The 57671-nt window shown below is 35.6% G+C and carries 61 protein-coding genes and 21 pseudogenes (2 of these 82 cut by a window edge); 74 read left to right on the top strand and 8 right to left on the bottom strand.

The window, feature by feature from the left end; translation table 11 throughout:
• From JCM13188_RS00695 to glnA, 44 genes and pseudogenes are all read left to right on the top strand, one after another.
• Window positions 1-308, top strand: the 3' portion of a protein-coding gene (locus JCM13188_RS00695) for an adenylyltransferase/cytidyltransferase family protein (RefSeq protein ID WP_279401197.1). 139 nt of this gene lie to the left of the window's left edge; only the last 308 of its 447 coding nucleotides appear in the window; the start codon falls outside the window, past its left edge; it ends in the stop codon at window positions 306-308.
• The gene (locus JCM13188_RS00690; protein ID WP_054751457.1) at window positions 281-652 is read left to right on the top strand and encodes a riboflavin kinase; all 372 of its coding nucleotides are present in this window, start codon (window positions 281-283) and stop codon (window positions 650-652) included. The genes JCM13188_RS00695 and JCM13188_RS00690 overlap by 28 nt, the downstream gene beginning before the upstream one ends.
• On the top strand, window positions 642-803 hold the full coding sequence (locus JCM13188_RS20070) for a riboflavin kinase (protein ID WP_369404753.1): 162 nt from the start codon (window positions 642-644) through the stop codon (window positions 801-803). The genes JCM13188_RS00690 and JCM13188_RS20070 overlap by 11 nt, the downstream gene beginning before the upstream one ends.
• Before the next feature lie 125 nt (window positions 804-928).
• A complete protein-coding gene (gene rpsO / locus JCM13188_RS00685) occupies window positions 929-1198 on the top strand; it encodes a 30S ribosomal protein S15 (protein WP_054751455.1) in 270 nt (89 codons plus the stop codon).
• 75 nt (window positions 1199-1273) lie between these two features.
• Window positions 1274-3381: pseudogene (pnp, locus tag JCM13188_RS00680) on the top strand (polyribonucleotide nucleotidyltransferase).
• A gap of 153 nt (window positions 3382-3534) precedes the next feature.
• Entirely contained in the window at window positions 3535-4755 is a 1221-nt protein-coding gene (locus JCM13188_RS00675) for a M16 family metallopeptidase (RefSeq protein ID WP_054751453.1), read from the top strand.
• Window positions 4756-4775: 20 nt separating this feature from the next.
• Window positions 4776-5015, top strand: a complete 240-nt coding sequence (locus tag JCM13188_RS00670) for a YlmC/YmxH family sporulation protein (RefSeq protein WP_054751451.1) — start codon at window positions 4776-4778, stop codon at window positions 5013-5015.
• Between the two features lie 136 nt (window positions 5016-5151).
• Entirely contained in the window at window positions 5152-5937 is a 786-nt protein-coding gene (gene dpsA / locus JCM13188_RS00665) for a dipicolinate synthase subunit DpsA (protein WP_279401196.1), read from the top strand.
• A gap of 107 nt (window positions 5938-6044) precedes the next feature.
• Window positions 6045-6628, top strand: a pseudogene (gene dpaB / locus JCM13188_RS00660) (dipicolinate synthase subunit B).
• Between the two features lie 67 nt (window positions 6629-6695).
• A pseudogene (locus JCM13188_RS00655) lies at window positions 6696-7722 on the top strand (aspartate-semialdehyde dehydrogenase).
• A gap of 22 nt (window positions 7723-7744) precedes the next feature.
• A pseudogene (dapG, locus tag JCM13188_RS00650) lies at window positions 7745-8945 on the top strand (aspartate kinase).
• Window positions 8946-8961: 16 nt separating this feature from the next.
• Entirely contained in the window at window positions 8962-9828 is an 867-nt protein-coding gene (gene dapA / locus JCM13188_RS00645; RefSeq protein WP_054751449.1) for a 4-hydroxy-tetrahydrodipicolinate synthase, read from the top strand.
• Between the two features lie 100 nt (window positions 9829-9928).
• Window positions 9929-10670: pseudogene (locus JCM13188_RS00640) on the top strand (ClpP family protease).
• Window positions 10667-10873, top strand: coding sequence for a YlzJ-like family protein (locus JCM13188_RS00635; protein ID WP_054751447.1), 207 nt, complete (start codon window positions 10667-10669; stop codon window positions 10871-10873). The pseudogene JCM13188_RS00640 and the gene JCM13188_RS00635 overlap by 4 nt, the downstream one beginning before the upstream one ends.
• 87 nt (window positions 10874-10960) lie before the next feature.
• A pseudogene (locus JCM13188_RS00630) lies at window positions 10961-13280 on the top strand (FtsK/SpoIIIE family DNA translocase).
• A 137-nt stretch (window positions 13281-13417) separates the two neighbouring features.
• Entirely contained in the window at window positions 13418-13996 is a 579-nt protein-coding gene (locus tag JCM13188_RS17390; protein WP_279401195.1) for a hypothetical protein, read from the top strand.
• A complete protein-coding gene (locus JCM13188_RS17385) occupies window positions 13987-14460 on the top strand; it encodes a M16 family metallopeptidase (RefSeq protein WP_369404752.1) in 474 nt (157 codons plus the stop codon). Before JCM13188_RS17390 ends, JCM13188_RS17385 begins: the two co-directional genes overlap by 10 nt.
• A 26-nt stretch (window positions 14461-14486) precedes the next feature.
• The gene (locus tag JCM13188_RS17380) at window positions 14487-14660 is read left to right on the top strand and encodes a hypothetical protein (protein ID WP_279401194.1); all 174 of its coding nucleotides are present in this window, start codon (window positions 14487-14489) and stop codon (window positions 14658-14660) included.
• The gene (locus tag JCM13188_RS20065; protein ID WP_369404719.1) at window positions 14653-14823 is read left to right on the top strand and encodes a hypothetical protein; all 171 of its coding nucleotides are present in this window, start codon (window positions 14653-14655) and stop codon (window positions 14821-14823) included. Before JCM13188_RS17380 ends, JCM13188_RS20065 begins: the two co-directional genes overlap by 8 nt.
• Before the next feature lie 262 nt (window positions 14824-15085).
• Window positions 15086-15280, top strand: coding sequence for an insulinase family protein (locus JCM13188_RS20055; protein ID WP_369404718.1), 195 nt, complete (start codon window positions 15086-15088; stop codon window positions 15278-15280).
• Between the two features lie 124 nt (window positions 15281-15404).
• On the top strand, window positions 15405-15752 hold the full coding sequence (locus JCM13188_RS20050) for an insulinase family protein (RefSeq protein ID WP_369404717.1): 348 nt from the start codon (window positions 15405-15407) through the stop codon (window positions 15750-15752).
• A gap of 191 nt (window positions 15753-15943) precedes the next feature.
• Window positions 15944-16662: pseudogene (ymfI, locus tag JCM13188_RS20045) on the top strand (elongation factor P 5-aminopentanone reductase).
• Between the two features lie 72 nt (window positions 16663-16734).
• The gene (locus JCM13188_RS00610) at window positions 16735-16995 is read left to right on the top strand and encodes a DUF3243 domain-containing protein (RefSeq protein WP_054751443.1); all 261 of its coding nucleotides are present in this window, start codon (window positions 16735-16737) and stop codon (window positions 16993-16995) included.
• Between the two features lie 208 nt (window positions 16996-17203).
• A complete protein-coding gene (locus JCM13188_RS20040) occupies window positions 17204-17389 on the top strand; it encodes a hypothetical protein (protein ID WP_369404716.1) in 186 nt (61 codons plus the stop codon).
• A gap of 14 nt (window positions 17390-17403) precedes the next feature.
• Window positions 17404-17998, top strand: a pseudogene (locus tag JCM13188_RS00605) (DUF3388 domain-containing protein).
• Window positions 17999-18016: 18 nt separating this feature from the next.
• On the top strand, window positions 18017-18919 hold the full coding sequence (locus JCM13188_RS00600; RefSeq protein ID WP_279401193.1) for a helix-turn-helix domain-containing protein: 903 nt from the start codon (window positions 18017-18019) through the stop codon (window positions 18917-18919).
• 58 nt (window positions 18920-18977) lie between these two features.
• Entirely contained in the window at window positions 18978-19556 is a 579-nt protein-coding gene (gene pgsA, locus JCM13188_RS00595) for a CDP-diacylglycerol--glycerol-3-phosphate 3-phosphatidyltransferase (RefSeq protein ID WP_054751440.1), read from the top strand.
• Window positions 19553-20863, top strand: coding sequence for a competence/damage-inducible protein A (locus JCM13188_RS00590; RefSeq protein ID WP_279401192.1), 1311 nt, complete (start codon window positions 19553-19555; stop codon window positions 20861-20863). Before pgsA ends, JCM13188_RS00590 begins: the two co-directional genes overlap by 4 nt.
• A 111-nt stretch (window positions 20864-20974) precedes the next feature.
• A pseudogene (gene recA / locus JCM13188_RS00585) lies at window positions 20975-22014 on the top strand (recombinase RecA).
• Between the two features lie 486 nt (window positions 22015-22500).
• Window positions 22501-24060: pseudogene (rny, locus tag JCM13188_RS00580) on the top strand (ribonuclease Y).
• Between the two features lie 96 nt (window positions 24061-24156).
• Window positions 24157-24867: pseudogene (locus tag JCM13188_RS00575) on the top strand (TIGR00282 family metallophosphoesterase).
• 200 nt (window positions 24868-25067) lie between these two features.
• Window positions 25068-25328, top strand: a complete 261-nt coding sequence (gene spoVS / locus JCM13188_RS00570; RefSeq protein ID WP_054751438.1) for a stage V sporulation protein SpoVS — start codon at window positions 25068-25070, stop codon at window positions 25326-25328.
• 199 nt (window positions 25329-25527) lie between these two features.
• A complete protein-coding gene (gene miaB / locus JCM13188_RS00565; RefSeq protein ID WP_054751436.1) occupies window positions 25528-27111 on the top strand; it encodes a tRNA (N6-isopentenyl adenosine(37)-C2)-methylthiotransferase MiaB in 1584 nt (527 codons plus the stop codon).
• Window positions 27112-27534 carry a YlbF/YmcA family competence regulator gene (locus JCM13188_RS00560; protein ID WP_054751434.1) on the top strand — a complete coding sequence of 141 codons (423 nt, stop codon included), beginning with the start codon at window positions 27112-27114 and terminating at the stop codon, window positions 27532-27534.
• Window positions 27535-27720: 186 nt separating this feature from the next.
• Window positions 27721-28248: an outer spore coat protein CotE gene (gene cotE, locus JCM13188_RS00555; protein ID WP_054751432.1), complete on the top strand. Its 528-nt coding sequence runs from the start codon at window positions 27721-27723 to the stop codon at window positions 28246-28248.
• A 133-nt stretch (window positions 28249-28381) separates the two neighbouring features.
• Window positions 28382-30928 (top strand): annotated as a pseudogene (gene mutS, locus JCM13188_RS00550) (DNA mismatch repair protein MutS).
• A 12-nt stretch (window positions 30929-30940) separates the two neighbouring features.
• A pseudogene (gene mutL / locus JCM13188_RS00545) lies at window positions 30941-32764 on the top strand (DNA mismatch repair endonuclease MutL).
• A gap of 16 nt (window positions 32765-32780) precedes the next feature.
• Complete coding sequence (locus tag JCM13188_RS17370; protein WP_279401191.1) at window positions 32781-32933, top strand: hypothetical protein; 153 nt, start codon at window positions 32781-32783, stop codon at window positions 32931-32933.
• The gene (gene miaA, locus JCM13188_RS00540; RefSeq protein WP_369404751.1) at window positions 32897-33709 is read left to right on the top strand and encodes a tRNA (adenosine(37)-N6)-dimethylallyltransferase MiaA; all 813 of its coding nucleotides are present in this window, start codon (window positions 32897-32899) and stop codon (window positions 33707-33709) included. The genes JCM13188_RS17370 and miaA overlap by 37 nt, the downstream gene beginning before the upstream one ends.
• Window positions 33710-33757: 48 nt before the next feature.
• A complete protein-coding gene (hfq, locus tag JCM13188_RS00535; protein WP_054751429.1) occupies window positions 33758-33979 on the top strand; it encodes an RNA chaperone Hfq in 222 nt (73 codons plus the stop codon).
• A 169-nt stretch (window positions 33980-34148) separates the two neighbouring features.
• On the top strand, window positions 34149-35381 hold the full coding sequence (hflX, locus tag JCM13188_RS00530; RefSeq protein WP_054751427.1) for a GTPase HflX: 1233 nt from the start codon (window positions 34149-34151) through the stop codon (window positions 35379-35381).
• A 14-nt stretch (window positions 35382-35395) separates the two neighbouring features.
• A pseudogene (locus tag JCM13188_RS00525) lies at window positions 35396-36640 on the top strand (methionine gamma-lyase family protein).
• A gap of 115 nt (window positions 36641-36755) precedes the next feature.
• Window positions 36756-37167 (top strand): annotated as a pseudogene (locus JCM13188_RS00520) (MerR family transcriptional regulator).
• Window positions 37168-37199: 32 nt separating this feature from the next.
• Window positions 37200-38534, top strand: a complete 1335-nt coding sequence (glnA, locus tag JCM13188_RS00515; RefSeq protein ID WP_054751425.1) for a type I glutamate--ammonia ligase — start codon at window positions 37200-37202, stop codon at window positions 38532-38534.
• A gap of 116 nt (window positions 38535-38650) precedes the next feature.
• Here glnA and JCM13188_RS00510 read toward each other — a convergent pair.
• From JCM13188_RS00510 to JCM13188_RS17360, 3 genes and pseudogenes are all read right to left on the bottom strand, one after another.
• Window positions 38651-39797: pseudogene (locus JCM13188_RS00510) on the bottom strand (tyrosine-type recombinase/integrase).
• A 15-nt stretch (window positions 39798-39812) separates the two neighbouring features.
• Window positions 39813-40217, bottom strand: coding sequence for a LexA family protein (locus JCM13188_RS17365; RefSeq protein WP_369404750.1), 405 nt, complete (start codon window positions 40215-40217; stop codon window positions 39813-39815).
• A 27-nt stretch (window positions 40218-40244) separates the two neighbouring features.
• Window positions 40245-40388 (bottom strand): annotated as a pseudogene (locus JCM13188_RS17360) (helix-turn-helix domain-containing protein); the annotation flags it as partial.
• A 178-nt stretch (window positions 40389-40566) separates the two neighbouring features.
• Between JCM13188_RS17360 and JCM13188_RS00500 the strand changes: the two are divergent.
• The 3 genes from JCM13188_RS00500 to JCM13188_RS00490 all read left to right on the top strand — a co-directional run bounded on the left by JCM13188_RS00500 (window position 40567) and on the right by JCM13188_RS00490 (window position 41525).
• A complete protein-coding gene (locus tag JCM13188_RS00500) occupies window positions 40567-40764 on the top strand; it encodes a helix-turn-helix domain-containing protein (protein WP_279401190.1) in 198 nt (65 codons plus the stop codon).
• A 146-nt stretch (window positions 40765-40910) separates the two neighbouring features.
• Window positions 40911-41168: a group-specific protein gene (locus JCM13188_RS00495; protein ID WP_054751422.1), complete on the top strand. Its 258-nt coding sequence runs from the start codon at window positions 40911-40913 to the stop codon at window positions 41166-41168.
• A gap of 123 nt (window positions 41169-41291) precedes the next feature.
• Window positions 41292-41525, top strand: coding sequence for a hypothetical protein (locus tag JCM13188_RS00490; RefSeq protein ID WP_054751420.1), 234 nt, complete (start codon window positions 41292-41294; stop codon window positions 41523-41525).
• Between the two features lie 5 nt (window positions 41526-41530).
• Here the strand turns inward: JCM13188_RS00490 and JCM13188_RS00485 are convergent, their stop codons facing one another.
• Window positions 41531-41785 carry a hypothetical protein gene (locus JCM13188_RS00485; RefSeq protein ID WP_054751418.1) on the bottom strand — a complete coding sequence of 85 codons (255 nt, stop codon included), beginning with the start codon at window positions 41783-41785 and terminating at the stop codon, window positions 41531-41533.
• 67 nt (window positions 41786-41852) lie between these two features.
• Here JCM13188_RS00485 and JCM13188_RS00480 point away from each other — a divergent pair, with 67 nt between their 5' ends.
• A complete protein-coding gene (locus JCM13188_RS00480; protein ID WP_054751416.1) occupies window positions 41853-42065 on the top strand; it encodes a hypothetical protein in 213 nt (70 codons plus the stop codon).
• A 15-nt stretch (window positions 42066-42080) separates the two neighbouring features.
• A complete protein-coding gene (locus tag JCM13188_RS17355) occupies window positions 42081-42242 on the top strand; it encodes a hypothetical protein (protein WP_279401189.1) in 162 nt (53 codons plus the stop codon).
• A 33-nt stretch (window positions 42243-42275) separates the two neighbouring features.
• On the opposite strand, the gene JCM13188_RS00475 is transcribed toward JCM13188_RS17355, so the two are convergent.
• Window positions 42276-42491 carry a hypothetical protein gene (locus JCM13188_RS00475; protein WP_054751414.1) on the bottom strand — a complete coding sequence of 72 codons (216 nt, stop codon included), beginning with the start codon at window positions 42489-42491 and terminating at the stop codon, window positions 42276-42278.
• 69 nt (window positions 42492-42560) lie between these two features.
• On the opposite strand from JCM13188_RS00475, the gene JCM13188_RS17350 reads away from it, so the two are divergent.
• From JCM13188_RS17350 to JCM13188_RS00445, 9 genes and pseudogenes are all read left to right on the top strand, one after another.
• A complete protein-coding gene (locus tag JCM13188_RS17350; protein ID WP_279401188.1) occupies window positions 42561-42692 on the top strand; it encodes a hypothetical protein in 132 nt (43 codons plus the stop codon).
• Between the two features lie 2 nt (window positions 42693-42694).
• The gene (locus tag JCM13188_RS17345; RefSeq protein WP_279401187.1) at window positions 42695-42841 is read left to right on the top strand and encodes a hypothetical protein; all 147 of its coding nucleotides are present in this window, start codon (window positions 42695-42697) and stop codon (window positions 42839-42841) included.
• 63 nt (window positions 42842-42904) lie between these two features.
• Window positions 42905-43678, top strand: coding sequence for a phage antirepressor KilAC domain-containing protein (locus JCM13188_RS00470; protein WP_054751412.1), 774 nt, complete (start codon window positions 42905-42907; stop codon window positions 43676-43678).
• Window positions 43679-43692: 14 nt separating this feature from the next.
• Entirely contained in the window at window positions 43693-43854 is a 162-nt protein-coding gene (locus tag JCM13188_RS17340; protein WP_279401186.1) for a hypothetical protein, read from the top strand.
• 202 nt (window positions 43855-44056) lie between these two features.
• A pseudogene (locus JCM13188_RS00465) lies at window positions 44057-44763 on the top strand (hypothetical protein).
• A gap of 177 nt (window positions 44764-44940) precedes the next feature.
• Window positions 44941-45480, top strand: coding sequence for a hypothetical protein (locus tag JCM13188_RS00460; protein WP_054751410.1), 540 nt, complete (start codon window positions 44941-44943; stop codon window positions 45478-45480).
• A gap of 44 nt (window positions 45481-45524) precedes the next feature.
• The gene (locus JCM13188_RS00455) at window positions 45525-45941 is read left to right on the top strand and encodes a DnaD domain-containing protein (protein WP_279401222.1); all 417 of its coding nucleotides are present in this window, start codon (window positions 45525-45527) and stop codon (window positions 45939-45941) included.
• Window positions 45938-46141, top strand: coding sequence for a hypothetical protein (locus tag JCM13188_RS00450; RefSeq protein WP_054751407.1), 204 nt, complete (start codon window positions 45938-45940; stop codon window positions 46139-46141). The genes JCM13188_RS00455 and JCM13188_RS00450 overlap by 4 nt, the downstream gene beginning before the upstream one ends.
• 238 nt (window positions 46142-46379) lie before the next feature.
• Window positions 46380-47195 carry a DNA adenine methylase gene (locus JCM13188_RS00445; RefSeq protein ID WP_054751405.1) on the top strand — a complete coding sequence of 272 codons (816 nt, stop codon included), beginning with the start codon at window positions 46380-46382 and terminating at the stop codon, window positions 47193-47195.
• A 268-nt stretch (window positions 47196-47463) separates the two neighbouring features.
• Here JCM13188_RS00445 and JCM13188_RS00440 read toward each other — a convergent pair whose 3' ends face one another.
• Together JCM13188_RS00440 and JCM13188_RS17335 are read right to left on the bottom strand one after the other, a co-directional pair.
• Complete coding sequence (locus tag JCM13188_RS00440) at window positions 47464-47826, bottom strand: hypothetical protein (protein ID WP_054751403.1); 363 nt, start codon at window positions 47824-47826, stop codon at window positions 47464-47466.
• A gap of 334 nt (window positions 47827-48160) precedes the next feature.
• Entirely contained in the window at window positions 48161-48316 is a 156-nt protein-coding gene (locus tag JCM13188_RS17335; RefSeq protein WP_279401185.1) for a Spo0E family sporulation regulatory protein-aspartic acid phosphatase, read from the bottom strand.
• 243 nt (window positions 48317-48559) lie between these two features.
• Here JCM13188_RS17335 and JCM13188_RS00435 point away from each other — a divergent pair, with 243 nt between their 5' ends.
• From JCM13188_RS00435 to JCM13188_RS00385, 12 genes and pseudogenes are all read left to right on the top strand, one after another.
• On the top strand, window positions 48560-48748 hold the full coding sequence (locus tag JCM13188_RS00435) for a hypothetical protein (protein ID WP_054751401.1): 189 nt from the start codon (window positions 48560-48562) through the stop codon (window positions 48746-48748).
• 77 nt (window positions 48749-48825) lie between these two features.
• Window positions 48826-49133 (top strand): annotated as a pseudogene (locus JCM13188_RS00430) (DUF7694 domain-containing protein).
• Window positions 49134-49177: 44 nt separating this feature from the next.
• On the top strand, window positions 49178-49522 hold the full coding sequence (locus tag JCM13188_RS00425) for a hypothetical protein (RefSeq protein WP_054751398.1): 345 nt from the start codon (window positions 49178-49180) through the stop codon (window positions 49520-49522).
• A 160-nt stretch (window positions 49523-49682) separates the two neighbouring features.
• Window positions 49683-50030, top strand: a complete 348-nt coding sequence (locus JCM13188_RS00420) for an HNH endonuclease (RefSeq protein WP_054751395.1) — start codon at window positions 49683-49685, stop codon at window positions 50028-50030.
• Between the two features lie 42 nt (window positions 50031-50072).
• Entirely contained in the window at window positions 50073-50606 is a 534-nt protein-coding gene (locus JCM13188_RS00415; RefSeq protein ID WP_054751393.1) for a hypothetical protein, read from the top strand.
• 241 nt (window positions 50607-50847) lie between these two features.
• Entirely contained in the window at window positions 50848-51027 is a 180-nt protein-coding gene (locus tag JCM13188_RS00410) for a hypothetical protein (protein ID WP_054751391.1), read from the top strand.
• A 33-nt stretch (window positions 51028-51060) separates the two neighbouring features.
• Window positions 51061-51456, top strand: coding sequence for a hypothetical protein (locus tag JCM13188_RS00405; RefSeq protein ID WP_054751389.1), 396 nt, complete (start codon window positions 51061-51063; stop codon window positions 51454-51456).
• Between the two features lie 41 nt (window positions 51457-51497).
• Entirely contained in the window at window positions 51498-51881 is a 384-nt protein-coding gene (locus JCM13188_RS00400; protein ID WP_279401184.1) for an HNH endonuclease, read from the top strand.
• 146 nt (window positions 51882-52027) lie between these two features.
• Entirely contained in the window at window positions 52028-52222 is a 195-nt protein-coding gene (locus tag JCM13188_RS00395) for a hypothetical protein (RefSeq protein WP_279401183.1), read from the top strand.
• Between the two features lie 29 nt (window positions 52223-52251).
• Window positions 52252-53909: pseudogene (locus tag JCM13188_RS00390) on the top strand (terminase TerL endonuclease subunit).
• Between the two features lie 14 nt (window positions 53910-53923).
• A complete protein-coding gene (locus JCM13188_RS17330; protein WP_279401182.1) occupies window positions 53924-54217 on the top strand; it encodes a hypothetical protein in 294 nt (97 codons plus the stop codon).
• Window positions 54181-55074: pseudogene (locus JCM13188_RS00385) on the top strand (phage portal protein); the annotation flags it as partial. The gene JCM13188_RS17330 and the pseudogene JCM13188_RS00385, both read left to right, overlap by 37 nt.
• Before the next feature lie 9 nt (window positions 55075-55083).
• On the opposite strand, the gene JCM13188_RS00380 reads toward JCM13188_RS00385, so the two are convergent.
• Window positions 55084-55269 carry a hypothetical protein gene (locus JCM13188_RS00380; protein WP_054751385.1) on the bottom strand — a complete coding sequence of 62 codons (186 nt, stop codon included), beginning with the start codon at window positions 55267-55269 and terminating at the stop codon, window positions 55084-55086.
• Between JCM13188_RS00380 and JCM13188_RS00375 the strand changes: the two genes are divergently transcribed.
• The 4 genes in view from JCM13188_RS00375 to JCM13188_RS00360 are tightly spaced (at most 53 nt apart) and all read left to right on the top strand, a layout consistent with a single transcriptional unit that may run on beyond the window.
• Complete coding sequence (locus JCM13188_RS00375; RefSeq protein ID WP_369404749.1) at window positions 55186-55815, top strand: head maturation protease, ClpP-related; 630 nt, start codon at window positions 55186-55188, stop codon at window positions 55813-55815. The genes JCM13188_RS00380 and JCM13188_RS00375 overlap by 84 nt on opposite strands.
• A 53-nt stretch (window positions 55816-55868) precedes the next feature.
• A complete protein-coding gene (locus JCM13188_RS00370; protein WP_279401181.1) occupies window positions 55869-57032 on the top strand; it encodes a phage major capsid protein in 1164 nt (387 codons plus the stop codon).
• The gene (locus JCM13188_RS00365) at window positions 57016-57297 is read left to right on the top strand and encodes a fibronectin type III domain-containing protein (protein WP_279401180.1); all 282 of its coding nucleotides are present in this window, start codon (window positions 57016-57018) and stop codon (window positions 57295-57297) included. Before JCM13188_RS00370 ends, JCM13188_RS00365 begins: the two co-directional genes overlap by 17 nt.
• A 20-nt stretch (window positions 57298-57317) precedes the next feature.
• Window positions 57318-57671: the 5' portion of a hypothetical protein gene (locus JCM13188_RS00360; protein WP_054751381.1), read on the top strand. It continues 18 nt past the right edge of the window; 354 of the gene's 372 nt are visible here — the first part of the coding sequence; its start codon is at window positions 57318-57320; its stop codon lies off the right edge, out of view.

Genomic DNA, 57671 nt, shown 5'->3' with positions numbered 1-57671 from the left:
AGAACATTAAAAGCGCCGTGATGACATTTAATCCGCATCCATTAGAAGTAATTAAGAAAGAGCCATTAAAAGACTTTTTAATTACTAGTCTAAATGAGAAAGAGAAAATATTAGAAAATCTTAATATTGATTATCTTTTCGTTGTGACATTTAATAAAGAGCTTGCTCAATTGTTACCAGAAAATTTTGTTCAAAAATTCTTTATTGATTTAAATGTTAGACATGTCGTAGGTGGTTTTGATTTTTCTTTGGTCATAAAGGAGCAGGGAAAATTCAAAACATGGATCAATACTCTAAAGGTAAGTTAAGTTATTCAGTAGTAGATAAAGTGACTTATGAAGGAGATAAAGTAAGTTCTACAAGGATCCGGGATTTATTAAATGAAGGAAACATGTCTCTTGTTTCTAAGTTATTAGGTAGGCCATTTACTTTAAAAGCCAGAGTGGTTCACGGTGAAAAAAGAGGGAGAGAGATCGGTTATCCGACCGCTAATTTAGGCATTGATCCTTCACACAAATTACCTAAAATAGGTGTTTACGCGGTAAAAGTTAGCTATCATGATCAAACATATTACGGTATGGCTAATATTGGATTTAACCCTACATTTGTTGATGATCTTTCACAGCCTTTAGTAGAAGTGCATATTTTTTGATTTTAATCAATCTATTTACGATGAACATATAGAAGTTGAATTCCATCAATACATTAGATCTGAAGAAAAATTTAGCGGAGTTGATGAATTGATATACTATATGAAGCAAGATGAACGAGATACTAAAAATTTCTTTCAAATTCTAAACTAATATGACTTGCATTTTTAGTAAAAAAATGTATCGTAGTAATGTAATTAAACAACCTTGTTCTTGGCATTTCGAATCACCGACGAATGCGAGGAGTAAGGGGATTATAAAATAGGAGGTGTTAAAGGATGGCAATTACACAAGATCGCAAACAGGAGCTAATTAATGAGTTCAAAACTCATGACAACGACACTGGTTCACCAGAGGTACAAGTAGCTATCCTAACTGAGCAAATCAACACGTTAAACGATCATCTACGTGAGCACAAGAAAGACCACCACTCACGTCGTGGATTGATGAAAATGGTAGGTAGACGTCGTCATTTATTAAACTACTTACGTAACAAAGACGTCCAACGCTATCGTGACTTAGTTAACAAATTAGGACTACGTAGATAAACGAAAAAGCGGGGGATACCCGCTTTTTCTTTACTTTTACATAGTTTTACAGTTTTGAGAGGGGTATTAAACTATATGTCCAATGAAATGAAATCATTTACCATTGATGTAGCAGGTAGAACATTGACGTTTGAAATAGGAGAAGTAGCTAAACAAGCTAATGGTGCGGCAATGGTTCGTTATGGTGACACTACTGTACTCGTTGCTGCAACCGCTTCAAAAGAGCCAAAAGATCTACCTTTCTTTCCACTTACCATCAATTATGAAGAGAAATTATATGCCGTCGGAAAATCCCGGGAGTTCATTAAAAGAGAAGGCAAGCCGAGCGATAAAGCAGTTCTATCTTCAAGATTAATTGACCGACCAATTCGTCCATTATTTCCAGACGGATTTCGTAATGAAGTACAAGTGATCAGTACAGTTATGAGTGTAGATCAAGATTGTTCTTCTGAAATTGCTGCTATGATTGGTTCATCACTAGCTCTAAGTATTTCAGACATTCCATTTGATGGTCCAATTGCAGGTGTGAATGTTGGAAGAGTCAATGGCGAGTTCGTCATTAATCCAACGGTTGAACAGGCTAAGGAAAGTGATATTGATCTAACAGTTGCTGGTACTAAAGATGCGATTAATATGGTTGAAGCAGGTGCTGACGAAGTGCCTGAAGACGTCATGTTAGAAGCTATTATGTTTGGTCACGAAGAGATTAAACGTATAGTTGCTTTTCAAGAAGAAGTCATGAATGAAGTTGGAAAAGTGAAAACGGAAGTAAAACTATTTACACCAGCTGAAGATGTCGTAAAAGAAGTAACTGAATTAGCAAAAGATGAATTGATAGAAGCTATTCAAACATTTGATAAAAAGCAACGAGAAGAAAACATCGATGCTGTTAAAACTAAAATCGTTGAAAAATATGAAGATGATGAAGCAGAAGATGACTATATTTCTCAAGTTAAATCCGTTTTAGACAAACTGGTAAAAGATGAAGTCAGACGCTTAATTACTGAAGAAAAAGTACGCCCAGACGGACGTAAAGTCGATGAAATCAGACCGTTATCGTCAAGAACAAGCGTATTACCTCGGACACATGGTTCTGCTATGTTTACACGCGGGCAAACTCAAGCACTAAGTGTTTGTACTCTAGGTGCATTAGGTGATGTACAAGTTCTTGATGGGTTAGATTTAGAAGAAGAGAAGCGTTTCATGCATCATTATAATTTCCCTCAGTATAGTGTCGGGGAGACTGGACCAATACGTGGGCCAGGTAGACGTGAAATAGGGCACGGTGCATTAGGTGAACGCGCTTTAGATCCAATTATTCCAAGTGAAAAAGATTTCCCTTATACAGTCCGTGTTGTATCTGAGATTTTAGAATCAAACGGTTCCACTTCTCAGGCAAGCATTTGTGCAAGTACAATGGCAATGATGGACGCTGGTGTACCAATTAAAGCACCTGTTGCAGGGATTGCTATGGGACTTGTTAAATCAGGAGAAAATTACACAGTTTTAACTGATATTCAGGGTATGGAAGATGCTTTAGGCGATATGGACTTTAAAGTTGCCGGTACATCTAAAGGTGTTACAGCACTGCAAATGGATATTAAAGTTGACGGATTATCTCGTGAAATTCTTGATGAAGCGTTAACTCAAGCTAAAAAGGTAGAATGGATATTTTAGAGCATATGATGAGCACAATTTCTGAACCTAAAGAAGAGTTATCAGAGTATGCACCAAAAATTGAATCGATAAATATTAATCCAGATAAGATTCGTGACGTCATTGGCCCAAGTGGTAAGCAAATCAATAAGATTATTGAAGAAACTGATGTTAAAATTGATATTGAACAAGATGGAACAATCTTTATCTCTTCACCTGATCGAGATAAAATTGCACAAGCTAAGAAGATTATCGAAGATTTAGTTCGTGAAGTTGAAGTCGGTCAGATTTATTTAGGTAAAGTTAAACGAATTGAAAAGTTTGGAGCATTTGTTGAACTGTTTAGTGGTAAAGACGGCTTAGTTCATATTAGTGAATTAGATGAAAAACACGTAAAAAATGTAACAGATGTTGCGAACATTGGTGATGAAATGTTAGTTAAAGTTAAAGAAATTGATCGCCAAGGAAGAGTTAATCTTTCTAGAAAAGCAGCCTTACAAGAACAAGAAGCTAAAGAAAGTCAGTAAACAGAGCTGGTAAAACCAGTTCTTTTTACTGTTAATTAAAGATTTTACTTGGCTATAGCCAAGTTTTATTTTTGAAGCAAGTTGAATGAATACTCAGTCATATTTTGAAATCATATATAAAAATATTTTTAATAAGAGAGGGGGATTTAATAAATGATTAACCGTCATGAACTTTCGAACGGTATTCGTGTGGTTGAAGAATATCTTCCATCATTAAGATCAGTTTCAATTGGGATATGGATTCTTTCTGGTTCTAGGTATGAAGTTGACCAAAATAACGGAATTTCACACCTTATCGAGCACATGCTTTTTAAAGGAACTTCAACCAAATCCGCGCGGGATATAGCTGAAGCATTTGATGCTATTGGCGGACATGCTAATGCTTTTACGTCTAAAGAATACACATGTTTGTATGCAAAAGTAATGGATCAGCACGCTGATTTTGCTTTGGAATTAATGTTTGATATGATTTTTGACTCCACTTTTGATGAAGATGAGATTGAACGAGAGAAAAGTGTTATTTATGAAGAAATTGCGATGACTGAAGATACGCCTGATGATATTATTCATGATTACTTACATGATATAAGCTTTAAACAGCATCCATTATCAAAACCTATTTTAGGAGAACATAAAACATTAGAATCAATAACAAGAGAGAATATTTTAGACTATAAGGAGCAATTTTATACTTCAGATCGAATTGTCATTTCAGTTGCAGGTAACGTCACGAAAGAATTGTCAAAGAAAATCCAAAAATTATTTTCTAATGTCCCAAATTCAACATCTAATGAAGATCTACTAATGAAACACTATTCGAATGACTCTATAAGAAAAGAAAAGGATACAGCCCAAGCACATTTATGTTTAGGTTATAAAGGCGTTCCAGTGGGTGATGATCAGATTTATGATATTAATATCTTAAATAATGTACTTGGTGGAAGTATGAGTTCAAGATTGTTTCAAAGAATTAGAGAAGATTTAGGACTGACGTATACGATATTCTCTTACCATAATGCTTTTCGTGATAATGGGTTAATGACTATTTATGGGGCAACAACGGTTGATCAAATGCATCAACTAGAAGAAGAAATATATATAACAGTCCAGAACATTAAACAAGAAGGAATTACAGATAAAGAGCTTTATAACACTATTCAGCAATTAAAAGGTAATTTAGTGTTAGGATTAGAGAACCCTAATAGTCGTATGCATCGAAATGGAATGAATGAATTATTGAATCAGCCACATTTAACTTTAGATGAATTAATTTATAAATTCGAACATATTTCAAGAGACGACATAGTTACTTTAGCAGATCAAATATTTAATAATTCTCCATCTAAAGCATGTATTCTTCCTTTAGACGTATAATGTATTAGAGGTGATGAATCATGCGTTATAATGATTTAACGGGAAAAGAGTTAATTGATGCGTACAAGGGTGAACGTTTAGGAATTTTAGGTCACACAGATCTAGAAATTAATCCGGAAACTGGTCGTATTGAATCAATCGTTATTCAAGATTTTTCAATGTTAGGTTTAAAAAAGGGCGATACGAATTCTAAGATTAAGTGGAAAGATATAGAGGTCATTGGAGAAGATATGATCATCGTTAAACCAAATAAATCTTGATGTCTATAAACTGATTCTCAGGCTTCGAGAGTCAGTTTTTTATTTTGTCATTTTTACTTCTTATAAATCTTGTAATCACTTTTTGGGCCATGACATAAGATATATTGGGCTGAATGACGTAAGCGAGGTGATATGGATGTTAACTGGAAAGTCAATATTAGTAATTGGCGGTGATGCCCGGCATGTTGAGATGATGAAGCAGTTAATTGAAAAGGATGCGACTGTGTATGCAGTAGGATATGAGGAATTAGACGATGAAATTGATGGCCTATTTTTAACTGATTTAGATCACATTCCTAAAGAAAAAATAGATGCCATTATATTACCTGTAACTGGTTTAGATCAGAAAGGTTATGCTGAAGGGCATTATGCAGAGTCATCTCCACAAATTTCTGAGGAGTGGTTAGAAGGATTCTCAGATCAATGTTTATTGTTTACAGGAATTATGACGCCATATTTAAGTGAACTGAATACTTTTCAAGACAGGATTATTAAATTGTTCGATCGTGATGATGTTGCGATCTATAATTCAATCCCGACAGCTGAAGGAACCGTGATGTTTGCCATTCAGCAAACTGATTTTACAATCCATAATTCAAATGTAACGATTTTAGGTTTAGGTCGTGTCGGCAAAACATTGATTAATACTTTTAAAGGATTAGGAGCAAATGTATCAGTTTACTCAAGACACGATGATGAACTGGCCCGAATTTTTGAATATCAAGCAACGCCACTTCGTTATGATGAGTTAGAAGACTCGCTAAATAATTGTAATATTCTTATTAATACGATCCCAGCTTTAATCGTAACACCTTCTTTAATTAGTGCACTTCCTAAAGATAGTCTCATTTTCGATTTAGCTTCAAAACCAGGTGGGGTTGATTTTCGTTTTGCAAAAAAAGAGGAATTAAAGCAATATTAGCACCTGGATTACCAGGTTTAGTGGCACCTAAAACAGCCGGAATGATTCTGGCTCGTGTCATTCACAACATCATACTAGAAAAAGCTTAGAAAGGAGCTTGAACTCAATTGGATTTAAAAGGAAAACGAATTGGATTTGGGTTGACTGGATCTCATTGCACGTACGATGCAACTTTTCCTGAATTGCAAAGATTAATGGATCTTGGAGCAGAGGTTGTTCCAATTGTATCCTATACAGTTCAATCAACGGATACGAAATTTGGTGATGCTGCGGATCATTTAAATAAAATAAAAGACATCACACAGAAACCTCTTATTTCATCAATTCCTGAAGCTGAGCCTTTAGGACCAAAAGAACCGTTAGATTGTATGGTAATTGCTCCTATGACAGGGAACTCTTTAAGCAAATTTGCCAATGCATTAACAGACTCTCCTGTTTTAATGGCAGCTAAAGCAACTTTACGGAACCGTAAACCTGTGGTATTAGCTATTTCTACTAATGATGCAATAGGTCTAAATGGTACTAATCTAGCAAAACTGTTAGCAGCAAAAATATTTATTTTGTACCATTTGGTCAAGATGATCCAGCTTCAAAACCGACCTCTTTAGTTGCGCATATGAACTTACTTGCAGAAACGATAGAAAAAGCGATAGAGGGCGAACAATTGCAGCCAATATTACGAGAATACTAGATAAACTACTTTAAGAAATTTTTAATTGTGTTAAAATGACGTTAAAGTGTTCGAGGAGGGAATAAACATGGCAGACAATAAACAATATCATGTAGCAGTAGTTGGAGTAACTGGAGCTGTTGGTCAAAAAAATGTTAGAAATGCTGGAACAAATTGATTTTCCGGTTGAAAAATTATATCCATTAGCTTCTAAACGCTCCGCTGGTAAAAAGGTAACATTTAAAGGGGAATCTATCGAAATAATAGAAGCGACACCAGAGGCATTTAAAGGTGTTGATATCGCATTATTTTCAGCAGGCGGATCTGTTTCTAAAAAATTAGCACATGAAGCAGTAAAACACGGTGCTGTTGTTATAGATAATACAAGTGCGTTCAGAATGGATCCTGATGTACCATTAGTTGTACCTGAAGTTAACCCAGAGGACATTCAAAAACACAATGGAATTATCGCTAATCCAAACTGCTCAACTATTCAAATGGTTGTAGCACTTGAACCAATACGTCAGAAATATGGTTTAAGTCGTGTCATTGTATCAACCTATCAATCTGTATCAGGTGCTGGTAATGATGCAGTTGAAGAATTGAAGGGTCAATCACAAGCTCTATTAAACGATGAAGAGCCTGAAACAAATATATTACCAGTAAAATCAGAGCCAAAGCATTATCCTATTGCATTTAATGCGTTACCTCAAATTGATGTTTTTGAGGATAATCATTATACGTTTGAAGAAATGAAAATGATTAACGAAACTAAGAAAATTATGCATAATGAGGACCTTAAAGTTGCAGCAACTTGTGTTAGATTACCTTTCTTCTATTCACATGCTGAAAGTGTCTACATTGAGGTAAATGATGAAAAATTAACAGTTGAAGATTTACAAAACGCCTTGCGAGATCAAGAAGGATTAGTGCTTGAAGATGATATTAATAATCAACTTTATCCAACCCCTTTATCAGCAGAAGGTAAAACAGATGTGTTTGTTGGTAGAGTTCGTAAAGATTTAGATGTTGATCACGGCTTCCATTTTTGGGTCGTTTCAGATAACTTATTAAAAGGTGCAGCATGGAACTCAGTTCAAATTGCACAAAACTGATTCAGCAACCTGGAGGTCTAAAATGACTGTAATCGTTCAAAAGTTTGGGGGAACATCCGTTAGAGATGAAGATGTTCGATCTCTAGCAATTCAGCATGTTAAAAGTGCTGTTGATCAAGGTCATCAAGTTGTAGTCGTTGTATCAGCTATGGGGCGTAAGGGTGAACCTTACGCCACTGATTCTTTACTTGATTTAATACAGTATCCTGACCATCAAGTTTCTCAAAGGGAACTTGATCAATTATGTCTTGTGGTGAAATTATTTCATCTGTTGTTTTTGCAAATGAGCTTAGGAATCATGGTTTATCAGCTACATCAATTTCAGGAGCTCAAGCTGGAATTATGACAACAAGTGATTTCACTAATGCTAGGATTGAAAAAGTAAATCCTGATCTAATAAACACCTTGTTTAATACAAATCAAGTCATTGTAATAGCTGGATTCCAAGGTCAGGATAGTTTTGGCTATATGACCACCCTTGGCAGGGGAGGGTCTGATACATCTGCTGTCGCACTAGGAGCAGCACTAAATGCTCAGTTTGTGGATATATTTACTGATGTGGATGGTATTAAAACAGCTGACCCGAGGTTAGTGAAGCATGCCGAAACATTAAAAGCGATGACTTACAGCGAGATTGTACATCTAGCTTATGAAGGATCTAAAGTAATACATCCTAGAGCAGTCGAAATAGCAATGCAGGAAAAAATTCCGCTTAGAGTACGCTCAACCTATTCTAATGATGAAGGAACTTTAGTGACATCGAAGGTAAATAGTTCAATAGATCGCTCAATTCAAGATTCATTAGTAACAGGTATAGCTCAAGTGTCTGGGCTATATCAAATTAATGTTGATGCGCAAGAAAATTTGATTGAACTACATGAACGTGTTTTTGCTCAACTAGCTGAAGCAAGTATTTCCGTAGACTTTTTTAACATTTCATCAAAAGGGATTACATTTACAGTACCTAAAGATAAATGGAAGTTAACACAATCCATTATGGATTCAATGGATTTGAGTTACACTATAGAAGAAAACTGTGCAAAAGTGTCAACAGTAGGTGCTGGAATCCAAGGTGTACCAGGGGTGGCCTCTAAAATCGTAACAGCATTGGCAACAAAAATATTCAAATTTTACAATCTGCTGATAGTCATACGACTATTTGGGTATTAATTAAAGAGAAGGACTTAGAAGCAGCAGTCAATGCTCTTCATGATAGTTTTTAGGTAAGGAAGGAGATTAATCATGAATTTTGGAAAGGTCATTACGGCTATGGTCACACCCTTTGATGATCAAAATGAGTTAGATCTAAAGCGTACTGAAGCTTTAGTTGAACATTTAATCAACAACGGTTCTGATGCATTAGTAGTCGGAGGTACTACAGGTGAATCACCAACACTATCTAAAGAAGAAAAATTAACTCTTTACAAACATGTTGCGGAAGTAGCAAATGGACGCATTCCTGTTATTGCGGGTACGGGTAGTAATAATACAAAAGAAACCATTGAATTTACTCAAAAGGTTGAATCAACTGGTGTAGATGCAATTTTGTTAGTTGCACCATATTATAATAAACCAAATCAAGAAGGTTTATATCAGCATTTTAAAACGATTGCTGAATTAACTAACTTACCAATTATGCTATATAATATTCCAGGCAGAACATCTGTAAATATGTCAGTTGAAACAATCGTTAAATTATCAAAAGTTCCTAACATCGTAGCGGTTAAAGAATCAAGTCAAGACTTACTAGCCATTACTGAAATTGTTGCTCAAACAGATGATGACTTTAAGTTATATAGTGGTGATGACGGTTTTACATTGCCGATTGTATCTGTTGGTGGCGATGGAATTGTATCAGTTTCAGCTCACCTTTACGGAAATGAAATGCAAGAAATGGTGACGTCTTATTTTGATGGAGACGTAACTAAAGCTACACAACTCCATCAGCAATTGTTACCTAAAATGAAAGCATTATTTAATGCTCCATCACCAGTTCCAGTGAAAACTGCATTAAATCAAGCAGGTGTCTCTGTTGGTTCTGTAAGATTGCCATTAGTACCATTAACATCTGAAGAAGAAAAGCAGTTAAAAGAAGCATTACAATAATTATTAACGTGATCTGAAGACTCTATTCTAAATGAATGGAGTCTTTTTGTATGAACATCTGGCATTTGTAAACACTAAATGGCAAAGGTAGGTGGATAATATGTCAGATGAAAAAAGAAAACAACAGAATGATGAACAAACTGATGATAACAACAAAGATGATGCACAAGGTTCGTTAATGGACAAAATTAAGCAGTTAGGGCAAACAAATGTACCACAGGCACCTGAATCTAACATTCATGTGCTACCCATTATTGGCCAAATTGAAGGGCACTTACAGTTACCACAAAAAAATAAGACAACTAAGTACGAACATTTAATTCCCCAAATTGTAGCTATTGAACAAAATCCAAAAATTGAGGGAGTTATTTTATTATTAAATACAGTAGGTGGAGATGTAGAAGCTGGTTTAGCGATCTCTGAAATGATTTCAACTATATCAAAACCGACTGTATCAATTGTCTTAGGTGGTGGACATTCGATTGGAGTTCCAATTGCTGTTTCTGCTAATTACTCGTTTATTACTGAAACAGCGACGATGACGATACACCCAATTAGATTGACTGGACTTGTAATCGGGGTTCCACAAACATTTGAATACTTAGATAAAATGCAAGACCGCGTTATTAATTTTGTCGTTAAAAAATTCCAACATTACTGAAGAAGATTTTAAGGAGCTAATGTTTGCGAAAGGTAATTTAACTCGTGACATTGGTACGAATGTAGTAGGTAAAGATGCAGTAGATTGCGGATTAATTGACGATGTTGGTGGTGTGAAGGAAGCAATTGAGAAATTAAATGAAATGATTGACTCTAATAAAGGTGAGCAGGTGATTCAATGATTTTGTACACCCCTTTAGATGAACAAGAGATTTTTGAAGATGAGGATCAAAGTGTATATCAATTTGTAACTGTCAAGCATGCCACGGTTAAGTTGCGCCGAGATCCGGATTTAAATGGATATCAAATTGTACACATGACTTCAACAGACCCAGCAGATTATTTAAATAAAGAATTACAACCAGGAACGACTTATTACTTATAAAGTCTTATCCAAAAGATTGGATAACTATGGTATAATATATACCACACAAGAGCAGCCAGCATAAGGCTGCTTCCTTATTTTGGGGGGATACGATGGCTAAACGTAAAAAGAAGAAAAAGCAAAGAAGAAAAAAAAAAACGTCACGTATTACAGTTTGAATTGATTGGATTATTACTCATTTTAAGTGCCATCTTTTCAAGTGGAATTAGTACAATCGGAGAAGGATTTATCCCACATGTGTTTGTCACACTCTTTCAGTGGCTATTTGGTTTTTGGTACATAGTGGTCAGTCTATCCTTGTTTATTATTGGGGTTTATTTAATGTTTAAACGAAAATGGCCTCAATTTACATCATCTAAGTGGGTTGGATTTTATATTTTATTTGGTTCAGTCCTCCTTTTACTCATGTTCAAACATTTGATGTTGTGGTTAAACAATATCCTGATCAAAATATTTTTGGTATTACTTGGGATTACTATGAAAGTTACCAATCTGGATTAGTAGATTACCAGTATATTGGAGCTGGTATGATTGGGGCTTCATTATTTGCTGCAAGCTATTATTTATTGTCTGCAGCAGGAGCAAAAGTTCTTGCTGTTTTTGGCGTATTAATTGGGTTTATGTTGTTAAGTGAGAAATCGATCTCAGATGTACTTGCTAGAATCATAGATAAAATTCGTCAAACAACAAATAATATAAAAGAACGATTTGAAAAACGAAGAGAAGAAAAGGAAGCTAGAAAGCAAGCTCAAGATGAGGAAAAAGCTGTTGAAACAACATATAATATTGAGCAAAATGAAGTGACTCAGTCTGAAGCCGAGCCGGTAATAGAAGATTTCCAAAAGTATGTTGAAGAAAATTCATCAGAGTCATTGGAAACAAAACAGTGGACTGAGACGGTTCAAAAAGAAGATGGGTCAGATTCTAAAGAGGATGAAATTAAAGCTTTACCTATGGCTGAAGTGGAAAATGAATCATATAAGTTACCATCACTTCAATTATTAAGAAGTCCTGTTGCTCATTCTCAACAACAAGAAAAATCACAAATTCAATCTACTGTTCAAAAGTTAGAAAAAACGTTTCATAGTTTCGGTGTAAAGGCTAAAGTTACAAAAGTACATGTTGGGCCTGCAGTAACTAAATACGAAGTGTACCCTGATGTAGGAGTTAAAGTAAGTAAAATTGTTAATCTACATGATGATTTGGCATTAGCATTAGCTGCAAAAGATATTCGTATTGAAGCGCCTATTCCAGGCAAATCTGCTATCGGTATAGAAGTGCCTAATACTGAAGTTGCTCAAGTATCCTTAAGAGAAGTTGTGCAACATGCACAAAGCCTGCCTTCTAAATTATTATTTGGATTAGGAAGAGATATTGCAGGTGAGGCAATCACAGCAGAACTAAATAAAATGCCTCACTTATTAATAGCTGGTGCTACAGGTAGTGGTAAAAGTGTGTGTGTGAATGGAATCATTACAAGTATTTTACTCAGAGCCAAACCACACGAAGTGAAAATGATGATGATTGATCCTAAAAAAGTTGAGTTAAACGTATATAACGGAATACCTCATTTATTAGCGCCAGTTGTCACTGACCCTAAAAAAGCCTCACAGGCACTAAAGAAAATCGTTTCTGAAATGGAAAGACGTTACGATTTATTTTCAGATACAGGTACTCGTAATATTGAAAGTTATAACGAATACATCGATAAAGTGAACGAGAGAGAAGACGAAAATCATCCGCACTTACCTTACGTTGTCGTATTAATTGATGAGTTGGCCGATTTAATGATGGTTGCTTCAAATGAAGTAGAAGATTCAATCACAAGGTTAGCTCAAATGGCACGTGCGGCGGGCATACATTTGATTATTGCAACTCAAAGACCTTCAGTTGATGTTATAACAGGTGTCATTAAAGCTAATATTCCATCTAGAATTGCCTTTAGTGTGTCTTCAGCTACAGATTCTAGAACAATTTTAGATGGTGGAGGAGCAGAAAAATTACTCGGAAAAGGGGACATGCTCTTTTTCCCTGTAGGTGCATCTAAACCGACACGTATTCAAGGTGCTTTCTTATCTGACGAAGAAGTTGAGCGTATTGTAGATTACTGTGTTGAACAGCAAAAAGCTCAATACCAAGAAGAAATGATTCCTGAAGAAGTTAGTGAAGTGCAAAATGATGTAGACGATGAACTGTATGAAGATGCGGTACAATTGATTGTTAGTATGCAAAGCGCTAGTGTTTCCATGTTGCAACGTAAGTTAGAGTGGGATATACTCGTGCAGCAAGATTAATTGATGCAATGGAAGAACGAGGAATTGTCGGTCCATATGAGGGGAGTAAACCCAGGAAAGTATTAGTAAGTCAATATCAAGAGGAAGAACAAGAGCAAACATCAAGTTCATAACTGACGAACGATCCCTCTTATTTTTAGAGGGATTTTTCGTATTGAATGTATATTTAGGGTAGAATATAAGATAGAGTAAAAAGGAGGTATAATATGCCAAAATTAAACCATCAACAATTCGAAAAAATGAATACAATTTGCATCTTATACAAACAAAAAAGTTTAAAACTAATACAGTAGCTCTTAAATTTGCTAGGCCTCTAGATCGAGATAATATTACAGAACGTGCACTATTACCTTTCGTTCTACAAAAAGGAACGAAACAATACCCTTCAGAAAAAGCGTTAAGATTACGATTAGATGAACTTTATGGGGCGAAGTTTTCAATTAACTCGGGTAAAAAGGGAGAAAACCATGTCATTACGTTTGTATTAGACTTTGCGAATGAAAAGTTTATTCCGAATGCCAATCAATTAATTAAAGAATGTCTCCAATTTTTATATGAAGTAGCGGCTAATCCAAAAGTTGAACAAAATGAATTTGATTCTAAAATTGTTGCTAAAGAAAAGGAAACGTTAACAAATAAGATTAAGTCTATAGTCGATGAGAAAATGCAATTTGCTAACATGCGTTTAATAGATGAAATGTGTCAAGACGAAAAATATAGTGTGCACGCACATGGATACTTAGATGATATGGATCAGATTAACGCTTCAACTCTTTACAAGACCTATCAGCAAATGATTAATGAAGATGCTCTTGATGTATTTTTGTAGGTGACTTTGAAGAAGAAGAAGTTAAACCAGTAATTGAAAGTGTTTTTAATTTTAATCGTGAGCCATCAACGAAAGTTATACAATCTGAGCATAAAAAGGTAGAACAAGTTAACGAAATTACTGAAAAACAAAAGGTCCAACAGGCAAAGCTACATTTAGGTTATCGAACAGGTATTACTTATAGGGACTCTGATTATAGAACACTACAAGTATTTAATGGTGTTTTTGGGGCTTTCCCACATTCTAAGCTTTTCTTAAACGTGCGTGAAAAGCATTCGTTAGCTTATTACGCAGCATCAAGACTTGAAAGTAATAAAGGATTAATGTTGGTATTTAGTGGTATTGCACCTGATAAATTTGATCAAGCCAAAGAAATCATAATCCAGCAACATGAAGATATTAAGAGTGGTCAGATATCAGAAGATGAAATTGATCAAACAAAAAGGCTATTACTCACCAGTTAAAGGAAACCATCGATCGTGCTGGAGGCATGGTTGAGTACTATTATCAACAAGTGGTTTCAGGCCAATTTAATGATATGGATCATGTCTTAAATGAAATTGATCAAGTAACTAAAGAAGACATTGTACGAGTAGCCAATCAAGTTGAACTTGATACGGTATACTTTTTAACAGCAGAAGACGGAGGTGAAAGTCATGAATAAATTGAAAATTCCTCGTATCAATGAACAGATGTATCATGAAAAATTAGATAATGGTCTTGATTTGTTTCTACTTTCAAAGCCGGAAGTGGAGAAAACATTTGCTATCTTTTCAACCAAATATGGTTCGATTGATCAAAACGTTCACGCCAATTGGAGAAAATGAGAAAGTGACAGTACCTGATGGTATTGCGCATTTTTCTTGAACACAAAATGTTTGAAAAAGAAGATGGTGATGTCTTCCAGCAGTTTTCTGAAAGAGGAGCTTCTGCCAACGCTTTTACGTCTTTTACACAAACAGCTTACCTTTTTCGAGTACGTCTGACGAAGAAAAGAATGTTGAAACATTATTAAACTTTGTTCAAGATCCTTATTTTACTGAACAAACAGTTGAAAAAGAAAAGGGTATTATTGAACAAGAGATTAAAATGTATGATGACCAAGCTGATTGGAGGCTGTTCTTTGGTACGATTGGGTCCCTTTATGAACATCATCCTGTTCGTATTGATATTGCTGGTACTGTAGATTCTATTTACGATATTACTCATGAAGATTTGTATACTTGCTATAACACGTTTTATCATCCATCTAATATGTCTATCTTTGTTATTGGCAATTTTTGATTTAGACAGTATGGCAACTTTAATTAAAATAACCAAACAATAAACGTTTGATGAACCAAATGGGATTGACAGGTTTTATGGTGATGAAAAAGATGAAGTTTACAAAAAGGTCGAGAAGATTTATATGCCTGTTACAACACCCAAGTGTATGATTGCTGTTAAAGAGAAGAAAGAATCATTAAATAAAGACCAGTTACTAAAAAATGATTTAGTACGGGATATGATATTAGATTTATACTTCTCTAAAAGTGGCTCTTTTTATGAAGAACTATATCAAAAAGGCTTAGTTATTGATAAATTAAGATTAGAGCAATACTTAGAAGAATCATTTGGATTTGCGGCTATTGGTGGAAGCACAACTAAACCAAGAGAATTCGGAGAAAGAGTGAAGGAAATGCTCTTATCCATAAAGAATGAGCCGATCAAACAAGATGACTTTGAACGCGCTAAAAAGAAAAATATGGTGAGTTAGTTAGAGAATTTAATGAATTAGAAGGAACAGCTAACACATTTATCCATTATCATCATTTAGGAATTGATTATCGTGATGTATTTGAAATATTAGAGCAATTAAGTTTAGATGATGTGAACCGTGTAACAGATGATTGGATTTCTGAAGACCGCATTTCTATTTGCATGGTGTTGCCTGAGGATGAGAAATAATTGAGACAAACAGTATTAGTTATTGGTGCAAGTGGAGAAATTGGTAGTGCGATTGTTAAAGAACTATCCCAATATTCTTATCAGTTTATTTTACACTATTATCAAAATAAAAACGTTATTGACTTAATATCAAAACAGCTTGATGAAGATCAGATGTTAATGACTGTTAAAGCTGATTTATCTAAAGATGATTTAGATGATGTGATGATGTCTATACCTTTTCAGGTAGACATCATCATTTTTGCTCAAGGAAAGGCATCTTATGGATTAATGACTGATATGAGTATAGATGAACTTGATCGGTTATATCGCATTCATTTAAAGTCGACAGTATCTATAACTAAAAACTATCTACCTCAGATGGTTAACAAACAAATGGTAATATTATTGTTGTATCTTCCATTTGGGGTGAAATAGGTGGGAGTCAAGAGGTCTATTATTCAGCTATTAAAGGAGCCCAGATCTCATTCGTAAAGGCATTAGCTAAAGAAGTAGGGCAATCATCTGTTCGAGTAAACGCTGTAAGTCCTGGTTTTATTGAATCCAAAATGAATGGTCATTTATCTTTAAAAGATACACAAGACTATTTAAAGGATGTGCCTTTAGGAAGGTTAGGTACTCCAAAAGATGTTGCGAAAACAGTATTATTTTTATGCCATAAAGACGCTCAGTATATTCACGGGGAAGTGATTAGAGTCAATGGAGGTCAATTAACTTAAATAATCTGTGTATAATGTTAGATCTTCCGTAAAAAATAAGAATTGAAAGTATGTATATAAGGAGGAACTAACATGTCAGTATTAGATAACTTCGAACAGTGGAAAGACTTTTTAGGTGATCGCTTACATCAAGCGCAAGAAAATGGTGTTCCAGACAGTACGATTAACGAGCTTGCTTATGAAGTTGGAGAACATTTAGCAACTCAAGTAGATGCTAAAAATGATGAAGAAGCAATGTTACGTGATTTATGGAATGTAGCTTCTGAAGAAGAACGCCATGTCATTGCGAATATGATGGTTAAGTTAGTACAAAATGAAGGAACTGGTCAATAAGGTTAATCCCGAAAGATATTCTATCTTTCGGGATTCCTTTTATTGTTAAATTTTTAATGAGTCTTTTAATTTATTATTAAATATAAAGGACAAGTTTTTACTAAAATATGATAAACATCCTTTTATTATATAGAAAAATAATTTATTATAGTATTAACATTGTTAATTATTTCATATAAGTTTAGGAAACTTGGTTGGAGGGCCTATGATGGAAGAACGTAAAGATTGGTATCTAGAATATGAAATTTTGTATAACCGACCAGGTTTATTAGGAGACATCTCATCACTTCTTGGGATGTTATCGATTAATATTATTATGATTAATGGTGTAGAAGATGCACATAGAGGAATGCTTTTACTAAGTAAAGAAGATAAAAATATGAACGTCTTGTGACGATATTAGATACAATGAGGACGATTCAAGTCAAAAAAATTAGACGGCCGAAATTACGTGACCGTTTGGCTGTTATGCATGGCCGTTACATAAAAAGTGACTCGGATGATAAAAAGACGTTTCGTTTCGTTCGAGATGAGTTAGGTATTTTAGTAGACTTTATGGCTGAATTATTTAAAAAAGATGATCATGTTTTAATAGGTATTAGAGGGATGCCACGAGTAGGAAAAACCGAATCTGTCGTTGCTGCAAGTGTATGTGCCAATAAAATGGCTGTTTTTATCAAGCACTTTGTTAAAGCAAACAGTCAGAAGCCAACTAATTAAGCATGAATATCATAAAGATTATTTATATATATTAGATGGCGTAGTATCGGTTAAACGCTCGAGTGATAAACATTGGCAAGTCATAAGAGAGGTTATGCAGTTACCTGCAGTTAAAGTTGTAGAACACCCCGATGTGTTCGTGCAACATTCTGAGTATACTTTGGATGACTTTGATTACTTTATTGAACTGCGCAATAATGAAGATGAAGAAATTACGTATGAGAAAATTAATAAACCAGAATTTGATGAGCAAGATGGGTTTTCAATGTTTGATTTTGAATAAAACTGGACGGTGTTAGACATGCAAATAGGCGAAAGACTTAAAGAAGCAAGAATTGAAAAGGATTTAACTTTAGATGATCTGCAAAAGGAAACTAAAATTCAAAAACGTTATCTAGAATCTCTTGAAAATAATGATTGGTCAGTTTTGCCTGGCGTTTTTTATGTGCGAGCATTTGTTAGAGAATATGCAGAAGCTGTTGGCTTAAATGGAGATGAACTATTAGATGAACATAAGGATGAATTGCCTGCATCTCAAGCTGCTCAGCAATATGAATATGTGACGCCATCAAGATCCAGTCGAGCCTCAAGTGGAGGTTCTAATCCACTGTTCAATTACTTACCTAAAGTACTTGTCATTTTACTTGTAGTAGCTATATTATTTGCCATTTACTATGCAGTGATTAACTTCATGGACCCAGGTGAATCTAACCCTGGTAATCAAGTTGATGATAATGAAGTGATTACAGCACCTGAAGAAGATGAACAAGGAACAAGTGGTGAAGAGGAGTCTCAGCAAGAGGAAAATACAACTGAGCAAGAGAATCAAAATGAAGATGAGAATGCTAATGAAGAACCAGAAGAGCCTTCTACTGAGATTAATGTAGTTTCCAGTGATGAAAGTAAAGTGGAAACAATCTATGAAGTTAGTAATGTAGACCAAATAAAACTATCTTTAGCAACTACTAGTGATCAAAATTGGTTACAAGTTCAAGGTAACTCAGAGTATTTTCAGGGAATGCTTACTCCTGATAATTCTCCATTAGAATTTGACATTGAGGAAAATGAAGTATACTTAAACATTGGTAGTGCGCAGGGATTAACTATTACAGTTAACGGAAAAGAACTACAATATGAATTTGATCCTAACGAAGATGACAATTACATTCGTCAACATATCTACATTAGATTAGCGGAAGAATAAGTTATAATCCTTTGCTGTATGCAAAGGATTTATTTCATGTGAAGTTGGAGGGCTACAAATGAATATACCAAATAAGATTACTATTTCTCGTATTTTTTTAATTCCTATTTTTATCATTTTAATTGTTGTTCCTTTTGACTGGGGTTTGCTATCAATTGGAGAGTATGATTTACCAGTTGACCATTTAATTGCAGCGATTTTATTTTTAATTGCATCATTTACAGATTGGGTCGATGGTCACTATGCACGCAAATATAATCTAGTAACGAATTTGGGTAAGTTTTTAGATCCGTTAGCTGATAAGTTACTTGTGTCTGCAGCTTTAATTTGTTTAGTAGAACTAGGGATGGCTCCAGCTTGGATTGTCATCATTATTATTAGCCGTGAATTTGCAGTGACTGGGTTAAGGTTAGTAGCAGCTGGAGAAGGAATCGTGTTAGCGGCAGGTCAAATGGGAAAACTCAAAACAACTTTACAAATTGGAGCAGCGGGCTTCCTTTTATTACATCACTTCCCATTTTCATATATAGGTTTTCCGATTGGAACCGTCTTTTTATATGCTGCTGCACTAATAACGGTTATTTCAGGTGTAGACTACTTTATTAAGAACTGGCATGTCATGAGGGATTCGAAATGATTGAAGACACTAAATGTGAAATTATTACAGTTGGAACAGAATTGCTCTTAGGCCAGATTGTCGATACCAACTCAGCTTGGTTATCGGAAGTGTTAGCAAACTCTGGTATAAATGTTTACTATAAACAAACTGTTGGCGATAATTTTGATCGCTTATATTCAGCTTTTTCTGAAGCACAAAATCGATCGAACATAGTATTTGTAACAGGAGGTTTAGGGCCAACGGATGATGATTTAACTAGAGAAGTGGCTGCTAAGCTATTTGGTACGGAACTTGAAACTGATCAGAGTACAATCAATAAAATTAAACATTATTTTGAACTGAAAAATCAAACTATGACAGAAAACAACCAAAAACAAGCTCTTTGCTTTAAAGGTGGTACGGTTTTTAATAATGAAGTAGGTATGGCACCTGGTTTATTTTATGAATTTAACAACACTTGGTGGATCTTTCTTCCTGGCGTACCACGTGAGATGAAGTGGCTTGTATCAGAACAGGTTGTGCCTTTTTTAGATAAACATGGTGTTTTAACAACTAAATTATATAGTAAAGTGTTAAGCTTTCAAGGTATTGGTGAATCCATTTTAGAAACTGAACTTCAAGATTTAATAAGAAATCAGTCCAATCCTACCATCGCTCCGCTGGCAGGAAACGGTTATGTTACCTTAAGGTTGACAGCTAAAGCAACAAGTGAGATCGAAAGTGATGAATTAATGGCACCAGTTGAACAACAAATCATGGATCGAGTAGGAGGATACTTTACAGGTTATGGGCATATTCCATTAGAAGTTCAGTTAATGAATATATGCAAAGATAAAAAACTGACCATTAGTTCTTGTGAAAGTTTAACAGGCGGATTGTTTGCTTCGACTCTTGTACAACATGATGGTGCATCATCCATATTAAATGGCTCAATTGTTTCTTATACAAATGAAGTAAAAGAACACGTAGTTGGTGTTTCTTCTTCAATATTGGATAACCAAGGTGCTGTTAGTAAAGCATGTGCTAAGGATATGGCTGAGAAGACTAGAGAAAAGTTAAACACTGAGATTGCTATTAGTTTTACTGGAATAGCTGGAGATGATCCTGTAGATGGACATGAACCTGGCACCGTGTTTATTGCAGTTTCATCAGAAGACCATACAAAGGTACACGAAAGACACCTATCGGGTGGAAGGAACATAGTGAGAGAACAAGCTGTTCTAGAAGGTTTTAAGCTTTTAATAAATTTTATAAAAAAAAATTTTACTAGCTGGGAAAACATCATTTTCTTTTCATTTTTATCAAAAATGATAGCTTTGGTATGAGAAAATGATGTTTTCTTACGATATAAAACAGAACAAATATTCGCTTTTTGTTGGCAAATAATCTAAAAAGTAGTATGATAGAGTTACTTAATCGAAGGGGGACTATTTAAGATGAGTGATCGTAAACAAGCATTAGATATGGCTTTAAAACAAATTGAAAAGCAATTTGGTAAAGGGTCCATTATGAAATTAGGAGAACAAGAAGGACAAACGGTTTCAACCGTATCAAGCGGCTCATTATCATTAGATGTAGCACTTGGTGTAGGTGGTTACCCTCGCGGACGCGTTGTTGAAATATATGGTCCTGAATCTTCTGGTAAAACAACAGTTGCCTTGCATGCCATTGCAGAAGCGCAAAAACAAGGCGGACAAGCTGCGTTTATTGATGCTGAGCATGCACTAGATCCTGTATATGCTAAGGCATTAGGAGTAAACATAGATGATTTATTACTTTCTCAGCCTGACACAGGTGAACAAGCATTAGAAATTGCTGAAGCGTTAGTTAGAAGTGGAGCAGTTGATATTATTGTCGTAGATCAGTAGCGGCATTAGTACCAAAAGCTGAAATCGAAGGCGAAATGGGAGATGCGCACGTAGGTTTACAAGCTAGATTAATGTCTCAAGCGCTTCGTAAACTATCAGGTGCTATTAATAAATCTAAATCTACTGCCATTTTCATCAACCAGATCCGTGAAAAAGTTGGAGTTATGTTCGGTAACCCTGAAACGACACCAGGTGGACGTGCACTAAAATTCTATTCTTCTGTAAGATTAGAAGTACGCCGCGCTGAAACTTTAAAACAAGGTAATGAAATGGTTGGTAATAAGACTAGAATTAAAGTTGTTAAAAACAAGGTAGCACCACCATTCAAGCAAGCTGAAGTAGATATCATGTATGGAGAAGGAATTTCACGTGAAGGTGAAATATTAGATATTGGTTCAAACCTAGACATTGTTCAAAAGAGTGGTGCTTGGTTCTCGTATAATGGTGAGAAACTAGGACAGGGCCGTGAAAACGCTAAACAATTTTTAAAAGACAATCCAGATGTTTATGATGAAGTAACACAAGCAATCAGAGCTCACTATAACTTTGAAAAGAATGATGAGGACGTTGTGGAAGAAGAAGGGCAAGAAGAATTAAATTTAGAATAAATTTGTCGTCTTGTTAATAGTAAAGAGGCTGAGACAAGAAGAAAAATAACTATTTAAAAACCAAACATTGAATGTTATTAGCGTAGTCAAAATGCGAGACTCCAGCAGGAACAGCACGAGCTGAAAATCACTCCATACGTACGGAAGTACGTATGGAGAAGTTGAAGCCGTGCCTGCGGAAAGCGAAGCATTTGATTACGCTAAAATGAGGACGAACTTTAGGGAGTGATTTATTCTCTAATTTTCGTCTTTTTTCTAAATTAATACATATTTTCCCCAGCCTCTTTAAATATAGAGTTAGCTAAGAAAAATATGTAAAGTACCTGTAAATAGTTTGACAATTCCTTGACACGAAGGATAGACAGGCTTAAAATTAAATTGTATAATTTTCATTTTTACCTAAAAATGATGAAATGAATGATTGTACTTTACCGACTGAAATGTATGAAAGAAAAAGAAATTTGAATAGCAAGAGGAGGTGAATGTATGGATAGTATGGCAATACTCATCTCCATTTTGCTTTTAGTTGTCGGTATTGTTGTTGGGTATTTGGTTCGCAAATCAATTGCCGAAGCCAAAAATTTCTAGTGCAGAAGGACTCGCGAAACAGATTGTCGAAGAAGGCAAACGTAACGCTGATTCGGCAAAGCGTGAAGCTCTTTTAGAAGCGAAAGATGAAAACCATCGTTTGAGGCAAGAACAAGAAAATGAGCTTAGAGAACGTCGAACAGAGGTTCAAAAGCAAGAAAATCGACTCTTGCAAAGAGAAGAAACGCTTGATCGAAAAAGTGAAACATTAGATAAACGTGAGCTAATGTTAGAAAAGAAAGAGGAATCGTTAAGTGAAAAACAACAACAACTAAATGAAACCGAGAGCAAAGTGGATGAGTTATTAAAGACACAACAAACAGAACTAGAACGTATTTCAGGACTGACTCAGGACCAGGCTCGAGAAGAGATATTAGATCGTGTGAAGAAAGAATTAGAACACGAGACGGCTCTAATGGTCAAAGAAGCCGAAAATCGAGCTAAAGAAGAAGCAGACAAGAAGGCAAAGCAAGTCCTTTCACTTGCAATGCAGCGTCTTGCGGCCGAGCATGTATCTGAAACAACTGTTTCTGTTGTTAACTTACCGAATGATGAAATGAAAGGTCGAATTATCGGTAGAGAAGGTCGTAATATCCGTACGCTTGAAACGTTAACTGGTATTGATCTCATCATAGATGATACTCCTGAAGCTGTTATTTTATCAGGTTTTGATCCAATTAGAAGAGAGATTGCAAGAATTGCTCTTGAAAACCTTGTTCAAGATGGACGAATTCATCCGGCTCGAATTGAAGAGATGGTTGAGAAATCTCGTCGTGAAGTTGATGAATATATTCGAGAAGTTGGTGAACAAGCGACATTTGATATTGGATCACATGGGATTCATCCGGATTTAATCAAGATTATTGGGCGTTTGAAGTACCGTACAAGTTATGGTCAAACGTCTTAAACCATTCATTAGAGGTTTCTTATTTATCTGGATTATTAGCAGCAGAACTCGGAGAAGATGAACAGTTAGCAAGACGTGCAGGATTGTTACACGATATCGGTAAAGCAGTGGACCATGAAGTAGAAGGCAGCCACGTTGAAATTGGTAAGGAATTAGCACAGAAATACAAAGAACACGAAGTCGTAATTAATGCGATCGCATCTCACCACGGTGACGAAGAGGCTACTAGTGTCATCTCAGTTATTGTAGCTGCAGCTGATGCTTTATCTGCCGCAAGACCTGGTGCTAGAAGTGAATCGTTAGAAAACTACATTAAACGACTCGAAAAACTTGAAGAAATAGCGGATACTTATGAAGGCGTTGAAAAATCATTCGCTATTCAAGCAGGACGCGAAGTTCGCATAATGGTGCGTCCAGAAGATATTGATGATGCAAAAGCTACACAATTAGCACGTGAAATCAGACAGAAAATTGAAGATGGCTTGGATTACCCTGGCCACATTAAAGTTACAGTTATTAGAGAGACACGCGCAGTTGAATATGCGAAATAAAAACGGCTATTATAAGCCGTTTTTATTTTTGACTTTAAAACTTGATTGTGTAACTATTTACGTATACATAAGACTAAGCAATAGAAGGGGTCGCGTATGAATATTTTGTTTATCGGAGATGTTGTAGGGAAGCCTGGTAGAGAAGCACTTAGACAAAATCTATCTAATTTACAGGATCAACATAAAGCGGATTTAACCATTGTTAACGGTGAGAATGCTGCTCATGGTAAAGGATTAACTAAAAACTTTATCACCAATTTTAGAATGGGGAGCTGACGTTGTTACATTAGGTAATCATGCTTGGGATAAAAAAGAGATTTTTGATTTTATTGATGATGCGGAGTATTTAGTAAGACCAGCCAACTATCCTGAAGGAACACCAGGAGAAGGGTTACGCTTTGTTAAGAAAAAGCAAAAGACAGTAGCTATTATTAATTTAATGGGAAGAGTATTTATGAATCCATTAGATGATCCATTTCAAGTTATAGACTCATTAATAGATCAAGCAAAATCAAAAACTAATTTAATATTTGTAGATTTCCATGCTGAGGCAACAAGTGAGAAACAGGCGATGGATGGTATTTAGATGGGAAAGTTTCAACAATAGTTGGTACACATACTCATATCCAAACTTCGGATGAACGTATTTTAACGAATGGAACTGGGTATATTACTGATGTTGGGATGACTGGTGCTTACGATAGTATATTAGGGATGGAAAAAGAATCAATCATTCGTAAGTTTAAAACGGGTTTACCCGCTAAATTCGAGGTTCCAGAAACAGAAAAACAGTTTAAGTGGAATTAGTGTTTCAATTGATGACCAAACGGGTAAAACTAATAATATAAAACGAATTTTAATCAATGCTGATCATATTAATTTTAATTGATTAAAATTGTAATATTTGAATTTTTCGGAAAACTAGTTCATAATAAAAGGAATAGAACCATAGAATGCTGAATAAATTAGTTATGAAATCATAATAGTCAATTAAGGAGGAACTAGTAATGGAAATATTAAAAGTTTCAGCAAAGTCAAATCCAAACTCTGTAGCTGGTGCGTTGGCAAATGTGTTACGCGAACGCGGATCAGCAGAAATTCAAGCAATTGGTGCGGGTGCTCTTAACCAAGCCGTTAAAGCAGTAGCGATTGCAAGAGGATTTGTTGCTCCTAGTGGTGTTGACTTAATTTGTATACCAGCATTTACGGATATTCTAATTGATCAAGAAGAGAGAACAGCTATTAAGTTAATCGTAGAGCCTAGATAACTTGCAAAATGAACGTTCAAATCCTAGTAATGGGTTTGAACGTTTTTGTATGGATTAGTTTTATTTATGACAAATTTAGTATATTTCTTTGGAATTAATGGTTCTGTATTGTTAAAATTCGTTGTAGGATTTATACTGTATTAATGGATAATGCTGTTTAGAATATCCTTAAGTAGTGCGTGAAAGGAGTCTTATATATATGAACGAAAAACAAAGGAAAGAGCAGAGTCAAATTAACCAAGTCGATCCAGCGGACGTAAAATCCGACCAGGATAACTTAAAAAGACTCAAAGATAAAACTTCCGATGATTTTATGAAATACTTTGAAGTAACATATGAACCACCAAATATGAAAAAAGCTAAGAAACGTTTAAGAAAAGAAGTTGAATACCATGATGACTTTGAAATTGAGGAGCAGTTTCAAGGTCTAGGTAAAGGTAAAAAATTCTTAATTAGAACATATGGCTGTCAAATGAATGAGCATGACACAGAAGTTATGTCGGGCATTTTGACTGAAATGGGATATGAAGCAACAGCAGACCAAAATGAAGCTGACATTATCTTGTTAAATACTTGTGCGATTCGTGAAAATGCTGAAAACAAAGTATTTGGTGAGATTGGTCACCTCAAAGCTTTAAAAAGAGAAAACCCAGATTTAATTATTGGTGTTTGTGGCTGTATGTCTCAAGAAGAATCAGTTGTGAATCGTATTCTTAAAAAACACCAATATGTTGATTTGATTTTCGGAACTCATAACATTCACCGTTTACCGCAACTAGTTTACAATGCACTCATGAGCAAAGAGATGGTTGTTGAAGTATGGTCTAAAGAAGGTGACATCATTGAAAATCTTCCTAAACGCCGTGAAGGAAGAATAAAAGCTTGGGTTAATATTATGTATGGATGTGACAAGTTCTGTACATACTGCATTGTGCCTTATACTCGTGGTAAAGAACGTAGTCGTAGACCTGAGGATATCATTCAAGAGATTAGACATTTAGCGGCGCAGGGATATAAAGAAGTGACATTACTTGGCCAGAACGTTAATGCGTATGGTAAAGATTTAGATATGGATTATGGGCTAGGCGATTTAATGGATGAAATTCGAAAAATTGATATTCCGAGGGTTAAGTTTACAACATCTCACCCTAGAGACTTTGATGATCGTTTAATTGAAGTCCTAGCTAAAGGTGGCAACTTAATGCCTTATATTCACTTACCTGTTCAATCTGGTAGCTCTGAAGTGTTACGTGTCATGGCGCGTCGTTATACACGTGAAAGTTACTTAGAACTCGTAAGAAAAATAAAAGAACAAATTCCAAATGCAGCTTTAACTACAGATATTATTGTAGGTTTCCCTAATGAAACAGAAGAACAATTTGAAGAGACAGTCTCTCTATACCATGAAGTAGGTTTTGAAGGGGCGTATACCTTTATCTTCTCTCCTCGTGATGGTACACCTGCGGCAAGAATTGAAGACAATGTATCTGAAGATGATAAGAAGAAACGTTTACACCGCTTAAATGAGGTTGTCAATCAATATTCTAAGCAGGCAATGGAAAAATATAAAGGTAAAGTGGTTAAAGTTCTTGTAGAAGGAACAAGTAAAAGTAATGATGAAAAGTTAGCAGGTTATACTGAGCGCGGCAAATTAGTCAACTTTGTAGGCCCTAAATCAGCTGTTGGTGAAATTGTTAACGTGAAGATTACAGAAACAAAAACTTGGACCCTTGACGGTGAAATGATTGAAGAAACCGTCGCTGAGCCAGTAGAGGTGATATAAATGGCAGAATACACAAGGCAGCAAGTCGTTGCTGAAGCTAAAGAGCTAGCGAAAAAATTATCAAAAATAGACGAGATTGAACGTTTTAAAGAGTTAGAAATTAAAATTAATAACAATAATAAAGTTCAAGCTCATATTAAGAAGATCAAAGCACTGCAGAAACAAGCAGTTAACCTTCAACATTATGGTAAAGGCGAGGCGTTAAAGCGTGTTGAAGAAGAATTAGACAGATTTCAAGCTGAATTAGATGAGATTCCGATTGTACAAGAGTTTAAGGATTCTCAAGTAGTTGTAAATGATATATTACAACGAATTACGAATACGATTGCTAATGAAGTAACTGACGAAATCATTCGCCAAACCGGCGGGAACGTCTTAAAAGGTGAAACAGGAAAAGGTTTAGAAAAAGAAAATTCAATGTAATCTACTACAAAGCCATTAATTGAGGTGCTACCCCTCAATTAATGGCTTTTTTATGAATTGACTAACACACATTAATGGGCAAATACATATGAATGAGTATGAAAACATAAAACATCGCGGCCAAGAATCACAACAAATACCTAATTTGCATAAAATACATTGGCTAACAAAGGAGGAGGATCACGCATGTTCGACCGCGAATATCGCGAAATTATAACTAAGGCGGTTTGTGGTAAAGGGAAGAAATTCACAGAAACACTTCATATGGTAAACCCAAACCATAAACCTACTAGCATTTTAGGGTGCTGGGTCATTAATCATCAATATGAGGCTAAGAAGAAAGGGCGTTTCGTTGAAGTTACAGGGGCATATGACATCAACGTTTGGTACTCGCACAGTAATAACACAAAAACAGAAGTTGTAACAGAAAGAAAACAATATGTAGATAAGGTACCAATTGTAATGAAGGATGATAAATGTCTTTCAAATTCTTTCGACGTAGTAGCTCGAGCAACTCAACAGCCGAACACGTTAGAGTGCACGATTGATGAAAGTGGTAAGGTGAAAGTTGAGTTAGAAAGAGAATTTGTAGTTGATATTATTGGAGAAACTAAAGTATGGGCTAAAATCGAACCAAACGGTTTCGATGAAGATGATTTTGACTTCGATGATCTTGAAGCTGAATTAGCAGAAATTGATGTAGATAAGGAATAAAAAGGCTGAGACTATCAGCCTTTTTATTTTGGTTAATTTCTTAAATAGAATAGAGCTAGTGATGTTCATGAATTTTGCCTGTTACCTATGCTATAATGACGGATAGACATACATTAATGGGGGGATACATACCATGGCAAAATATACGCCAATGATGAAGCAATATCTTCAGATTAAAAAAAGAAAATCAAGATTCATTTTTATTTTTTCGATTAGGTGACTTCTATGAGATGTTCTTTGATGATGCGTTAAAAGCAGCTAAGGAACTAGAAATCACCTTAACTCAGCGTGACGGTGGTGATGAGAAAATCCCTATGTGCGGGGTTCCTTATCACTCTGCGGAACGATATATCAAAATATTAATAGAAAAAGGATATAAGGTTGCGATTTGTGAACAGGTTGAAGACCCTAAAACAGCTAAAGGGGTTGTTAAAAGAGAAGTCGTACAAGTGATTACCCCTGGTACGATCATGGAAGGTAGTATGCTAAATGAAGAAGAAAATAACTTCATTGCCTCAATCACACCTGTTATAAATGATTTCGTTATCTCTTATGTAGATTTATCAACCGGTGAAAGTTTTGTAAGTTTTATTGAGCGAGAATTTAAAGATGTCATAAGTGAGCTATATAATAGGCCTGTTAAAGAAATTGTAGTGCCAAGTGAGATTGATAATCAAGCTAAGGCTGATCTATCACTATATCTAAATGCAACTATTTCAACAGAGGATGAAGAAGAAATTCCTTCAGACTATCAATATTTAGTTGAAGATTTCTCAGATGAACGGTTAATTCGAGGTTTTGGACGAGTTTTTCAGTATATCTATAAATCGCAAAACGTTTTTCTATTACATTTACAAAAAGTTGTATATATCGAATTAGCCCAGTACATGAAGTTAGATCTATACTCTAAACGTAATCTTGAATTAATGGAGTCGATTCGGGATAAAAGTAAAAAAGGAACATTGTTATCCGTGCTAGATCAAACCGCAACAGCTATGGGCGCTAGGAAGTTAAAGAAGTGGATTGACAGGCCGTTACTATCGAAAGAGCTTATTGAAGAGCGCCATCAACAAGTACAAGCGTTGATTGATCATTTCTTTGAAAGAGAAGAATTAAAAGATTCATTAAAAGACATGTATGATATTGAAAGGCTTGCAGGCCGTATTTCTTATGGAAATGTTAATGCGCGGGATTTATTACAGTTAAAGCGTTCATTAGCAACATTTCCTAGTGTAAAAGAAATTTTAAATCAAATTAATAACGACTTGCTTCAAAATTTACTCCCAGAAACGAAACCTTATGAGGAAATCTATCAGTTGCTAGATGCGGGTATTAACGAGGAGCCGCCTATATCGATTACAGAAGGTGGAATTATTAAAAATGGTTATCACGAACAACTCGATCAATATCGTGAAGCTTCACGGAATGGTAAAGCTTGGGTAGCCAATCTAGAAGCTGATGAACGTAAGCGTACAGGTATTAAATCATTAAAGGTTGGTTACAACAAAGTATTTGGTTATTATATTGAAGTAACTAAGGCTAATCTTGCTAATGTCGACTTAACTAGATACGAGCGAAAACAAACGTTAACGAATGCGGAACGTTATATTACACCAGAATTAAAAGAGAAAGAGCGATTAATTCTAGAGGCTAATGATCAAAGTGTCGAACTTGAGTACGATTTATTTGTTGAAATAAGAGAGCAAATGAAAAATTATATTCCCGCGTTACAATTATTAGCCGATCGCATTAGTCAATTAGATGTGTTATTAAGCTTTGCTAATGTGAGCGAAACCAATAACTATATTAAGCCTAATATGGTTGATTCGCATGTTGTTCATGTTGAGGATGCACGTCACCCAGTTGTTGAAAAAGTCATGAAAGATGAATTTGTTCCCAATCATTTAATTTAGATGAGGAAACCAACATCCTTCTCATTACCGGGCCAAATATGGCTGGTAAAAGTACGTACATGAGGCAGCTAGGATTAATTGTGATTATGTCACAGATCGGCTGTTTTGTGCCTGCTAGATCTGCCAAGCTACCTGTTTTTGACCAAATCTTTACTCGCATTGGTGCTGCAGATGATTTAGTGTCAGGACAAAGTACGTTTATGGTTGAGATGTTAGAGGCTGAACATGCCGTTAGAAATGCTACTAATCATAGTTTAATATTATTTGATGAGATCGGTAGAGGTACGAGCACATATGATGGCATGGCCTTAGCCCAGTCAATTGTTGAGCATATTCATGATCATATAGGTGCTAAGACTCTGTTTTCAACCCATTATCATGAACTGACTGCCTTAGAGGATACCTTACATCAATTAACTAATGTACATGTAGAAGTGGATGAACATGATGGTGAGGTTGTGTTCTTACACCATATTAAAGAAGGTAAAGCTGATAAAAGTTACGGCGTTCATGTAGCTAAACTTGCAAACTTACCAGATGATATTATTGACCGTGCTAATTACTTACTCAATACTTATGAAGCAACAAGTAGTATTCGAGAAAAAAGCACGAATGAAGAACAATTAACATTATTCGAGCCGAAAGAAGAGCCACCTATTCAAAGAGATTTACAGGTCGTACACCAATTGCAGGATTTAAATTTATTAAATATGACGCCTATGGATGCGATGAACTTTCTATATGAAATAAAGAAGAAGTTGGACTAAAGGAGGTCAATGATGGGGAAAATTATTCAATTGCCAGATGATTTGTCCAACAAAATTGCAGCAGGTGAAGTCGTTGAAAGACCTGCTTCAGTAGTAAAAGAGCTATTGGAAAACAGCGTGGATGCTGATAGTAAGTGGATTAAGCTAGAGCTTGAAGAAGCGGGTCTTCGTATGATTAAGGTCATTGACGATGGACATGGCATAGAAGCGGATGATTGTGAAAAGGCCTTCTTTAGGCATGCGACGAGTAAAATTACTGATGAATTTGATTTATTTAGAGTGAAAACGTTAGGGTTTAGAGGTGAGGCTTTAGCAAGTATCTCATCTGTCAGCCAATTAACATTAAGAAGCTCCACTGGAGATCAAACTGGTACTGAAATCGTTGTGCATGGCGGGGAAGTTAAGAGCATTCAAAAGCATACCAAGCGTAAAGGAACAGAAATTAGTGTGGAGAATTTGTTTTATAATACACCAGCACGATTAAAATATTTAAAAACGATCCATACTGAGCTAGGTCATATTACAGATACGGTTAATAAAATGGCTTTGTCACACCCAGATATACGTTTTGAGTGCTATCACAATGGCAAAAGAATTTTCTTTACACCAGGTAACGGACAGTTACTTCAAGTCGTCCAGCAAATCTACGGAAAGAAAATCGCTCAAAATATGTTAAACGTTCAAAATGAATCACTAGATTATAGTATTCAAGGATATATAGCGAAACCAGAGATCACACGTTCAAACCGGAACTTCATTTCACTTATTGTAAATGGACGATTTATCAAAAACCCAATTATTAATAAAGCGATTATTGAAGGTTATCATACGTTTTTACCAATAGGTAGGTATCCGATCGTGGTGCTTCAAATAAATATGGATCCCTATTTAGTCGATGTCAATGTTCATCCAGCCAAGACTGAAGTTAGGTTTAGTAAAGAAAAAGAGTTATTTGATATTGTTAAGCAATCTGTTTACGATGTATTACATCGTCAGACTCTGATCCCATCAGGTGCTAAGCAAGAAAAACCAAAATCAACACAGACAAGTTTGTCTTTTGATCCTTTAGAAAACCAAGTCGTGTATCGGAAGATCGAAAACAACTTGAAGATCTTAGCAACGGTTTTCAAATAAATGAAACATTAAATGATAATGATAACTCCAAATTTATTGCAGACGTAACAATAGACCAAGACAACCCTTATGAAAATATAAAAGAAGAGCCTGCAGAAAGCGAGACAATACAAAACGAGCGTATGCCTGTTATGTATCCAATTGGTCAGCTTCATGGTACATACATATTAGCTCAAAATGAGAAGGGGCTATATATGATTGATCAGCATGCGGCTCAAGAGCGAATTAAATATGAGTTTTTTAAGAAAAAAACTCGGAAATCCTGTTAAAGAAGTACAAGAATTATCTGTTCCACTAAGCTTTGAGTTTACAAGTAAAGAGGCTATAACAATTGAGGAAAACAAAGAATTATTCGAGAGTGTAGGTTTATTTTTAGAAAATTTTGGGGATTATAGTTATATCGTTAGAGCTTATCCTAGTTGGTTCCCGAAAGGTGAAGAAGAGCAGATTATTCGAGATATGGTAGATGAATTAATCGATGGCAGGTCAATTAGTATAGAGAAAATTAGAGAAGAAGCGGCTATTCTAATGTCTTGTAAACGATCCATTAAAGCAAACCATTATTTAAATCACCAAGAGATGGAATACCTATTAAATGAGCTTAGAACTTGCCACGATCCATTTACGTGTCCTCACGGAAGACCTATTGTGATACACTTTAGTGAGTATGAATTGCAGCGTATGTTTAAACGAATTATGTAAAGGCTAGGTGTCACAATTGGAGAAACCATTTGTCGTAAGTGTAATCGGTCCAACTGCAGTAGGAAAAACTAAATTAGGAATAGAAATTAGTAAACGATTTAATGGTGAAGTGATAAACGCTGACTCCATGCAATTTTTAAAGGTTTTGATATTGGTTCTGCTAAAGTAACAGACGAAGAAAAAGATGAAATACAGCATCATTTAATCGATCACTTAGACCCGGAAGAAGATTATTCTGCAGCTGAGTTTAAGACTGATTTAAATAAAACGGTTACTAACTTAAATTCTTCTCAAAAGCTTCCAGTTGTTGTGGGAGGTACTGGATTTTATATCCACTCAGCATTATTCAATTTCCAGTTCTCAGATATTAAACGTGATTCTGAATATGTTGAACAAGCTCTTAAGGAGATTGAAATTAAAGGAATTGACCCGTTTTACAATCGTTTAAGACAAGTAGATCCAAAACAGGCAGAAAAAATACATCCACATAATATAAGACGTGTCATAAGAGCACTTGAAGTATATGATTTGTCTGGAAAAACAATGTCAGAAATAGAGGATCAACAAATCGTAACACCAACTTATCGTTCCTTCATTATAGGTTTAAACATGGAACGTGAAATACTATATCGACGAATTAATAAACGAGTCGATTTAATGGTTGAACAAGGGTTAATTGAAGAAGTGCGGGAACTTTATGAAACATATGGACCTAATGTTCAGCCTATGCAAGGCATTGGCTATAAAGAGTGGATTCCTTATTTTAATGGTGTATATGACCAGAGCAGAGCTATTGAATTGATTAAACGAAATACGAGACGGTTTGCTAAGAGACAATTAACGTATTACCGTAATAAAATCCCAAATGTGAATTGGTTTAACATAAATCCAGACAATTATTGGCCAATATTTGAAAATATTTCAAAAAGTAGAAGGAAAGATTAATCATTTATAGAATTATTAATATAACAGATAGATAGAGGAGGAGTTTGTATGGCTAATTCTACAAACGTACAAGATACTTATTTAAACAAATTACGCAAGGAAAAGGTACCATTAACTGTATTTTTGACTAACGGGTTTCAATTACGTGGGGTCGTAAAATCTTTTGATAACTTCACAATTTTAATCGAAGTGGAAGGGAAGCAGCAATTAATTTTTAAACATGCAATCTCTACCTTTGCACCTTCTAGAAATATTGATTTGGAATCATAATATTTACTAAGAGTGTAAATTGATTAAGCCTAACTCTATCACGGGGTTAGGCTTTATTTGATGATAAATACTATTTAAGTATTTTGTTATGAGTTATGTTATAGTAATGATTGCCAAAGAAGATAGTGGTTATATTATATAACAGAGTAGGATAAAAAGGAGCCATTAAATGAACGAACAAGCCATATTAATTGGATGTCAAATTCAAACAGAACATGATCGGATGTTTCAATCATCTATGGATGAACTCAGAGCATTAGCATTTACTGTTGATGCTGAAATTTTAGAAACGTTCACTCAAAAACGTGATAAAGTACATTCAGCTTATTACGTAGGAACTGGAAAAGTCGAAGAAATTAAGTATTATATTCAGGAGAATGAAGTGGATGTTGCTATCATTAATAACGAGCTAACACCTTCTCAATCTCGTAACTTATCCAATACGTTAGATGTTAAAATCATTGATCGAACACAATTAATTTTAGATATATTTGCTATGAGGGCAAGAACGAAGGAAGGTAAACTCCAAGTCGAGCTTGCTCAATTAGAGTATATGCTGCCTCGTTTACATGGTAAAGGTGTTGAATTGTCCCGATTAGGTGGGGGAATTGGTACAAGAGGTCCTGGTGAAACAAAATTAGAAACAGACAGAAGGCATATAAGGAATCGAATTACGGATATTAAAGCCCAATTAAAACAAGTAGCTAAACATCGGAATCAATATCGAGAAAATCGAAAAAGGCGCTCTGCATTTCAAATCTCGATTGTTGGTTACACCAATGCTGGCAAATCAACTTTGTTTAATCGTTTAACACAAGAAACATCACTAGAAGAAGATAAGCTTTTTGCGACTCTTGATCCGCTTACAAGGAGACTAACCTTACCATCTGGCTTTCAAGCTTTACTATCTGATACGGTTGGATTTATTCAAAAATTACCGACAACATTGATTGCAGCTTTTCGCTCGACACTTGAAGAAGTGACAGAAGCTGATTTTATTTTACATGTCGTTGATTGCTCTGACCCACAAGCAATCGAACATGAAAAAACCGTTAAAGAGTTACTAAATGAATTAGAAGCGGATCACTTACCAATTTTGACGGTGTATAACAAAATTGATTTACTTAAAGACGAATTTATTCCTTATTCTCAGCCGAGCATATCGATCACAGCTAAAGATGAATCTCATTTAAAACAACTGTTATTAAAAATTGAAGATGTATTAAAACACGAATGGAAATCTTATAATTTAGCTTTACAATCTGACCAAGGTAAAGTGTTGAATGAATTAAAACATGAATCCATCGTATCGTCTTATACTTTTGATGAAGAACAAGAAGTGTACCACGTGGAAGGATATATTGATCAAGAGAAACCATTATACAATCAATTAATAAAGTGAGTGAACCAATACTGATGGACGCAAATATTTTACAAGTAATAGAAAATACTGAAGAAAACATCAAAGAGCAGTTGAATAAGATCTCTCAAATCGTAACTGATAATCAAGATAAGGTTTTGAATGCATTTCAAATAGCTAAGGTTGGAGACTATCATTTTAACCCAACAACAGGTTATGGTTACGATGATTTAGGGCGCGATAAACTAGAAGAGGTTTATGCGTCGGTTTTGGAGCGGAAGACGCACTCGTTAGACCACAGATTGTGTCAGGCACACATGCGATCACGACAGCACTTTTGGAAATTTAAGGCCAGGGGACGAGCTAGTATCGATTACAGGAAGACCTTATGATACGTTAGAGCAAGTGATTGGTATTAATAAACAAGTCGATGGTTCGCTTAGAGATTTTGGGGTTAACTATAACGAGATTATGTTAACTCAAAGTGGAGGAATTGACTATGAGCAAATAGAACAAGAAATTAGTTCTGATACAAAAATGGTCATGATTCAGCGCTCTAAAGGTTATGCTAACAGACCTTCTTTTTCAATATCTGATACTGAGGAAATGATTCAATTCGTAAAAAATATTAATGAAAATATTATTGTTTTCGTTGATAATTGTTACGGCGAATTTGTTGAAAGACAAGAGCCGACCAATGTAGGCGCTGATTTGATCGCTGGATCACTAATCAAAAATCCTGGAGCAGGTATTGTGAAAACGGGTGGTTATTTAGTTGGAAGAAAAGATTTAATCGAAAGAAGTGCCAATTACTTAGTGGCACCTGGATTAGGAAAAGAGACGGGAGCAAGCTATATAGCTTGCAAGAGATGTTCCAAGGTCTATTCTTAGCTCCACATATAGTCGGTGAAGCATTAAAGGGAGCCATTTATACTTCTAAGCTATTAAATGAAAACGGGTATGAAACAACTCCAAGTTCATATGATCACCGTACAGATTTGATTCAGTCTGTAACGTTTAACACAAAAGAAGAAATGGTGAAGTTTGCCCAAGTTATTCAAAAACAGTCACCGATTAACTCACATGTTACGCCTCATCCGGACTATATGCCAGGGTATGATCATGATGTCATTATGGCTGCTGGAACGTTCATTCAAGGTGCAAGTTTGGAATTAACCGCAGATGGACCTATAAGACCACCTTACACATTATATGTCCAAGGTGGACTAACATATGAACACGTTAAATTAGCTATCACGAAAGCATTAATCATGTTACAAAACTTAAAATCAGGGGTATAAGAACATAGCAGATAACTGTTATGTTCTTTTTTATCCTTTTGTGTTAACTTTCCTAACATTCGTTGACACCTTTTATTCCGTTGTGTATAATATATACTAATTAGGAGGTGGCAAAATGGATTATAAAGACCGAAAAGCGATGCCATTATTTCCGATTAGTATTGTCTCAGAACTGACTGAGCTTAGCGCAAGGCAAATTCGTTACTACGAAGAAAAGAAGTTGGTCACACCTTTACGCTCAGAAGGTAATAGACGATTGTTTAGCTTTTATGATGTTGATCGTTTAATTGAAATTAAACGGTTAATTGATGAAGGCGTAAATTTAGCTGGTATTAAGCAAGTTTTAAAACTTCGAGAAAACCAAGTTCAAGAAAGTCAGGCTAAGTCGCAATCAGAGCACAAAGACTACAAAAAAAGATCTTAGTGAAAAAGAACTTCATCAGCTATTACGACGAGAACTTCTTGAATCTGGTTACTTAAATAAAACATCCATCAACCAAGGAGACCTATCAAGGTTTTACCATTAAATGATGGAATAAAAACAGGAGGAACATATTGAATGAGTAAATTTACTAAAGAAGAGATTTACAAGATCATTAAAGAAGAAAACGTGAAATTTATCCGCCTACAATTTACAGACCTATTAGGAACGATTAAAAACGTTGAAATTCCTTATAGTCAGCTAGACAAAGCATTAGACAACGAGATGATGTTTGATGGGTCTTCAATCGAAGGTTTCGTACGTATTGAAGAATCAGACATGAAATTGCATCCAGATCTTGATACATTTGTTGTATTCCCATGGACGTCTGAAAAAGGTAAAGTAGCTCGTTTTATTTGTGATATTTACAATCCAGATGGTACACCATTTGAAGGGTGCCCTCGTTATAACTTAAAGCGTAATTTAGAACGAATGGAAAAGTTAGGCTTTACAGCATTTAATATTGGAACTGAGCCAGAGTTTTTCTTATTCAAGTTAGATGAAAAAGGCGACCCAACGATGGAACTTAACGATAAAGGTGGTTATTTCGACCTTGCACCTACAGACTTAGGTGAGAACTGCCGTCGTGATATCGTGCTTGAGTTAGAAGAGATGGGATTTGAAATTGAAGCATCCCACCACGAAGTTGCGCCAGGTCAGCACGAAATTGACTTTAAATATTCAGATGCCGTTAAGCACTGTGACGATATCCAAACATTTAAGCTTGTTGTTAAAACAATCGCTCGTAAACATGGCCTGCATGCAACATTCATGCCAAAGCCACTGTTCGGTGTCAATGGTTCGGGTATGCACGCAAATATGTCGCTATTTAAAGGTAAAGAGAATGCGTTCTTTGATGAAAATGGAGAAGAACAGTTAAGTAAAACAGCTTACCAGTTCACTGCAGGTATCGTAAAACACGCGGTTAACTTTACAGCTGTCACAAACCCAACTGTTAACTCTTACAAACGTTTAGTGCCAGGTTATGAAGCGCCTTGTTATGTAGCGTGGTCTGGTCAAAACCGTAGTCCATTAATCCGTATTCCAACTTCACGTGGTTTAAGTACACGTATTGAAGTGCGTAGTGTGGACCCTGCTGCAAATCCATACATGGCGATGTCAGTTATGTTAGCAGCTGGATTAGATGGCGTTGAAAATAAATTAGAGCCACCAAAGCCAGTTGATCGTAACATTTATGTGATGGATAAAGAAGAACGTGTCGCGAATGGTGTTCAAGATTTACCGGCAACTTTATACGATGCCCTTCAAGAACTTAAGAGCGATGACGTGATTAAAGGTGCACTTGGTGAACACTTATTAGAACACTTTATTGAATCAAAAGAAATCGAATGGGATATGTTCAGAACACAAGTTCACCCTTGGGAACGCGAACAATATATGAGTAGTTATTAAACCTCTAAACCTCTTGATACACAATGTATTGAGGGGTTTTTATATATGTGTATCTTATTCAGAATGATTATTAATGGGTAGTTACCCATGATTTACCCATAAAAATTGCAAAAATTTTAATCTCCCAAAATATCATTCATATGGTTTTCGAATTTATTCATTTCTTTCTCATCTAATCGTTTAGAGATGTGAGAATAGACATCAGCTGTAATCTGATAGCTACCGTGACCTACTCGTTCTTGAATGGACTTCATATCCCATCCAGCTTCTAAGAGCAAGACAACGTGTGTGTGTCTTAAAGAGTGAATTGGTAAGGTGGGTAGTCCAGCTTGCTTTAAAATACGTCTAAATGAATTAAACAAAGAACTTTTTGGTAAGTGGCTACCATCTTCTCTACAAAAGACTAAATTCAAATCATGTTTATATTGATCGTCCAGCTGTGTTTTATTTTCATTTTGCCATTTAAGATGAAACTTTAATTTGTCCATTAAGTTTTTTCTTATTGTTATTGTGCGTTTAGATTTATAAGTTTTAGGATCTCCGAATAATTCTCCATCTGAGTTAGCTTGGAAGTCTAACGTTTTATTAATGGTAACTGTAGACTCTTTAAAGTTAATATCAGTCCATTGAATGGCTGCTGCTTCCCCTTTACGAACTCCTGTTTCAATCATAAAGTAATAGAAAATCCAATAAGTATAACCATACTGTCTGGCTGTCTTCAAAAATAAAGGGATATCGTAGGAATCAATAAATTTAATTGATTTCTCTTTTTTCTTCCCTTTAATTACTGCTCCAATAGTTGGATTTCTTTCAACCATATTTAGGTGATATGCTTTTTCCAAAGAGTTTCGTGCTGTGCCATGCACAATTTCTATTGTCCGTTTAGAATATCCTTGGTCATATAAGTGATTTAAAAACTTTTGATATAAAGTTGGCTTTATGTCTTTTAATTTGATATTTTTAAAGTAAGGTATAATATGTTTGTCAATATTTCTTTGGTGTAGTTCATAAGTGTTTTTACGAACTACATCTTTTATATTCTAATAACCAATCTTTAAGGTAATGTTTAAATTGAATATCACTACTAGCCAACTCAAAGTTATTCATTAATTGTTTCTCAACTTCTTGTGCAGCTTGTCGAGCTATAGTTTTCCCAGTAAAACCACGCTTTGACCGTTCCTTTTGTTTGTTAGATATGGGGTCTTTGTATATGACTCGGTACTCCCACATTCCTTTCTTATATTCACGCAAACTTATTCCCATTGTATATTCCTCCCTTTATAGATTTTTGATAACTCTAACAGCTTTTCCTATAATTTTAGCGGGATTTTCTTCAGTTACTAAAATAGGGTCGTAGTTTGTATTATCAGATATTAAAAAAACGGTTTCGCCGTGTTTTTTAATGCGTTTAAGGACTGCTTCTTCGTTTCCATTAATTAACACAGCTGCAATTTCTCCTGACTCAACTGTTGCCTGTTCTCTGATGGTTACTAATGATCCATTAGGAACGGTGGGATACATGGAATCACCTGTAGCTTCTAAACAAAATAAGTTTCCTTTTGGAAGGTTTTCAGGAGATTCATATGTATAACCTTTTATATTTTCCTCTGCTGTAATGGGATCACCGCAAGCAATTTTACCGAGTATTGGTATTGCTAAAGTTCTTGGTGATTCAGGGTAGATGTTATTTGGCTTATCAATTCCTAGTAAATGTTCTGTTGATGTATTTAAAACTTCTGCATATTTACCTATATCATTAATCGGAAACTTTCTTTGTCCACTTTCGTATCTGGATTGAGTTGATTTTGCAATACCTACCCTTCTAGATAGTTCTTCAACAGATAAACCTCGTTCCTTTCTTAATTTTTATTATTCTTATTACTTCTTCTGACGTATTCATCTTAACACTCCTTTTTAAAGAATATATTAACATAGTTCCCATAAGGAAACAATAAAATGTTTTTTGATTATTTTGTTGACAAACGGGAACAACTAAAATAGAATAAGAAACAACAGATGGAGGTGATTCATAGTGAGGTTCAACTTACAACGTTTGAGATATGAACGTTTATCTAGAAAGATTTCTCAAGAAAAGATCGCTGACGCACTTGGCATTACAAGGGCAACCTACCATAAAAAAGAAAATGGAATTATAAAAATAAGTGTAGAAGAATTTTCTGTAATATTAACTATATTAAATATTCCTCATAGTGAAGCGGGTATTTTTTGAACGAATTGTTCCCGAACGGGAACTAACTAAATATTAAGTATCTTTGGCAGCGCATTAGCGCTCTTCTTTTTAACTAAAATGGCGAAAAATGCTGTAAAAAAATGTTGTGATTAGTAAAACGTTGCTATGAAAGGTAGGTGAAATAGTTGTTAGAAGTAAAAGTTGACGGGAAGGTAGTTGAAGAATTGGCCCAAGAAGAAATTCGTAAACGGTTAAAAAATGCCGAATTTGATTTAGTTCTATGGGACAAACACGAATTAACAAGACGTACATGCATGAGTTGGAGCACAATACAAAAATTATTTTTCCATAACCCTGAATTTCCTAAGAAAAAGATAGGGGGAAAATGGTACTTCCCAGCAAAGAAAACGACTCAATTTTTACTTGAATGGTTAGAAGAATAGGAAAGGTAGGTGAAAACCATGTCAACAATATCATATTACCTTAGTGGCTTACTAGGTACATTAATTTGGGTTTAATTTTTGGTTAATTACTGGATAAATCGTAATGAAAGGTAGGTGTAGTAATTGACTGACCTTCTAAATAAAAAATTGATCAACCACCACTTCGCCCAGGTAGAGCAATCAATTATCAGTACCATAGAAAGCCAGTGTAAAACTTACGGACAAGTAAAAACGCTTCTAAATTCTGAGAAAAGAAAAGCAATTTGGATAGATGACCAAGTACTTGTCTCGTTGTTAAATCGAATTAGTGATAAATACGAAAAAGAAAAAGACGACTTACTAATCAAGTCGCCTTAACCTTATCAAACCACTTCAAGTTTAACTATCGCAGACACACTGTAAACTTTATTCTTATTGTCTGCTTCAAAGAAAAATAAAGAGTTAGAAAACAATTCAGTCAAACAAGGAATCAAGCCATCATGTGTATGTGACCATAACTCAACAGGTTCACTTAGTGATGTGCCTTCATTATTTACTTTTTTAATAGGAATTAGGATACCTCCTTCGTAAACAGTAATTGCTTCATTATTGCTAAAAGTGATTTTGACATTATTCATAACAAAACACCTCCTTCCTAAAAACCATTTTAGCAAAGAGAGGACTATTTGAAAGGTAGGTGAGAGCATGCCTAGATATTCAAAAATGACTTGGCCAGAGTGGAATCGTATTTTAAATCGAATTGAGGACATTCAATCAATGGACAGTGAACAGATGAAATTTGAACGTTTCGAGTTATTAAAACGTGATATTGAAGAAGCTTATGATCTAGAAAAAGATGTTATGGCTAAGCGTATGTATAACCGAGTTAAATTATTGACACTTAAAGTGTTGGTGTAGAAAGGAGTAAATAAGATGCCGAAGGTTCAGATAAAACAAGAACAAGAAGCTAAGTTCACTAACCACTTAACGGACTTCATTCGTAGAGAAAATCTTTCCCAACAAGAATTTGATGAGTTAGTAATTCGAGCAAAAGAACACGTCAAAAACCTTTTTTTATACAGATGGAGTTATTAAGTAACCCGCCTAGCAGACGGGCTACCTACTAACTTATCCATTGTGACATTCACGAGAACAATGATAACAACCATCGAATTTTCTGTGAGGATAATCTCTTTTGGCTTGTTGAATAGCGTCCTCACAATTTTTAAATATACCAATGTATGTTCTGTTTTCTTTGTTAGGAAGTCTAAAACAGTCTTCGTCATGAACCTCATGTCGATCATACCGATCTTTGAAGTCGTAGAAGTAATAGTATTTATACATTTCTCACACCCCCTTCCTATATATGTCATTCGACAATTAGGAAGAAAATCCTACAAGGAGGGTCATTAAATGAATGAAACTTTAAAAGAGTTTGTCGAGGATTATAAAGATTTTCCGTTATGGGTGTATTTGTTACCAATATTGGGAGCAATAGTTTTCTTTCCACTTATGACTTTATTTCTAATCGTGTTAGGAGCATAAATATGAATGATTTATTACTAGCATCAAATATTAGAGGGATTGCCAAGGCACTAAAAGATATGCAGGACGAACGCGGAAAAGATGCAATGATTCATTGTGAGGTTGTAGAAAAAACATTTAATCCAAAGCTTAAAAGAATCTGGTTATGATGCCACTTACCGTGGCAAGGCTGAAACAAGGGCACAATATGTTCTAAAGGAAGGAGAACTTAAATGAGTGACTTAACACTTGTGACGAAAGATGGACGTTTCCTAGTTGATAGTCGTGAAGTTGCAATGATGGTGGATAAACAGCATAAGAATTTGATTCGGGACATTTCTAGATATTGCAAAATATTAGCCGGCTCAAATTTGAGCCCACAGGATTACTTCATAGAAAGTTACTACACAGATAAGCAAGGAAAGGTTAGACCTCATTATTATTTAACTAAAATTGGATGCGATATGGTCGCCAACAAAATGACGGGTCAAAAAGGTGTTTTATTTACTGCAGCATATACAAAGAAATTTCAAGAAATGGAAAATCAGCTTCAATCGAGACATCAACCTTCATATATGATTGATGATCCAAAAGAACGAGCTCGCAAATGGATTGAGGAATATGAAGAGAAGGAGCGGTTAGAAATTGAAAATCAAGAACTTAAACCGAAAGCCACTTATACAGACCATGTGCTACAAACCAAATCTCTCATGTCCGCTACAGATATCGCAAAAGATTACGGTTGGGGAGCTCCTACTCTTAATAAAGTGCTAAGTGAATTAGGTATTCAATATAAACAGGGTGGTTCCTGGCATTTGTATTATAAATTTCAAAACAAAGGTTACACCGGATCTAAAACGCACATTATTGATGAGGAAACATCGAAGCGCCATATGTACTGGACCCAGAAAGGGCGAATGTTCATTTATAACGCGTTAAAAGAAGAAAAAGGCATTGTGCCGATTATGGAAAGAGAACGGGACGGAAACCAGCTGAAATTAATCTAGAAAGGAGAATAACATTGGCTCAAAACCAACAAGTATCGCTTGCCAAAAAATTAGAAATCCTACACCAGCAAGTTCATTCCTATGCACATGATCTAGAAACCATTATGGCTGGATTAGAAGAACATCAGAATTCGCATTCTATTGAGTACCTTCACGACACGATAAAGGTGCGTTAAGCGATTTGGAATCACTTTATGGTGAATTAAAAGGGGATGGCGAGAGCGATGAAACATTGTCAGAGGTTTTTCATCGCGCCCACCTGTAAAAGTAACTTAGTTTATTATACATCTTCTATATTTGGTACGCAATGAAAGGAGGGGAGATATGAGAAAGACGGACTTTTTACCGAATTTACTCAAGACAAAGGAGAGGTTATCAATGATTAAAGATGCATTAGAGTACTTATTGGGATTAAAAGAAGCCACGATTCATAAAGAGAATGATCAAGTGTATTCCGATCAACCGCTTCATTTACTCAAAGAACCAACACCGGATATGTTAACGGTTAATAGCTTAAGCAGCGTGGTGAACTATATTCAGTCACATTTTGATACTAAGGACAAGCTAATGATTCATATTGAGAGTCCGACTGACGTTTATGTATTTTCACAAGTTAACGCTAACTTGAACCGTGAACAATGGTTACATGCTCAGGCCTTATTACCTCGATTCCGTTTTGATCACTTCTATGATACAGAAGAGATTAACATTAAGCTTCAATCTTGCTTTGTACGAAATGACCATCGAGATATCATGCTCAAAATTGTTGGAAATATCAAGGAAGAAGCGGTCCGATCAATGGGAGATGACGGTGTATCACAAGCTGTTACAGCCAAACAGGAGTTGCAACTGTAGGAAATGTCAAAGTACCTAACCCAGTTTCATTAGCCCCTTATCGTACATTTGTTGAAATTAAACAACCGGTTAGTGATTTTGTCTTCCGTATGCAAAATGGACCGTCATGTGCTTTATTTGAAGCGGATGGTGGAGCCTGGAAGTTAGAAGCGATGAATCTCATTAGACATTATTTTGAGGAACAGTTAAAGACTGAAATTGAAACCGGAGACGTTCATATTATCGCTTAAACATAAAAATCCTGCTCTCTCAGGTGAGAGCAGGACAAAATAGAGTCTTGCATGAATTAGTTTAAACAACAATGGAATTGATTGCAATAGTTAGCACAACGCACAGGAGGTCATAATCATGGCTAAATTTAGAATGGTTCATACTGATTTTGGAATGATGCAACGGTAGTAGAGGAAATGACACCAGAGGATAAGTTTTTCTATTTATATTTACTCACCAATCCTAAAACGACCCAAATAGGAATCTATCAAATTACAAAAAAACAAATGGCGTTTGATCTAGGCTATTCACCTGAAAGTATTAATTCTCTTTTACACCGATTTATACATGTTCACAAGCGTGTGATTTATAATCCTGAGACCAGGGAGATCGCCTTAATCAACTGGGGAAAATATAACCTAAATCGTGGAGGCAAACCCATTTTGGATTGTGTAAAAGCTGAATTAAAAGAGATAAAAGATAAAAGTCTCATCCCTATCGTTGGTGAACATATTCAAAAACCGGAGATAAAATTCTTTTACGACTCGTATAACGACACGGTGAATGATATTAACGATACGTCAACTGGATTAGACGAAGAAAATACTAAAATCACTGACGAAGTGGCACTACATCAGCCTTTTTACGATACGTCAGACGATACGGTTACGATAAGGGGACAAGAAAAAGAAGAAGAAGAAGAAAAAGAAGAAGAAAACAACAAGAAGAAGAAGTAGAAGAAGACACGCCAACTACTTCAACTCCGTCTTCTGATGATGCCATTGTTTTTTACCAACATAACATCGGTCTTCCAAGTCCTTTTGAACAAGAATCAATTTTAACTTGGATTAAGGACACCAATGAATCGTTAGTCATTGAAGCGATGAAGCGGGCCATATTACGCGGTAAACCATCTTGGGGTTATGCTCAGAGAATTTTAAGAGACTGGAACCGTAAAAACATTAATACAGTCGAGCAAGCTCAAGCTGAAGAAGTCGAGTTTGAAAACTATCAATCTAACAAATCTAATCGAAAAGCCGCTTCTGCACCATTACCCAAATGGTTTGAAGAAGAAAAACGAAAACCTAAGCCACAAGAACCTAAAGAACAAATGTCTGACGAAGAAAAGGCTAATAAACGAGCCGAGTTAGAACAGTTTGTAAAACAGTATAAAACTAAAGGGTCGGTCAGCCAGTGAGTATTCATATCGCATTAGGTGATTATAATTTAGATTTTACGGATCAGGAGTTAACACAGTTTAAAGACATGTGGAAAGAAGAGTGGTCTGTTAACGATATAGCGAAGCGGTTAAAGCGAGATACGGTCGAAATCATTGTGTTGGTTATGGACCAGTGGTTATCGAATCAAATCGCACCAAGAAACAGAGGCATTTTTTAACTTAATTTGAGAACGGAAGGGGCAACTAGAATGTTAACAGCTGTCGTAAGTGTCAGTGTACTAGCAGGCATTTGTTTATATTTACAAGGCTCTAAAAAATAGAGGTGATAATATTGAGTAAAACCGATGTAAAACAGTGTGTCGAGTGTAAAACCAAACGTGCTGATTATGCTGGTGGTCATCTATGTGAGGACTGCTATAGAAAGTTTTTAAGAGAGAAGGCATAGGAGTTGAAACAATGACAGTACCACGAATATTACATTATCCAGGTAGCAAATGGAGCATGGCCAGTTGGATTATTAGCCATATGCCAGAACATAAAACATATTTAGAACCGTTCTTTGGATCAGGAGCCGTATTCTTTAATAAGCCTAAAAGCAAGATTGAAACGATTAATGACTTAGATTCGAGTGTGGTCAATTTATTTAAAATGATTCGTGATAATCCGGAAGAGTTAGCCAGACAAATTAGTTTTACACCTTTATCGCGTGAAGAGTATTACACGTCTTATAACGATCATACAGGTGACTCATTAGAAGACGCTAGACGCTTTTTAATTCGTTGTTGGCAAGCGATAGGGGCGAAGACAAGCGACCGTACAGGATGGAGAAGCTTAATAAGTTCAAATGGACCAGATACTGCAGCAGATTGGAACAAGCTTTCTCAAAAGATATTGATAGTGGCTGAGCGTCTGAAACAAGCGCAGATTGAGAATCAACCAGCTGAGAAGTTACTGGAACGGTACCGAAGAGAAGACGTACTCATATATGCAGATCCACCATATGTTCTTGAGACTCGAACCAAAAGACATTATAAACATGAAATGGACACTAAAGGTCACATTGAATTATTAAGTTTACTAAATCAACATCCGGGTCCAGTTATTTTGTCTGGATATAATCACGATTTATACAATGATTACTTAGAAGGTTGGCATAAAGAAACGTTGCAAGTTTTGGCTGAAGCAGGAGCTAAACGTGAAGAAGTTTTATGGATAAATCCTATTGCTGCTGAAACAGGGTATTATCAGCAAAATTTATTTGAACTGTATTAGAAAGATTAACTCTATCAGTCCACATAAAACTAATGAACTAGGACTAAGTACATTCGAAAAATATATAAGTGGTTGTAAAGAGGCGATTAAAATTATTTCGTATTTTTAATTTGACTAGCTAAATATGCAATAACATAAATGCTAAACAACGCTATAAACGAATAAAAATAATTCCAATTATTTAAAACATAAAATATCAATGCTGCTTAAAATGGGAAGTACTGTAAAGGCTACGATTACAGAATATATAGCCCCTTTTAAATAAGCATTAATATTCCTGAATAACTGAATGGTAAACATCACTGAAATAGGAATTAACACAAAGTCCCAGGGAACGTAATTCGGAGCCATGGGGAACGTCGTATCTGTAGTCATACCAACCAAAAAATTGACCTGAAGTATCAATTGCAGCTGCTAATATGGCGGTTGTTAAACCAGCTAATAATAAGCTTTTTCTTTCATTACGCTTATGGAACATAATCCATACAAGTATAGGGCCAATGGTTAATATAACACCTAACCACCAATGCCAATCAAATAGGACATATTCGGTCCACAGTTGTAATTTATATTCCCGTGCTTCAAGAAGTTGTTGGTTCATTTGATCAGATAATTTGGGGTATTGATTCATTTTAAATCACCTCTCATACATCTATAGTGTTACAAATCCTAATAATTCATACATCTATAGTGTTACAAATCCTAATAATGATATGTATGAAATTGTGAAAATTAAATAAGGCTCCCTTCATATCAAGAGAGCCTTGTAGGCAGACTGAAGGATATACCTATTAACCAAATACATGATGAGGAGTTCAACCTCAGCTATATATATGCTCAAATATCAAAAGATGACAATACATTTGTATGAATGTTTTTAAAAGAATTCCCCACAAGGAAAAAGAGTTATGTTTTAATTGAGAGCTACTAGGGTGGATTAGTAACCGATTAAAACTGTATCAATACTATTCTTTATTTTTATTCAAGTATTGATAAATTAAGACGTCTAACTTTTGACTTAACTTTAGCGTTTCATGATGAGTTAATCCTTTTTCAAGACCAGTTCTCACCATTTCTTTACGTAAGTCGATAATTTGCTCATATAGATTTAGTTGAATCATCAACACCTCGATCATACCCTGTGGGGACAATACTATAAGCTTAACATTTTTATATAGTTAATTAGAACTATGATTTGGTTTAATAAGGTTTGTTGGAAAAGGGGAGTAAATATTGAAAATCTACGTCCAAGAGATACATTATCAAAACCAAGATGGAGAACAGCTTGTTGCTATTAAAACATTCATGAGTCAGCCGAATCAATTTAGTTATATTGTGTTCATATAAACTCGGGAGGTAGTTCAATGCCAACAGTTACCAGACAATCCATTATTCCAGCAGGTCACCCGCTTCCTGAAATTAATAAACATGTTTGGATAAAGATTGCTGATGTTTATTATATTTACCGGGTACTGTCTATCGACAACATTAGTTGGACTTCTCAATGCGACATTAAAGTTAAATATCAAGCTGTACTAGAAGCTAAAACGTGAACTACTCGTATTTTGATTAAAAGGGGGACAGTCAATTGAGAAACTTAAAGCATTTAGATCCTTATCGTTATCCACTCATGGGCCACTGGGGAAATAGCTATAACGGAGCATTTAAATTGAAAATCAATGGTGAGCGATACACTGTCATCGCATCTAACGGAGAAGGATGGGAACATGTGTCGATTAGTCATCACCAAATGGTTCCGAGTTGGGATACAATGAATCAACTTAAAGATTTATTTTTGAAGAACATGAAGCGGTTATGCAGCTGCATCCACCTAAGAACAACTACATAAACAACCACCCTAACTGTTTGCATTTATGGATACCAGTTGACCAAGTATTACCCGTACCGCCTTATTGGTTAGTGGGAATGAAGGGATGATCGTATGTTCAAAGATGTAGAGCAAACTATGACATGGATAAGAGATGTATTACAAGAGGTACCTAAAACGCTATGAACAAAATGAAGCGGCTATTGTTGAATTAGAACAAGAACAACTAGATTTATTACATGTAACAGAGTTTAGCAATTTCAATGCAAGCGAAGGTTATAGTTTATCTAAAGAAGTTAAGGAAGTACGAATGAAACGCCGACAATTAAAAAACGAAAATGAATTACTTCATGAGTGTTTGAAGGTCATTAAGAAAATGAACCCTCATATAAATCAACTGAATCAATCCATAGGCACCATTCGAAACATTAAAAAGAATCAGGAAGTCCGTTCTTATAAATGCCGAGTACGAGACGATTTACAAAGAAGAGTCATCTAAAGGTGGATCACGATGAACTGTTCAAGATGTGATAAAGACTTAGTGAACAAGGTTTATAAAATAAAATTTCGTGATGAAGTTTTATGTTGGCCATGTTATAAAAGTATTCCTCAACAAGAACGCCTACAAGCGATTCAAGAACGTCACAAAGGATGATGACATGTATACCAAAGAACAGCAAATAGGAAAGCGATACAAACAGAAGCGGAGTCAAAAAACACGGATTACTCAAAAGGTTAGAAAAGAAGTGAAAAGGAGATCACAAGGAAAGTGCGAACGTTGCGGAACCACAAGTGCCTGGTCATTTGAAATGGCTCATTTAATTCAAGCAAGTCAAGGTGGTCGTGGTGACGATCCAGCTAATATTGTTCTCCTTTGCGGTCCATCTGTCAATACAGGAACCTGTCATAACGTTGCGGATTATACAGCCAAAGGGCGTGAATGGCGAATAGCTAAACACAAAGAACTCGAAGCTTATTACGGTCAAGCAAAAAACATAAAGGGATGAAGCGGTTAACAAGGGTTATAAACAGAAAGATGAGGTGTAACCATGCATATTACTGAAAAGCAACTGAAATTAATAACAGAAACAGCCTCTCAAGAAGCTATTAAAGCTTACCGAGAACAAGAATCTAAACAACAGAAGGATAAACATGATCGTCGCCTCAGAAATATTAAATTATTACTTAGAAACTATCGAATGTTTATCTTGCATTGTCGTGATGTTAAACAGGATTTAATAGAATTAGAGAAGCCTAAGGATATCATTGCAGAACTTGAAGCGGATGAGCATGCTATTGAAGCCATTAAACGCAGCAAAGAACGGACATTAATTATGGTGAACTTCATTAATGAAATGTTGGACGTTTATAAACTTATTTGTGAACGGTCGATTAAGCCAGAAGTCAAACGTCGTTATGATATCATCCATCAGCTGTATATCTCAGATAAGGAAAAAACGGCAAAAGAAATTGCGACATGTCACTTTATCGATGAAAGAACCGTTTATCGTGATGTAAATAAAGCTTGCGAAACCTTGTCAGCCTTGATGTTTGGTGTTGACAGTATTAAGTTTAACGGCTAGTAGTTCATGTCATAAACGTGTCAGTTACATGTCAGTCAAAAGGTGTTACTATAGTAGTATCAAATAATTATGACAAAATTTGATGTTATTAGATTTGTTAACTGTATTCCCCTAAACACTAACTGTAATTGCCTTGCAGTTAGCCAGATTAACACCCATACACTGTGTGGGTGTTTTTGTTAATTAGGAAGGAAACACCTAGCTTTTGTCGAATTACACCGTAAGGAAGGGAGGTGTAATTATGGCAATTGATCCGACTATCGTAGATTTAAGCACCAGATTAGGAAGCGTTGTCGCAAACAATACTATTCCTACAATTATGGATCGTATTAATCAAGCGAAAGCAACAAAAGAAAAAGACCAAACGATTAAGTATTTAGAAGGAATAATTAACGATCTAATCTCAGATAAAATGAATTAGTTACAATATCAAGAGCTTATGAAGAGGAATTGATTGAGAAAAAAAAAAATTTCGGAAGATGATATTGATTATATCTCAAACAATTTAATGCCTTTAATTGAAAATTTAGTTCATCAGCAATCCGATGAACATAAAGCTGAGAAGATGGAAAAGGACTTAGAAATGATGAAACCTTTACTGTCTGATAGAACATTTAAAATCCTTCAATTACTTGGTTTTAATTTTAAAAGAGCAATTGGTGAACCTCTTACTGAATTAGTAGATAATTATATAACAAGTCAAATTCCACTTAATGATGAAATTAGCATAGAAAACAGAAACCTTGCAGAGAGAAAAACTATTGAATTTTATAAAATTCTGCAGGACAAAGAAGCATATGAAAGATTAAAGGAAGTCAATAGTAGATTATTTACTAATGAACAAAGTTAAAGGCATCTCTCAATGAGGTGTCTTTTTTATGTGGTGATTAGATGGATTTAAAATTAATTAAACAACTAATCTTAGAAGATAAACTCGTAAGATTCTATCAATCTAAAGCTTGGCGTTCATTAAGGATTAATGTTTTAGAACGTGATAACTACGAATGTCAGGAGTGCAAACGACAGGGCAGAGTTTCACCAGCACAAAACGTTCACCATATTAAAGAAGTGAAGAAGCATCCAGAGTTAGCTTTAGTTGAAGACAATTGTGAAGGTATTTGTATTAAATGTCATAATAAAGAGCATGAACGTTTAGAAAAATATATACGAAAAAGAAACCCAAATTCATCAGTGAAGAGCGCTGGTGAATTTTTATGCCCCCCCGGTCAAAACTTTTCGCGATTTATTGGGGAACGTCGAAACGGGGAGGGCTAACGGAAAAAATATTTTGCCTCGCGCGCACATGAGAGGGGGGTGGGGGTTATGCCGAAGCCATCAAAAACGAAACAAAGTGAAATGGTTCAAGAGGAGATTGACCGCTTAAATTCCGTTTTATTGATTTGCCTGAATCTAAACGAGAAGTGGCCAAAGAATTAATCGAACGAATTGCATTCATGACAATTCAATTAGAAATACTGGAAGACACGATTAAAACTAAAGGTCCAACTTATACTTATAAAAATGGATCTCAAAAGATGTTGATTGAAAATCCTGCTCAGAAATCTTACAACACAACGATGAATCGATATACAGCTGCATATGGAAAAATTGTTTGACTTGCTTAATTTTATAAAAGAAGTAGACGATGACGATGAACCAGAAGACATCTAAGTATCATCCTTACATCGATGATTATATGCAGATGGTTGAGCAGGGGGAAATCGAGGCCTGTCAAGAACAAAAACAATTGATGTCATTTTTGAGGTGGAAGCTTGATCAACCAGGTGTTGTCATAGATGCCGAAGCTATCGAACAGTCGGTTGAGAAACCAAAACCTTATTTTCCATTCGAGCTATATGCCTGGCAGCGTTTTTGTAATGCTTTCATATATGGTGTCAGGTATGATGATGGCCGGTTAATGTTTAACCGGTTTTTGATTGAAATTGGACGTGGGGCCGGGAAGAATGGATACATTTCTTATAACTCGTTTTACATGATGAGTGGTCACCATGGAATTAAGAATTATGATATTGATATTGTGGCCACTTCAGAAAAGCAGGCAAAAACCTCCTTTGAAGACGTATACAATGTTTTGGATGAGCCTAAACGTCAGGAAAAGATGAAAAAGATTTTTTACTGGTCCAAGATGCTTATTCAACATCGTAAAACGAAATCAAAATTAGAATACAATACGTCCAATGCACGAACAAAAGATGGTAAACGAAGCGGTGCTGTTATTTTTGATGAAATACATGAGTATGGCGATTACAGTAACGTTAAAGTGTTTACCTCTGGTTTAGGTAAGAAGAAAGACCCCCGAACGTTTTACATCACAACGGATGGTTATGTTCGAGGCGGTGTATTAGATGACTTAAAAGCTGAAGCTAAAATGGTGTTGAATAAAGAGTTGCCTAAATCAACGTTGTTTCCGTTCATTTGTAAATTAGACGATGAATCAGAAGTGGATGATTTAACAAAATGGCCAAAAGCAAATCCGTCATATCCTTATAACGAAGATCTACAACATGAAATGCAGCAAGAATATCATGATATGCAGATTAACGCGCAGCTGCGAATCGAATTTATGACAAAGCGAATGAACCTTCCTCAAGAAGACGTTAAGAAGCAAGTGGCTGCTTATGAAGATGTGTTGGCAACAGACCAGCCGTTTCCGGATAACATACAAGGTATTGATGCTGTAGGTGGAGTTGACTTTGCGGATGTTCGTGACTTCTGTTCAGTAGGTGTGTTATTTAAAGCTAATGGCAAGAGGTATTGGCGACAACATACGTTCATTCATCATTTAGCGTTAAAGCTTCAAGATATTAATCCTGAAATCATAGACCTCGCGAAAGAAAAAGGTCTATGTACGATTATCCATAACGAGAAATCGATAGACCCAGACAGAGTTGTTAACTGGTTCATTGATCAATTACAAACGTTCCATATTAAAAAAGTGGCCATGGATAAATTCCGCGCATCAATCTTAAAACCTAAGTTCGAGGAAGCGGGTTTGAAGTTGAGATTGTAAGGCGAGGACCTGTGACACACGCTATGTTATCGCCAATGATTGATGATATGTTCATTAATCATAATATCGTTTTTGGTGACGATCCGATGATGCGGTGGTACGTCGGCAATGTTTATAAAGACGAGAAAGGGAACGGCAACATGGAGTATTGCAAAATTGAAAAAGATAAACGAAAAACGGATGGCTTTTTCGCCTGGACTCATGCACTTGTATTGGATGACGAGTTAGAAGAGTATGTTCCATTTGAACCAATGCCAACGTTAATCTTTTAAAAGGGGGTGAGAGCTTGGGGATTAAAGAATTATTTGGCTTTACAAGTAGTGATAAAAATTCTTTTCAACTAGACGAAATTTGGGTGGATCTAGGAGTCGAGTATTTTTATAAAAACTTGGCTGTTCAGAGCTGCGTCAACTTAATTGCGAATACCTTAGTGCGATCTAAATTCAGAACGTATGAAAAAGGTAAGGAGAAAAAAGGACATAATTTTATTTATTTAATGTTCAGCCCAATCAGAATCAGAATAGCAGTGAGTTCTTTCATGAGTTTGTATCCAAGTTGGTTTTTGATAACGAATGTTTAGTCGTTATGCAAAACAAAAAGCTTTATGTTTGTGATTCGTATGACATGAAAGAGTATGCGTTAAACGAAAACATGTATCACAATGTTGTCATTAAAAACTATCAATTACACAAAACATTTTATGAACATGAAGTATTTCATTTCAAACTCAATAACGAAAAAATCAAGAGTGTGATCGATAATATGTATGCTAGTTATGGCAAGTTGTTATCAACATCTATGAACTATTATAAACGTTCCAATGCGTTAAGAGCTCTATTAAGAATGGAGGGTGTGAGAGCTCAAAATGCAGAAGAGCAAAAGAAACTTGAAGATATGTTCAATGCACAATTAAAAGCTTTCATGACAGCTGAAGGGTCAGCGGTCCTTCCTTTGCAAAAAGGAATTGAGTTTGATGAGACTCAAAAATTATCTAACTCTGGTAATACCAGCCGAGATGTACGAGCATTAGTCGATGATATATTCGATTTTGTCAGTATGGCATTTCTCATTCCTAAAGGATTATTAAAAAGCGATTTGGCCGATGTTGAAAATCAAACAAATAACTTTCTAATGTTCTGTGTGGCTCCCATTGCAGAGCTTATAGAAGACGAGATTAACCGTAAATTTTACTCAAAAGATGAGTACCTTGAACGAACGTATCTTAAAATCGATACCTCTCTCATCAAGTATGTCGACATCGTTTCGATTGCAGGTGCGTTTGAAAAACTATTATCAAGCGGTGCTCATTCTGTAAATGATAATTTAAGATTAATCGACAAAGAACCAATAAATGAAGATTGGGCAGAGCAGCACTTTATCACGAAAAACTATGAAGAAATTCAAAAGTTTTTGAAAGGGGGTGAGAAAGATGACTAAACAACAAAGTTAGAAGCTATTTTTGATCGTTTTAAAAATGCGAATGCGAAGTTCGAAATCAAAAACGAGCAAGGCGAAGAAGGGCCAGCCAAGATTTTTATTTATGGATCTATCGGCGGTTGGTTTAGTGAGACAAGCGCCCGTGAGATTCGCCGCAAGATTAATGCGATAGAAGCGGATGACATTCATGTCCATATTAATTCTCCTGGTGGTGATGTATTTGATTCAGTGGCCATTCATAATCAGCTTAAGAAACATCGGGCGAATGTTACCATTCACATTGATGGGTTAGCTGCTAGTGGTGCTTCGGTAATTGCTATGGCCGGTGATCATATTGAGATGCCAGGTAACGCAATGATGATGATACACAATGCATGGACGTTTGCAGCTGGGAACGCAAAGAAATTACGCAAAATTGCAGATGATTTATCAAAGATTGATGCTGGCCCTGTGAAAGCAAGTTACTTAAATCGGTTTGTCGGTGAAGAAAAGGAACTCATTAAGTTGCTTGAAGAAGAAACATTTTTAACCGCTGAAGAGTGCCTAGCCTTTGGATTTGCGGATGAGATTGTTGAAGATATAGAGCTAGAAGAGGAAACGCAGGAAGAAGAGAGTGCAAAGAATCAGTTATTAGCTAAATATGCTGCTCAAATTCAACCTCAACCTGAAGTAAAAATGAACATGACGATTCAACAACTCAAGGTTTGGAACACAATACAAAAATATTGGAAAGTTTCTTAAGCGCTTTTAACAAATAAGCGTTTTATTTTATGCTCAAAAAGGAGGAAAACAAAGTGAAAACAGTTCAACCATTAACACTCGATTTACAATTTTTTAATGGTGGCATTCAAAATTTAGATCGAGAACAGAATAAGCAAAATGAGTTAAAGCAGAATATCGCAAACGCGTTAGAAAGTGGCGACTCTGACGAAATGGCTAAAGCATTAACAGGATTAGCTGAAGGAATTCAAGCTGATATTTTACAAGAAGCGCAAACGTTAGCTTCTAGCCAATTAAACGACGAAAAGGTATTAGCTCAGCGCGGGATCCATGCATTAACAAAAGAAGAAACAGAGTATTATAACGAGGTTATTGATGGTGCCGGATTTGATGGAGTTGAAAAACTAGTTCCAGCCACGGTTATTGATCGTGTATTTGAAGAATTAGTACAAGAACATCCCTTATTAGATTTAATCAATTTTGTAAATACAACAGGCGTGACAAAATGGGTTCTAAAGAAAGGTGATGTAAACCCAGCATGGTGGGGTAAACTGGTTGATGCTATTAAAGAGCAGCTCGATGATGGCTTTGAAACCGTTGATACTAATCTTTATAAACTATCAGCATTCTTACCAGTGGCAAACGCTATGCTAGAATTAGGCCCTCGTTGGTTAGATCGTTATGTTCGCACGGTATTAGTTGAAGCAAGTGCGGTGGCATTAGAAGAAGCAACGGTCGCTGGTACGGGTAAAGACCAGCCGATTGGCATGATTAAAGATTTACAAGGTTCGGTGGTAGACGGTGTTTATCCGGATAAGACAGCTACGGCTTTAACCGATTTTGGCGTTAAGTCACTATTTAAAATCCGCGGTGATTTATCAAACAACGGTAAACGTAAAGTTCGTAATATGATTTTACTTGTTAATCCAAATGACTATAACTATAAGTTAGCTGAGCATGTCGTATACCGAAATGCAGCGGGTCAGTTTATGACGAATCTACCTATTGATGCAACGATTATTGAATCGGTAGCGGTACCGGAAGGAAAATTAGTCGCTGGTATGGCTAAGAATTACTTCATGGGTGTGGGTTCAGAACGTAAAATTGCTTCTTCTAAAGAATATCGTTTCTTAGAAGACGAAACAGTTTACATTACTCGCATGCTAGCCAATGGTCGACCTAAAGATAATAGTTCATTTAAGGTCTATGATATTAGTCAAATTGGCGGGACTCCCTAATGCGCCCGCCAACCTGGCTACATCTAATGTAACGGATACCACATTATCGCTTACATGGGATGCAGTCAGTTATGAGGCGGGAATCGAACATTATGAAATTTATCGTGATGGTGCTTCAGTGGGCACGAGTACGACAGCAAGTTTTGATGATACAGGCTTAACAGCAGATACAACTTATCAATACCAGGTTAAAGCCATTGCAACAGAAGGAACAGAATCACCATTAAGTGATGCGGTATCTGTCACTACGGCCCCAGCGGTCTAATCTAAAGGAGGTTAACATGCATGAATTATCAAGTGAACAATCGATTTAGAGATACCCAAGACCCCAATGACTCAGATAAAGACAAAGTGATTTATGAAGAAGGAGATCCATTCCCGCGCGAAGGATATGAACCTTCTCAAGAGCGTCTTCAGGAACTAGAAACAGAGCATCCAACTTATAAACGAGTCTTCATTAAGAAAGTTGAAAAGCCGAATAAACAAGAGTCAGAGTTACTGTCTAAAACAGATATTCGCAAAATGAATAAAGGACCTCAAGAAGAGCTAATTCAACAACTCGGAGGTAACCCAGATGAAGCTAGCAATGAAGATGAACGAATTGAACTGATTTTGAAGTTGCAGGAGCAAACAGCAGAA

Origin of the sequence: Piscibacillus salipiscarius JCM 13188, from assembly GCF_001311865.1 — a bacterium.
GTDB lineage: Bacteria > Bacillota > Bacilli > Bacillales > Alkalibacillaceae > Piscibacillus > Piscibacillus salipiscarius.
The sequence above is the reverse complement of the archived record's forward strand: the minus strand, read 5'-3'. Positions and strand labels throughout refer to the sequence as shown.

Excerpts from the sequence above, each read along its gene's own strand:
- JCM13188_RS00690 (WP_054751457.1), top strand. The coding sequence starts at position 281 with ATGGATCAATACTCTAAAGGTAAGTTAAGTTATTCAGTAGTAGATAAA.
- rpsO (WP_054751455.1), top strand. The coding sequence starts at position 929 with ATGGCAATTACACAAGATCGCAAACAGGAGCTAATTAATGAGTTCAAA.
- JCM13188_RS00675 (WP_054751453.1), top strand. The coding sequence starts at position 3,535 with ATGATTAACCGTCATGAACTTTCGAACGGTATTCGTGTGGTTGAAGAA.
- JCM13188_RS00670 (WP_054751451.1), top strand. The coding sequence starts at position 4,776 with ATGCGTTATAATGATTTAACGGGAAAAGAGTTAATTGATGCGTACAAG.
- dpsA (WP_279401196.1), top strand. The coding sequence starts at position 5,152 with ATGTTAACTGGAAAGTCAATATTAGTAATTGGCGGTGATGCCCGGCAT.
- JCM13188_RS00635 (WP_054751447.1), top strand. The coding sequence starts at position 10,667 with ATGATTTTGTACACCCCTTTAGATGAACAAGAGATTTTTGAAGATGAG.
- JCM13188_RS17380 (WP_279401194.1), top strand. The coding sequence starts at position 14,487 with ATGGTTGAGTACTATTATCAACAAGTGGTTTCAGGCCAATTTAATGAT.
- JCM13188_RS20065 (WP_369404719.1), top strand. The coding sequence starts at position 14,653 with ATGAATAAATTGAAAATTCCTCGTATCAATGAACAGATGTATCATGAA.
- JCM13188_RS20055 (WP_369404718.1), top strand. The coding sequence starts at position 15,086 with ATGTATGATGACCAAGCTGATTGGAGGCTGTTCTTTGGTACGATTGGG.
- JCM13188_RS20050 (WP_369404717.1), top strand. The coding sequence starts at position 15,405 with ATGCCTGTTACAACACCCAAGTGTATGATTGCTGTTAAAGAGAAGAAA.
- JCM13188_RS00610 (WP_054751443.1), top strand. The coding sequence starts at position 16,735 with ATGTCAGTATTAGATAACTTCGAACAGTGGAAAGACTTTTTAGGTGAT.
- JCM13188_RS20040 (WP_369404716.1), top strand. The coding sequence starts at position 17,204 with ATGGAAGAACGTAAAGATTGGTATCTAGAATATGAAATTTTGTATAAC.
- JCM13188_RS00600 (WP_279401193.1), top strand. The coding sequence starts at position 18,017 with ATGCAAATAGGCGAAAGACTTAAAGAAGCAAGAATTGAAAAGGATTTA.
- pgsA (WP_054751440.1), top strand. The coding sequence starts at position 18,978 with ATGAATATACCAAATAAGATTACTATTTCTCGTATTTTTTTAATTCCT.
- JCM13188_RS00590 (WP_279401192.1), top strand. The coding sequence starts at position 19,553 with ATGATTGAAGACACTAAATGTGAAATTATTACAGTTGGAACAGAATTG.
- spoVS (WP_054751438.1), top strand. The coding sequence starts at position 25,068 with ATGGAAATATTAAAAGTTTCAGCAAAGTCAAATCCAAACTCTGTAGCT.
- miaB (WP_054751436.1), top strand. The coding sequence starts at position 25,528 with ATGAACGAAAAACAAAGGAAAGAGCAGAGTCAAATTAACCAAGTCGAT.
- JCM13188_RS00560 (WP_054751434.1), top strand. The coding sequence starts at position 27,112 with ATGGCAGAATACACAAGGCAGCAAGTCGTTGCTGAAGCTAAAGAGCTA.
- cotE (WP_054751432.1), top strand. The coding sequence starts at position 27,721 with ATGTTCGACCGCGAATATCGCGAAATTATAACTAAGGCGGTTTGTGGT.
- hfq (WP_054751429.1), top strand. The coding sequence starts at position 33,758 with ATGGCTAATTCTACAAACGTACAAGATACTTATTTAAACAAATTACGC.
- hflX (WP_054751427.1), top strand. The coding sequence starts at position 34,149 with ATGAACGAACAAGCCATATTAATTGGATGTCAAATTCAAACAGAACAT.
- glnA (WP_054751425.1), top strand. The coding sequence starts at position 37,200 with ATGAGTAAATTTACTAAAGAAGAGATTTACAAGATCATTAAAGAAGAA.
- JCM13188_RS00485 (WP_054751418.1), bottom strand. The coding sequence starts at position 41,785 with ATGAATAATGTCAAAATCACTTTTAGCAATAATGAAGCAATTACTGTT.
- JCM13188_RS00480 (WP_054751416.1), top strand. The coding sequence starts at position 41,853 with ATGCCTAGATATTCAAAAATGACTTGGCCAGAGTGGAATCGTATTTTA.
- JCM13188_RS17355 (WP_279401189.1), top strand. The coding sequence starts at position 42,081 with ATGCCGAAGGTTCAGATAAAACAAGAACAAGAAGCTAAGTTCACTAAC.
- JCM13188_RS00475 (WP_054751414.1), bottom strand. The coding sequence starts at position 42,491 with ATGTATAAATACTATTACTTCTACGACTTCAAAGATCGGTATGATCGA.
- JCM13188_RS17350 (WP_279401188.1), top strand. The coding sequence starts at position 42,561 with ATGAATGAAACTTTAAAAGAGTTTGTCGAGGATTATAAAGATTTTCCG.
- JCM13188_RS17345 (WP_279401187.1), top strand. The coding sequence starts at position 42,695 with ATGAATGATTTATTACTAGCATCAAATATTAGAGGGATTGCCAAGGCA.
- JCM13188_RS00470 (WP_054751412.1), top strand. The coding sequence starts at position 42,905 with ATGAGTGACTTAACACTTGTGACGAAAGATGGACGTTTCCTAGTTGAT.
- JCM13188_RS00460 (WP_054751410.1), top strand. The coding sequence starts at position 44,941 with ATGACACCAGAGGATAAGTTTTTCTATTTATATTTACTCACCAATCCT.
- JCM13188_RS00445 (WP_054751405.1), top strand. The coding sequence starts at position 46,380 with ATGACAGTACCACGAATATTACATTATCCAGGTAGCAAATGGAGCATG.
- JCM13188_RS00440 (WP_054751403.1), bottom strand. The coding sequence starts at position 47,826 with ATGAATCAATACCCCAAATTATCTGATCAAATGAACCAACAACTTCTT.
- JCM13188_RS17335 (WP_279401185.1), bottom strand. The coding sequence starts at position 48,316 with ATGATTCAACTAAATCTATATGAGCAAATTATCGACTTACGTAAAGAA.
- JCM13188_RS00435 (WP_054751401.1), top strand. The coding sequence starts at position 48,560 with ATGCCAACAGTTACCAGACAATCCATTATTCCAGCAGGTCACCCGCTT.
- JCM13188_RS00425 (WP_054751398.1), top strand. The coding sequence starts at position 49,178 with ATGTATTACAAGAGGTACCTAAAACGCTATGAACAAAATGAAGCGGCT.
- JCM13188_RS00420 (WP_054751395.1), top strand. The coding sequence starts at position 49,683 with ATGTATACCAAAGAACAGCAAATAGGAAAGCGATACAAACAGAAGCGG.
- JCM13188_RS00415 (WP_054751393.1), top strand. The coding sequence starts at position 50,073 with ATGCATATTACTGAAAAGCAACTGAAATTAATAACAGAAACAGCCTCT.
- JCM13188_RS00410 (WP_054751391.1), top strand. The coding sequence starts at position 50,848 with ATGGCAATTGATCCGACTATCGTAGATTTAAGCACCAGATTAGGAAGC.
- JCM13188_RS00400 (WP_279401184.1), top strand. The coding sequence starts at position 51,498 with ATGGATTTAAAATTAATTAAACAACTAATCTTAGAAGATAAACTCGTA.
- JCM13188_RS00380 (WP_054751385.1), bottom strand. The coding sequence starts at position 55,269 with ATGGACATGAATGTCATCCGCTTCTATCGCATTAATCTTGCGGCGAAT.